General features: G+C 67.2%; 61 protein-coding genes and 1 tRNA gene (2 of these 62 running past the window's edge). 19 read left to right on the top strand and 43 right to left on the bottom strand.

Features of this window, described 5'->3' with window-relative positions:
- From DK368_RS08495 to DK368_RS21985, 12 genes are all read right to left on the bottom strand, one after another.
- Positions 1–266, bottom strand: the 5' portion of a protein-coding gene (locus tag DK368_RS08495) for an acyl-CoA transferase (protein WP_114393518.1). It extends 184 nt beyond the left edge of the window; only the first 266 of its 450 coding nucleotides appear in the window; the start codon lies at positions 264–266; the stop codon falls past the left edge of the window.
- A gap of 3 nt (positions 267–269) precedes the next feature.
- Positions 270–920 (bottom strand): DUF6441 family protein, encoded by a 651-nt coding sequence (locus DK368_RS08500; protein WP_193552269.1) that lies wholly within the window; start codon positions 918–920, stop codon positions 270–272.
- Between the two features lie 6 nt (positions 921–926).
- Positions 927–1,385: a hypothetical protein gene (locus tag DK368_RS08505; RefSeq protein WP_114393519.1), complete on the bottom strand. Its 459-nt coding sequence runs from the start codon at positions 1,383–1,385 to the stop codon at positions 927–929.
- Positions 1,386–1,512: 127 nt separating this feature from the next.
- Positions 1,513–1,851, bottom strand: coding sequence for a head-tail joining protein (locus DK368_RS08510; RefSeq protein ID WP_114393520.1), 339 nt, complete (start codon positions 1,849–1,851; stop codon positions 1,513–1,515).
- A 12-nt stretch (positions 1,852–1,863) separates the two neighbouring features.
- Positions 1,864–2,202, bottom strand: coding sequence for a DUF2190 family protein (locus tag DK368_RS08515; RefSeq protein ID WP_114393521.1), 339 nt, complete (start codon positions 2,200–2,202; stop codon positions 1,864–1,866).
- Between the two features lie 36 nt (positions 2,203–2,238).
- Positions 2,239–2,412 carry a hypothetical protein gene (locus DK368_RS21735; protein ID WP_193552270.1) on the bottom strand — a complete coding sequence of 58 codons (174 nt, stop codon included), beginning with the start codon at positions 2,410–2,412 and terminating at the stop codon, positions 2,239–2,241.
- 12 nt (positions 2,413–2,424) lie between these two features.
- On the bottom strand, positions 2,425–2,919 hold the full coding sequence (locus DK368_RS08520) for an N-acetylmuramoyl-L-alanine amidase (RefSeq protein WP_114393522.1): 495 nt from the start codon (positions 2,917–2,919) through the stop codon (positions 2,425–2,427).
- A 3-nt stretch (positions 2,920–2,922) separates the two neighbouring features.
- Entirely contained in the window at positions 2,923–4,935 is a 2,013-nt protein-coding gene (locus tag DK368_RS08525; protein ID WP_114393523.1) for a prohead protease/major capsid protein fusion protein, read from the bottom strand.
- Positions 4,936–4,941: 6 nt separating this feature from the next.
- Positions 4,942–6,429, bottom strand: a complete 1,488-nt coding sequence (locus tag DK368_RS08530; RefSeq protein WP_114393524.1) for a phage portal protein — start codon at positions 6,427–6,429, stop codon at positions 4,942–4,944.
- Positions 6,429–6,638, bottom strand: coding sequence for a phage head-tail joining protein (locus tag DK368_RS08535; protein WP_114393525.1), 210 nt, complete (start codon positions 6,636–6,638; stop codon positions 6,429–6,431). The genes DK368_RS08530 and DK368_RS08535 overlap by 1 nt, the downstream gene beginning before the upstream one ends.
- Positions 6,635–8,560 (bottom strand): phage terminase large subunit family protein, encoded by a 1,926-nt coding sequence (locus DK368_RS08540; RefSeq protein WP_193552276.1) that lies wholly within the window; start codon positions 8,558–8,560, stop codon positions 6,635–6,637. Before DK368_RS08540 ends, DK368_RS08535 begins: the two co-directional genes overlap by 4 nt.
- Positions 8,493–9,083: a terminase small subunit, Nu1 gene (locus DK368_RS21985; protein WP_193552271.1), complete on the bottom strand. Its 591-nt coding sequence runs from the start codon at positions 9,081–9,083 to the stop codon at positions 8,493–8,495. The genes DK368_RS08540 and DK368_RS21985 overlap by 68 nt, the downstream gene beginning before the upstream one ends.
- A 233-nt stretch (positions 9,084–9,316) precedes the next feature.
- Here DK368_RS21985 and DK368_RS08550 point away from each other — a divergent pair, with 233 nt between their 5' ends.
- Entirely contained in the window at positions 9,317–9,796 is a 480-nt protein-coding gene (locus DK368_RS08550) for a DUF3489 domain-containing protein (protein WP_114393527.1), read from the top strand.
- Between the two features lie 12 nt (positions 9,797–9,808).
- Positions 9,809–9,991, top strand: a complete 183-nt coding sequence (locus tag DK368_RS08555) for a hypothetical protein (RefSeq protein ID WP_114393528.1) — start codon at positions 9,809–9,811, stop codon at positions 9,989–9,991.
- A gap of 1 nt (position 9,992) precedes the next feature.
- Here the strand turns inward: DK368_RS08555 and DK368_RS08560 are convergent, their stop codons facing one another.
- From DK368_RS08560 to DK368_RS08580, 5 genes are all read right to left on the bottom strand, one after another.
- Entirely contained in the window at positions 9,993–11,249 is a 1,257-nt protein-coding gene (locus DK368_RS08560; protein WP_114393529.1) for a site-specific DNA-methyltransferase, read from the bottom strand.
- 4 nt (positions 11,250–11,253) lie between these two features.
- Entirely contained in the window at positions 11,254–12,639 is a 1,386-nt protein-coding gene (locus DK368_RS08565) for a DNA modification methylase (RefSeq protein ID WP_114393530.1), read from the bottom strand.
- A gap of 390 nt (positions 12,640–13,029) precedes the next feature.
- A complete protein-coding gene (locus DK368_RS08570; protein WP_114393531.1) occupies positions 13,030–13,482 on the bottom strand; it encodes a DUF6362 family protein in 453 nt (150 codons plus the stop codon).
- The gene (locus DK368_RS08575; protein ID WP_114393532.1) at positions 13,475–13,672 is read right to left on the bottom strand and encodes a hypothetical protein; all 198 of its coding nucleotides are present in this window, start codon (positions 13,670–13,672) and stop codon (positions 13,475–13,477) included. The genes DK368_RS08570 and DK368_RS08575 overlap by 8 nt, the downstream gene beginning before the upstream one ends.
- Positions 13,669–14,208, bottom strand: coding sequence for a crossover junction endodeoxyribonuclease RuvC (locus tag DK368_RS08580; protein ID WP_205028111.1), 540 nt, complete (start codon positions 14,206–14,208; stop codon positions 13,669–13,671). Before DK368_RS08580 ends, DK368_RS08575 begins: the two co-directional genes overlap by 4 nt.
- Before the next feature lie 884 nt (positions 14,209–15,092).
- Between DK368_RS08580 and DK368_RS08585 the strand changes: the two genes are divergently transcribed.
- Genes DK368_RS08585 through DK368_RS21330 form a run of 5 tightly spaced genes read left to right on the top strand, consistent with a single transcriptional unit; the run spans position 15,093 to position 18,161 of the window.
- Positions 15,093–16,034: a helix-turn-helix transcriptional regulator gene (locus tag DK368_RS08585; protein WP_114393534.1), complete on the top strand. Its 942-nt coding sequence runs from the start codon at positions 15,093–15,095 to the stop codon at positions 16,032–16,034.
- A gap of 21 nt (positions 16,035–16,055) precedes the next feature.
- Positions 16,056–16,331 (top strand): hypothetical protein, encoded by a 276-nt coding sequence (locus DK368_RS08590; RefSeq protein WP_162305939.1) that lies wholly within the window; start codon positions 16,056–16,058, stop codon positions 16,329–16,331.
- Entirely contained in the window at positions 16,328–17,401 is a 1,074-nt protein-coding gene (locus tag DK368_RS08595) for a hypothetical protein (protein WP_114393536.1), read from the top strand. Before DK368_RS08590 ends, DK368_RS08595 begins: the two co-directional genes overlap by 4 nt.
- Entirely contained in the window at positions 17,402–17,914 is a 513-nt protein-coding gene (locus tag DK368_RS08600; RefSeq protein ID WP_114393537.1) for a hypothetical protein, read from the top strand.
- 1 nt (position 17,915) lies between these two features.
- On the top strand, positions 17,916–18,161 hold the full coding sequence (locus DK368_RS21330; RefSeq protein WP_155524520.1) for a hypothetical protein: 246 nt from the start codon (positions 17,916–17,918) through the stop codon (positions 18,159–18,161).
- Positions 18,162–18,359: 198 nt separating this feature from the next.
- On the opposite strand, the gene DK368_RS08605 is transcribed toward DK368_RS21330, so the two are convergent.
- From DK368_RS08605 to DK368_RS08670, 14 genes are all read right to left on the bottom strand, one after another.
- Positions 18,360–20,882, bottom strand: a complete 2,523-nt coding sequence (locus DK368_RS08605) for a VapE domain-containing protein (protein ID WP_114393538.1) — start codon at positions 20,880–20,882, stop codon at positions 18,360–18,362.
- Positions 20,879–22,249 (bottom strand): ATP-dependent DNA helicase, encoded by a 1,371-nt coding sequence (locus DK368_RS08610; RefSeq protein WP_240002405.1) that lies wholly within the window; start codon positions 22,247–22,249, stop codon positions 20,879–20,881. Before DK368_RS08610 ends, DK368_RS08605 begins: the two co-directional genes overlap by 4 nt.
- Positions 22,198–22,995 (bottom strand): hypothetical protein, encoded by a 798-nt coding sequence (locus DK368_RS08615; RefSeq protein WP_114393539.1) that lies wholly within the window; start codon positions 22,993–22,995, stop codon positions 22,198–22,200. Before DK368_RS08615 ends, DK368_RS08610 begins: the two co-directional genes overlap by 52 nt.
- Positions 22,996–23,010: 15 nt before the next feature.
- Positions 23,011–23,238, bottom strand: coding sequence for a DUF6511 domain-containing protein (locus DK368_RS21990; RefSeq protein WP_240002406.1), 228 nt, complete (start codon positions 23,236–23,238; stop codon positions 23,011–23,013).
- Between the two features lie 134 nt (positions 23,239–23,372).
- Positions 23,373–23,624, bottom strand: coding sequence for a hypothetical protein (locus DK368_RS08625; protein WP_114393540.1), 252 nt, complete (start codon positions 23,622–23,624; stop codon positions 23,373–23,375).
- A 19-nt stretch (positions 23,625–23,643) separates the two neighbouring features.
- Positions 23,644–24,369 carry a hypothetical protein gene (locus tag DK368_RS08630; RefSeq protein WP_114393541.1) on the bottom strand — a complete coding sequence of 242 codons (726 nt, stop codon included), beginning with the start codon at positions 24,367–24,369 and terminating at the stop codon, positions 23,644–23,646.
- An 11-nt stretch (positions 24,370–24,380) separates the two neighbouring features.
- A complete protein-coding gene (locus DK368_RS08635) occupies positions 24,381–25,232 on the bottom strand; it encodes an ATP-binding protein (RefSeq protein WP_114393542.1) in 852 nt (283 codons plus the stop codon).
- Positions 25,233–25,347: 115 nt separating this feature from the next.
- Positions 25,348–25,845, bottom strand: coding sequence for a hypothetical protein (locus DK368_RS08640; RefSeq protein ID WP_114393543.1), 498 nt, complete (start codon positions 25,843–25,845; stop codon positions 25,348–25,350).
- Positions 25,842–26,282, bottom strand: coding sequence for a hypothetical protein (locus DK368_RS08645; RefSeq protein ID WP_155524521.1), 441 nt, complete (start codon positions 26,280–26,282; stop codon positions 25,842–25,844). Before DK368_RS08645 ends, DK368_RS08640 begins: the two co-directional genes overlap by 4 nt.
- Positions 26,279–26,464 carry a helix-turn-helix transcriptional regulator gene (locus tag DK368_RS08650; protein ID WP_114393545.1) on the bottom strand — a complete coding sequence of 62 codons (186 nt, stop codon included), beginning with the start codon at positions 26,462–26,464 and terminating at the stop codon, positions 26,279–26,281. The genes DK368_RS08645 and DK368_RS08650 overlap by 4 nt, the downstream gene beginning before the upstream one ends.
- 139 nt (positions 26,465–26,603) lie before the next feature.
- Positions 26,604–27,554, bottom strand: coding sequence for a hypothetical protein (locus DK368_RS08655; protein ID WP_114393546.1), 951 nt, complete (start codon positions 27,552–27,554; stop codon positions 26,604–26,606).
- Positions 27,547–28,713 (bottom strand): hypothetical protein, encoded by a 1,167-nt coding sequence (locus DK368_RS08660; protein WP_114393547.1) that lies wholly within the window; start codon positions 28,711–28,713, stop codon positions 27,547–27,549. Before DK368_RS08660 ends, DK368_RS08655 begins: the two co-directional genes overlap by 8 nt.
- 113 nt (positions 28,714–28,826) lie before the next feature.
- On the bottom strand, positions 28,827–29,537 hold the full coding sequence (locus DK368_RS08665) for an ImmA/IrrE family metallo-endopeptidase (protein ID WP_240002407.1): 711 nt from the start codon (positions 29,535–29,537) through the stop codon (positions 28,827–28,829).
- 20 nt (positions 29,538–29,557) lie between these two features.
- Positions 29,558–29,881 carry a helix-turn-helix domain-containing protein gene (locus DK368_RS08670; protein WP_114393549.1) on the bottom strand — a complete coding sequence of 108 codons (324 nt, stop codon included), beginning with the start codon at positions 29,879–29,881 and terminating at the stop codon, positions 29,558–29,560.
- A 503-nt stretch (positions 29,882–30,384) separates the two neighbouring features.
- Here DK368_RS08670 and DK368_RS08675 point away from each other — a divergent pair.
- The 3 genes from DK368_RS08675 to DK368_RS08685 are packed head-to-tail and all read left to right on the top strand — an operon-like array spanning position 30,385 to position 32,617.
- Positions 30,385–30,903, top strand: a complete 519-nt coding sequence (locus DK368_RS08675) for a DUF2924 domain-containing protein (protein ID WP_240002408.1) — start codon at positions 30,385–30,387, stop codon at positions 30,901–30,903.
- Positions 30,900–32,228, top strand: coding sequence for a recombinase family protein (locus DK368_RS08680; RefSeq protein ID WP_114393550.1), 1,329 nt, complete (start codon positions 30,900–30,902; stop codon positions 32,226–32,228). The genes DK368_RS08675 and DK368_RS08680 overlap by 4 nt, the downstream gene beginning before the upstream one ends.
- On the top strand, positions 32,225–32,617 hold the full coding sequence (locus DK368_RS08685; RefSeq protein ID WP_114393551.1) for a hypothetical protein: 393 nt from the start codon (positions 32,225–32,227) through the stop codon (positions 32,615–32,617). Before DK368_RS08680 ends, DK368_RS08685 begins: the two co-directional genes overlap by 4 nt.
- 54 nt (positions 32,618–32,671) lie before the next feature.
- On the opposite strand, the gene DK368_RS08690 is transcribed toward DK368_RS08685, so the two are convergent.
- From DK368_RS08690 to DK368_RS08700, 3 genes are all read right to left on the bottom strand, one after another.
- Positions 32,672–35,983, bottom strand: a complete 3,312-nt coding sequence (locus DK368_RS08690) for an error-prone DNA polymerase (protein ID WP_114393552.1) — start codon at positions 35,981–35,983, stop codon at positions 32,672–32,674.
- Positions 35,984–35,987: 4 nt separating this feature from the next.
- Positions 35,988–37,751, bottom strand: a complete 1,764-nt coding sequence (locus DK368_RS08695; protein ID WP_162305940.1) for a DUF6504 family protein — start codon at positions 37,749–37,751, stop codon at positions 35,988–35,990.
- Between the two features lie 151 nt (positions 37,752–37,902).
- Positions 37,903–38,652, bottom strand: coding sequence for an ImuA family protein (locus DK368_RS08700; RefSeq protein WP_114393554.1), 750 nt, complete (start codon positions 38,650–38,652; stop codon positions 37,903–37,905).
- 93 nt (positions 38,653–38,745) lie between these two features.
- Here DK368_RS08700 and DK368_RS21335 point away from each other — a divergent pair, with 93 nt between their 5' ends.
- Positions 38,746–38,913 carry a hypothetical protein gene (locus DK368_RS21335; RefSeq protein WP_155524523.1) on the top strand — a complete coding sequence of 56 codons (168 nt, stop codon included), beginning with the start codon at positions 38,746–38,748 and terminating at the stop codon, positions 38,911–38,913.
- A gap of 369 nt (positions 38,914–39,282) precedes the next feature.
- Here the strand turns inward: DK368_RS21335 and DK368_RS08705 are convergent.
- Positions 39,283–39,375 (bottom strand) — tRNA-Ser (locus tag DK368_RS08705).
- A gap of 290 nt (positions 39,376–39,665) precedes the next feature.
- On the opposite strand from DK368_RS08705, the gene DK368_RS08710 reads away from it, so the two are divergent.
- Positions 39,666–40,337: a DUF3313 family protein gene (locus DK368_RS08710; RefSeq protein ID WP_114393555.1), complete on the top strand. Its 672-nt coding sequence runs from the start codon at positions 39,666–39,668 to the stop codon at positions 40,335–40,337.
- 127 nt (positions 40,338–40,464) lie between these two features.
- On the opposite strand, the gene gatB is transcribed toward DK368_RS08710, so the two are convergent.
- The 5 genes from gatB to DK368_RS08735 form a co-directional block, all read right to left on the bottom strand.
- Positions 40,465–41,919, bottom strand: coding sequence for an Asp-tRNA(Asn)/Glu-tRNA(Gln) amidotransferase subunit GatB (gene gatB / locus DK368_RS08715; RefSeq protein WP_114393556.1), 1,455 nt, complete (start codon positions 41,917–41,919; stop codon positions 40,465–40,467).
- A gap of 208 nt (positions 41,920–42,127) precedes the next feature.
- Positions 42,128–43,306, bottom strand: coding sequence for a PQQ-dependent sugar dehydrogenase (locus tag DK368_RS08720; RefSeq protein ID WP_114393557.1), 1,179 nt, complete (start codon positions 43,304–43,306; stop codon positions 42,128–42,130).
- A 72-nt stretch (positions 43,307–43,378) separates the two neighbouring features.
- A complete protein-coding gene (locus DK368_RS22275) occupies positions 43,379–44,026 on the bottom strand; it encodes a CatB-related O-acetyltransferase (protein WP_114393558.1) in 648 nt (215 codons plus the stop codon).
- A gap of 20 nt (positions 44,027–44,046) precedes the next feature.
- A complete protein-coding gene (locus tag DK368_RS08730; protein WP_114393559.1) occupies positions 44,047–44,514 on the bottom strand; it encodes a GNAT family N-acetyltransferase in 468 nt (155 codons plus the stop codon).
- 47 nt (positions 44,515–44,561) lie between these two features.
- Positions 44,562–46,430: an ABC transporter ATP-binding protein gene (locus tag DK368_RS08735; protein ID WP_162305941.1), complete on the bottom strand. Its 1,869-nt coding sequence runs from the start codon at positions 46,428–46,430 to the stop codon at positions 44,562–44,564.
- Positions 46,431–46,735: 305 nt separating this feature from the next.
- Between DK368_RS08735 and DK368_RS08740 the strand changes: the two genes are divergently transcribed.
- The 3 genes from DK368_RS08740 (at position 46,736) to DK368_RS08750 (ending at position 49,176) form a co-directional block, all read left to right on the top strand.
- Positions 46,736–47,614: a hypothetical protein gene (locus tag DK368_RS08740; protein WP_205028113.1), complete on the top strand. Its 879-nt coding sequence runs from the start codon at positions 46,736–46,738 to the stop codon at positions 47,612–47,614.
- Positions 47,611–48,342 (top strand): metallophosphoesterase family protein, encoded by a 732-nt coding sequence (locus DK368_RS08745; protein ID WP_114393561.1) that lies wholly within the window; start codon positions 47,611–47,613, stop codon positions 48,340–48,342. The genes DK368_RS08740 and DK368_RS08745 overlap by 4 nt, the downstream gene beginning before the upstream one ends.
- A 159-nt stretch (positions 48,343–48,501) precedes the next feature.
- Positions 48,502–49,176: a hypothetical protein gene (locus tag DK368_RS08750; RefSeq protein ID WP_114393562.1), complete on the top strand. Its 675-nt coding sequence runs from the start codon at positions 48,502–48,504 to the stop codon at positions 49,174–49,176.
- A 160-nt stretch (positions 49,177–49,336) separates the two neighbouring features.
- Here DK368_RS08750 and gatA read toward each other — a convergent pair whose 3' ends face one another.
- Together gatA and gatC are read right to left on the bottom strand one after the other, a co-directional pair.
- On the bottom strand, positions 49,337–50,818 hold the full coding sequence (gene gatA, locus DK368_RS08755; protein WP_114393563.1) for an Asp-tRNA(Asn)/Glu-tRNA(Gln) amidotransferase subunit GatA: 1,482 nt from the start codon (positions 50,816–50,818) through the stop codon (positions 49,337–49,339).
- Complete coding sequence (gene gatC, locus DK368_RS08760; protein ID WP_114393564.1) at positions 50,818–51,105, bottom strand: Asp-tRNA(Asn)/Glu-tRNA(Gln) amidotransferase subunit GatC; 288 nt, start codon at positions 51,103–51,105, stop codon at positions 50,818–50,820. Before gatC ends, gatA begins: the two co-directional genes overlap by 1 nt.
- A gap of 114 nt (positions 51,106–51,219) precedes the next feature.
- On the opposite strand from gatC, the gene ruvX reads away from it, so the two are divergent.
- From ruvX to DK368_RS21340, 3 genes are all read left to right on the top strand, one after another.
- Positions 51,220–51,774 carry a Holliday junction resolvase RuvX gene (gene ruvX, locus DK368_RS08765; RefSeq protein WP_114393565.1) on the top strand — a complete coding sequence of 185 codons (555 nt, stop codon included), beginning with the start codon at positions 51,220–51,222 and terminating at the stop codon, positions 51,772–51,774.
- Between the two features lie 9 nt (positions 51,775–51,783).
- Positions 51,784–52,704 carry an AEC family transporter gene (locus DK368_RS08770; protein WP_114393566.1) on the top strand — a complete coding sequence of 307 codons (921 nt, stop codon included), beginning with the start codon at positions 51,784–51,786 and terminating at the stop codon, positions 52,702–52,704.
- Positions 52,705–52,861: 157 nt separating this feature from the next.
- Positions 52,862–53,011 carry a hypothetical protein gene (locus DK368_RS21340; protein WP_155524525.1) on the top strand — a complete coding sequence of 50 codons (150 nt, stop codon included), beginning with the start codon at positions 52,862–52,864 and terminating at the stop codon, positions 53,009–53,011.
- Positions 53,012–53,246: 235 nt separating this feature from the next.
- Here DK368_RS21340 and DK368_RS08775 read toward each other — a convergent pair whose 3' ends face one another.
- Positions 53,247–53,639, bottom strand: a complete 393-nt coding sequence (locus DK368_RS08775; RefSeq protein ID WP_240002409.1) for a hypothetical protein — start codon at positions 53,637–53,639, stop codon at positions 53,247–53,249.
- Between the two features lie 184 nt (positions 53,640–53,823).
- Here DK368_RS08775 and DK368_RS08780 point away from each other — a divergent pair, with 184 nt between their 5' ends.
- A protein-coding gene (locus DK368_RS08780; RefSeq protein ID WP_114393568.1) for a dienelactone hydrolase family protein crosses the window boundary here: on the top strand, positions 53,824–54,143 show its 5' portion. Its footprint extends 553 nt past the window's final position; the window shows 320 of its 873 coding nt (coding positions 1–320); its start codon is at positions 53,824–53,826; its stop codon lies beyond the right edge, outside the window.

Consider the following 54,143-nt stretch of genomic DNA (forward strand, 5'->3'; position numbering starts at 1 on the left):
AGGGCGCGCGCCCGGCCGGATCCGGGCCGGCCAAGCGGTGGGTCGGCCGCCTGGACCAGCGCCTCGATCTCGGCGATGTGGTCGTAGTGATACAGCAGCGGCGACAGCGTCACCTCGGGCTCACCGGGTACACCGTCGCGCAGGATCAGCAGGCCACCGGGCGGGATGCGCTCGGGCACGGCAATTTCCCGCCCGGCCGTGGCGTTCGGCACGGCGGCGAGCCGCACCAGCAGCGCCGACAACGCCGTCTCGCGGATGCTCGGCATGGCCTACGCCTCCGGCCAGTGGCGCAGGATCAGACCGGGCAAACGGCCCTGCCAGGCACGGCCCGCCCCGGCCACGTCCAGCCGCTTCCTCACCCGCACCTGCGGCACCAGGATGAACACCGGCACGGTGGTGCGCCCGGCCAGCCGGGTGAAGGCAGCATCGCCGCGCCGGCCCCGGTTGCCGGTCACCCGCCCCCGTTTGCTGAGCCGGGCGTTGTCAGCAACCAGCAGCGACAGGCCGCGGCGGCGATAGACGAAGCGCAATGGCAGTCCGGTGCGCCGCTCCCAGCCGCCCGGCGTGATCTTCCTGCCACCATCCCCATAGCGGCCGGCGGCCGGGGTCGGGATGGCGAGGAACAAACCGTGACGGGAGCGGATCACCGCCCCCTCATCGTACAAGCCGACAATGCCCGGTGCCTTGCTCCAGACCAGCCCGGCGGCACGGATGCTCCGCCCACCCTTGGGGTAGACCTCACTGCGCCAGGTCCGGGCCAGCCTCTGGCCGAGGCCGGCTCCGGTGATCTGGCCGCGCAGGTCGGCCTTCAGCCCGTCGCTCGCCTCCCGCAACCCGGCGGTGACAGCGCGCTCCGCCGCTGCGAGGTCGGCCGCCAGCATCTCAGCAAGACGGCCTTCGATCGCAGCGGCAAGGCGCATGGACGGTTACGCCAGCTTCACCGGCCGTTCCAGGCTGATTTCCAGCTTGGTCGGCGTCAGCGCCTGCCCGATATGGACAAGATTGCCGCTGGCAGGCGGCGTTGTCGTCAACGTCCCGGGAATGGCACCGAGATAGTAGAAGCTGCCGGGCACCAGGGCGGCGCTGCCGGCGGCATCGGTCCAATCGGTGACCTCGAGAACGCCGTCGGTGAGAATGGTGACATAGGCATCCGATGCCACAGCACCCAGGACGAGGCCGAGCACGGTAGCCTTGGCATCATCGGCCGCATCGGCCAGCTGGCACTGATAGGCCGCGCTGACATAGACGGCCATACCGGCGGACATGGCCTGCTTGGCCTGCAACTCAACCGCGTCAACTTCCTGGATCTTGGCGTCGAGCGTGGCGCCCAGCGGAAGCTGCTGGATCTGCCCGTTGATGAGAACGAGGGGACGATAGGACGGCATGGACGAGATCTCCTGTAGCGGGGACATGGACAGACTTGACCACCGGCGTCCCGCCAAAACCGATGGCCAGCCGCTGCCATCCCAGGCAGGACGACGGCGGGATGAGGAATGGTGAAGGAAACTCGTGTCAGCGCTGGTCCGCAGGGACCGGTGCTGTTTCCAGCGTCCAGATTCGCCGATCCGGATCGCGCCGGGTGGGTGCGCCCTGGACCTCGAACAGGTCACCGCCGAGCAGCAGCCGGTCCCCTGCCCCCGGCCGGACACCCGCCACCATCAGATCGGCGGCCTGCACCTCGAACAGGGCAGCATCGGAAACCAGATCGGCTGTGCCGAAGCCGGTGACGACGTCACCGCGGCGGGCGATGACCCGTAGCGGGACTGAAACCCCGTCGGTCCCGAGATAGGTGGCGGGCGTGCCGAAAACCGTGAACACCGGATCGAGGGCAGCCTGGAAGGGATCGATCATGGCCGGTCAGTGTCAGACGACGGCCCCGTTCAGCCGAACCCGCCCGACGGTCTCGCCGGCACTGTTGCCGACGGCGGTGACCGCGGCGCCGATCAGGATGTTGCCGGTGGCGGTCTTGGTGGCCTCGCGGGCGGTGTTGTCCCAATAGACCTTGTCCCCGGCGCTCCAGGCCTGGGAAGCGGTCTTCTTCAGGTCGAAGACGCCGACCAAGCAGACCTCGACCGGCTCGCCGCTGCCGGCCGAGGCGACCGCGATGCCGAACAGGGCGCCGACGAGCACTCCCTCGCCGGAGGACACGGCGTAGGGGGCGGCCAGCGTCAGGGTGGTGCCGGGCTGGATGTGGTTTTTCATGAAGCGGTTCCTTGGCGGTCGGGTTCGGCCCGGTCCTCAGCGGGCGGGCCGGTCGGGGGTGAGCATGAGGATCAGGCCGGCCGCCGCCCCGCCGACCAGGGCAATCTGGTCCACCAGGGCCGGGTCGAGGGAGAAGCCGAAGGCGGAGAGCAGCGTGGTGAGACCAAGCCAGGTGCTGCGCTCACGCAGGCGTTCGATCAGGTAGCGCATGGGGATGCTCCTTCAGGACAGGGCCGGCACGGCCGGCATGCGGAAGCCGCCCCCATCCAGGCCGAGGACGGCGCGATAGTCGAAGTTGGGGCAGAGCTTGGCGGCAACCTCGCGGTGCCCACGCCAGCGCAGGCGCTTTCCCTGGCCGGCATAGCCTGTGTCCATCGCGTCGGCCAGCCGCAGCAGGGCGTCGAACTGCGCCGGGGCAAAGGTCTTGAAGCCGTGCAGGCAGATGGCGATGGAGCCGCTATTATGGCCTTCCTGGGCAGCCGGGATTTGCTCCAGCGGGCGGCCGCGCTGGATCGTGCCATCGCCGCGGATGAAGAAGTGATAGCCGATGCCGCGCCAGCCGCGCTGGCGGTGCCACTGGTCGATCACGGCGGCATCGTCATGGGCGGCATGGTCGCTGGCGCTGCAATGGATGAAGACCACATGCACCGGCCGCTTGGGCGCGGTGAAGGGCACCTTCTGGCCGGGCATGCTGAGAACGGGAAACGGGTCCGTCATGGCTCAGGCCCCGGCATTCTTGTAGAGGCCGCGCCAGTCGATGGCCTTGGCCCCGAAATCCAGCCGGCACTTGATCTCCACGCCGTCCACATCGAAGCCGTTGCGGGTTTCGATGTAGGCGCCCTGCTGCCCCTCCAGGTAGGCGTATTCCAGCGTGTCGATCTGGGCTGGGTTGGCCGCCAGATACCAGGCGGTGGCGCTGGCGGCGTCCAGCCGGGGCTCGGCGATGGGTGTCAGGGTGCGGATGGAGGCGGGCACGATGTCGCTGGTTTTGGCCGGCGTCAGGTTCTGCGCCACCAGTTGCTCGGCTGTCAGTTCCAGCGCCGCCGGCACGATCAGGAAGGACGGCCGGATGTTCAGCACGGTCTTCTTGTCCAGCCCGGTCTGCTTGGCCATCGCCGCGCGGGCATCGCCGATGGCGGTGACGGTCGGGGGAGCCGCCGTGCCGGCGAGGTTCTTGTGGTCGGCATGGAACAGCGCTTTGCCGTCGGCCATGGCGGCGTTGGCGGTGAGGATGCCCCAGACCACGTCACTTTCCAGGGTGGCGATGGCGGTGCCGTACATGGCCGGAACGCGGGTGAAGGCGTCGAGATCGTCGTTGATCAGCACCTGCCGCGTGATCGCCACCACCCGGCCGTAGGTCTCGATGCGGTAGCTCTCCTTGCTCTCGCCGATGGTGCCGCGCTGGAACTCGCCCCCCTCATTGACCTTCAGCAATTGCGGCGCCTCACCGATCTGGACCCGGTGCATGGCCTTGAAGTCGGTGGCCAGCACCTGCCGGCAGAAGGGCGTGAAGGTGCGCGGATAGACCTCGTAGGCCTGGCGCAGGGTCTTGGCGGTGACGGCGGACAGCACCTCGGGGAAGTCGGAGGTGGAATGCAGCGCGCGGGTGGCGATCTCGTCGCGCGATAGGCCTCGCACCGCCACCCCGGCCTGGGTCAGGAACTCGCGGGCCAGTTCCAGCAGACTGAGGCCGCGATACTCGCGGGCATGTTCGGAGAGCGGGAACAGGGTCGGGCTGTAGCGGTGCAGCAGGGCGGCGCTGACCGCCTCGCGCCGCAACAGCCGTTCGTCCGTGCCGCCCAGCGGGACGGTCACCTGCGGGAAAATGCGGGTGCGGTCCGACGCCTCCGCCACCTTGTCCAGGATCAGCCGGCGCGCCTCGTCCAGGCCGGTGCCGCGCTGGACCAGATCGTCAGCAAAGCCGCGTTCCAGCCCCAACCGCCCGGCAAGCGCGTGGATGGTGCCGACCCGCTCGCGTTCTGCCGCCTGCGCCCGGGCGACCAGGGCGTCGGTATCGGGCGGCGGCGGCGTGGCGCTGGCGCGCATTCCTTCGGATGCCGGGGGCGTCGCCACGTCCGGGGCGGCGGGTTGGGTCTGGGTTTCGTCCATGGGGGTCCTCGTGGCGGGTGACAGTGCGCCGGGACGGACCACGACGCAGGGGGAGAGCGGCTCGGCGCTGCGAAAGCCTGCGGCGGGATCGGCGCCCACCGGCACGGCGGAAATCTCGAACGGCGTCCAGTCCACCGCGCGCCAAAGTTCCGGCCCTGCCGCCGGGCGGGAGACCTCGAAACGGTGGACCTGATAGCCGATGGAGACGGCGCGCAGATGGCCGGCGCGGATATCGGCCAGGATCGGCTCCACGTCGGCCCGGTCGCTGAAGCACACGCGGGCGATGCCGCGACCATTCTCGATGCGGGCGCTACCCGGCACCACCGAGCCGATCACCGCGTCCAGGGTTCCCATGTCATGGACTTTCAGCAGCGGTGCCCCGCCGTTCAGCCGTTCCAGCCGGACATGGGCGGGGTCGAGACTCAGTTCCTCGTCGAAGGGCTCCCCGAACAGCGGCTGGCGGCGCACCCGCGCGCCGGTGGACCAGACCAGTTCCACCGAGCGGTCGGCCTCGTCGAAGCTGGCCAGCACAAGGTCAGCCGCCCGCACGCTATGCGTGCTACCAAAATGGTTGGCGGCCACGGCCGCCGGGCGCAACGCCGGCAGGTCAAGGGTGCCGTGCATGATGGGTCAGTCCTGGTTGGAAACAGCCTCACCGGCCTGCATCGCGCCGGTCTTGGTCACCCGGCGCGGGTCGCTGTCCAGCACAAGGCCGAGCGCGTCCAGGCGGGCGTTCATGGCGGCGATCTCGGTCAGCACCGCCTCGGGGTTATGGCCCTGGCGGGCGATGGCCTGGGCCAGCGTCATGGTGCCGGAGCGCATGGCCAGCAGGTCGGCCATGGCGTCCTTCAGCGGGTCCACCGCCTCAAAGCGCGGCGGCGACCATTCAACCGGGACATCCGGGCGCGGCAACCGGCCTGCCGCCCAGGCCTGGGTGGTGAACCAATCCCAGACCGGCTGGCACAGCATGGGGATCACCAGTTGCCATTGCGCCGCCTCGATCAGGCGGCGGAATTCCACCAGCCCGGCGCGGATGCTGGAATAGTTCACCTGGGACAGGTCGCCGGTCAGCAACTCGTAGGGCATACGAAAGCCGGCGGCGATGATGTGCAACTGCGCCCGCAGCCATTCCGCCACGCCGGCCGTGGTGGCGGGCTGGTTGAAGCGGATATCCTTACCGCCGCGGGCATAGGCGATCAGGCCGGGCTCGAACTGCTCGACCCGATGGCCATCGGCATCGACCACCGAGGGGGCAATGCCCTGTTCCCCTTCGTCGGCCCCCAGCACGATGCCGACCACGCAGGCCTCGGTCTTCTTGCGCACCAGTTCGGCTTGGGTCCAGTCGTCCAGATCGCGCAGCGCCCGCATCACCGGGGTGCCCCAGGGCACGCCGCGCACCTGCGCGCGCTGCTTCTCGTAGATGTGCGCCACCTCGGCGGCGGGCACGGCGGCGCTGTCCAGCCGGCGGCGCAGGCTGACCACGGCGTCGCCCGGATGCTGGGCGTAGAGCCAATAGGCCCGGCGCCTTCCCAGCGGGTCGAACTCAATGCCCTGGACGATCCGGCCGCCATCGGCAAGATCGCCATTGCGCCCGGCATCCAGCAGGTCGGCCTCGACCAGTTGGATCTGGAGCGGTACCGGCAACCCGTCAGCCGCGCGCCGGGGCCGGCGGCGCAGCAACACCTCGCCCGCCTCGACCATCTGGCGGCAGGCCAGGGTTTGCAGCCCGTAGACATCCAGCTGCCCGTCGGCATCGCACCGTGCCGACCACTCCTGCCACAGGGCGTCAGTCACCTTGTCCAGCCGATCGTCGCCCGAGGCGGCGCGCGGCATTATGCCGGAACCGACAATATTGTTGACCAGCACCGACACCGCCTTGGCGGCGTGCGGGTTGTTGCGCACCAGATCGCGCATCCGGTCACGCAGCAGCGCCCCGGCCACGGCGATCTCGGCATCGGCCGAACTGCCTGGTGCCCGCCACCCGTCGGTGCGGCGTCCCTTGGCAGCACCGTCATAGCCGCGGGTCAGCCGGTCGAGGCTTTGGCGGGCCAGCACACGGCGCAGGGCCGCCTGCGGCGCCACCAGCCCCAGGGCGCGGTCGAGCCAGAGCCCGGCCATCAGCGCTCCCCGCGGCGGAAGCCGGTGAAGCCCGCCACCGGCAGTTTGCTTGATGTGTTGCCAGCCAATTCCCGTTCGATGGTGCGGATGCGCGACAGCAGGTCGGCGGCGGAGCCGTAATCGACGCTGCGGCCGTCATAGCTGACGCGCAGCGTGCCGGCGGCATAGGCGCGGCGCAGCGCGTCCAGTTCTCCCTGGGTCCAGTTCATCCCAACCATCCCTGATTGCGTCCACCCAGCCAGCCGCACCGGCGTTTCTCCCCCGCTGCGGTGGGGCGTTGAAGGTGACCGGCGGTCGGCCCCCCGGCGTCCGGCACCAGCGGGGCCGGGGTTGTACCGGCGTTGGGCGCCGGTCCGACCTGATCCTCCAGATCCCGCCACTTCGTCTCGGCCCAGCGGTCGATGCCGGCGATCCAGGCGGCGGCGCGGGCATAGACCCGGCAGTCCAGCGCCTCATTGCGTTCGCGCAGCTTCTGCCAGTCCAGCTTGGTGAAGCCGCGCTTGGTCTTCACCGTGACCAGCTGCTCGGCCACCAGCTGCTTGACCCATTCGGCCTCCACCCCCTGCGGCAGGTGCAGGCTGCCGGGGGGCACGGTGATGCCGGCGGCGAAATCCTCGTCCGTCGGCCGGGCCAGCCGCAGGAAACGGTAGGTCTCACTCTTGAAGGTGGCCACCGCCACCGTCCACAGCCGCGCCCCGCGCCGCACCTTGCGGCCATTCTCTGTGGCGTCGACATAGGACGGGCCGACCACCGGTGCCGCGCGGTTGAAGCCCTCCACGCCCTTGACCGGCGCCACCTGCGCGAAGCCGACCGAGCGTGCCCAGGCATAGACCGCCGGGGCCTCATAGCCGGTGTCGATGGCCAGCCGCGCCAGCCCCAGCCGGCTGCCATGGGCGTGCTGCCATGTCCGGCCCAGCAGCAGCGTCAACGCCGCCCAGGCTTCCGCCCGCTCGGGCCCACCTTCAATGACGATGTGGTCCACCAGCCAGCTGGTCAGTCCGCGGCCCCAGGCCCAGACCGACACCTCAATGCGGTCCTTCTGCACATCGGCCCCGGCGGTCAGGAACAGGCCACCGGTGGGCACAGTGCCGAAGCGGTAGCCGCCGCGCCGTTCATAGAGAAGCTGCCAGTCCGGGGCTTCACCGCTTTCCTGCCAGGTCTCCCCCAGCGAGGTGTTGACGAAGGTCTTCATCGCCTCATCGCCGGCGGCCTTGGCCGACAGGAAAGTCCGCACCATGTCGGCCAGCCGAACCCAGGTGGAATAGATCTCATTCAGGTGAAAGCCGGCAATGCCGGCGAACGGCGTCTCTGCCCGCCACTCGCCTTTCGCAATCGCCTGCCAGCGCCGGGCATCGCCCCAGACGGAAGCGCAGTGGATGCAGACATAGCGGGCGCTATCCGGCCGGGGTTCCGGGTCGCTGTCCCAGCGCACTTGCCCCCAGGTCAGCACCTGATGCTGGCCGCAATCCGGGCACGGCACCCAGAAGCGGCGACGGTCGCTTTCCTCGAACGCCGTTTCGATCCGGCTCGCCCCCTTCAGGGTAGGGGTGGAGACCAGCACAATTTTGCGGTTCCAGAACGTCACCGTGCGCTTGCGCGCCAGCTTGACCGGGTCGCCCTCCGCCCCGGCGCTGACCGGATAGCGGTCCACCTCATCGCAGAGCAGGATGCGGATCGGCCGGCTGGCCAGCCCGGACGGCGCATTGGCGCCGACGATGGTCAGGTGGCCGCCGGCAAACCGCTTGTGCAGGATCTTGTTGGAACCGTCGCGCGACTTCGGATCCGCAATCCGTCCGGTCAGGCACGGCGTGTCGCGGGCCATCGGCGCGAAACGGTCCTTCGACCAGGTCTCGGCATCACGCTCGGTGGGCATCACCACCATAATCGGTGCTGGATCCTGGTCGATGTGATAGCCGACCGTATTGTTCAGCACCTCCGTTTTGCCGACCTGGGCCGACGACATCACCACCACGGTTTCGATATCCGGGTCGGAGACGGCATCCATGATGCCACGCTGGTATTCGGCCCGGGCGGTGGACCAGCGGCCCGGTTCGGCGCTGGCCTCAGAACTCAGCCGGCGGTTGGCGTCCGCCCATTGGCTCACCGTCAGGTCCGGCGGCGGCGTCAGCATCTGCAACGCCGTCGTCACCAGCTTCGCCAGCCCCGGATGCCCGATCAGGCGCAGCGGCGACGACAACCGGCGTCGCCGCGAGTTCGGCGAGCGCGTCGACGATCGCCGACCGCAGGAGGACGCGGACGGCGGCGGGGTTTGCGGCATCATGGACCAGGGGGGCCAGCTTATCCGGCAGGGCGATCAGGCGGGCGCGCAGCCGGGCTGTCACCGCCGCCCAGGCCAGTGCCGTCTCTGCCACTGGCACCAGATCGCCGCGCCGTTGCTGTGCGTCCAGTTCGGCAAGGTCGGCCTTGGCCTTGACCAGCCGGGTGCGTTCGGTGGGCAGGTCGGCGACGCCGCCCTGCGCCTTCTGTGCCAGATCGCGCAGGTAGCGCACATAGCCGCGCACGGCGCCCACCAGATCGTAAGAACCCCGCTCGGCCTTGGGGATCACCCCCTCGCGGCTGAGCTGCTGGACCCGGCGTTCCGATAGGTCCAGCAGCTTGGCGATCACCGCCAGCGGCTGCCCGTTGCCGGCCATGGGCCTCGTCCTTCATTGGATAGAAAGGCAATCAAATCATTGGTCTAGGCGCTTGGCTGCGGGGTCGGACAGCGCGATGACGGACGTCACCACGATGGAGGACGCGATGCCCAAGCCCCGCGACTGAAGGCAAGCCCGCCACCCCCAGCCCCGACCGGGTTCGCCCGGCGGGGCTCCGGCTGGTGGAAGCGCCCGGATCGGCCGGGCGAGCCCGCCACCCGACGGAGATCACCATGACGGCCCTGTCCGACCTGACCATTGCCGAACTCGCCGCAGCCTATGGCGTCATTGCCGGCATCCCGATGTTGCCTCGCAGCTTCAACACCAAGACCAAGGCAATCAACCGCCTCGACTCTCTGCTCTCCCAGCGCGGCCTGACCATTGCTGATGCTCTACAGGCCGCCGGCCGCGGACCGGTGGAGGCTCCAACGCGGACAGCAGACCTTGAAGCCGCCGTCACCGCCATCGAACAGACCCTGGCCGCCGAACCACCCCGAGCGGTTAAATGCCGCGCCGACAGCAAACAGGCCCAGGTGATCGCGATGCTCCGCCAGCCGCAAGGGGCCACCATCGCGGAGATCGCGGCTGCCACTGGCTGGCAGGATCATACGGTGCGGGGGGTCCTTGCCGGGGCGCTGAAGAAGAAGCTCGGCCTCACCGTCACGTCAGAGAAGGTCGAAGGGCGCGGGCGGACCTATCGGATCGCCACTTGAAGGAGACATCTCATGACGACCAGCGTTGATGTTCTCCGCGACGCCCTTGAACAGTTGCTCGCCGATGTCGAGGCGATCGCCGGCACGCCGAACGCCTATGGAATGCCGCTCGAGGATCCGGACCATCCCTTCCACAGCAGTGCCATGGCCGCGCGGACGGCCCTGTCTATGACGGCAACGCCCAAATCTGAGTGAGTCATCTCCCGGAGCCGCCGCCCCGTCCGGCGGCGATCTGGTCGAAACTGCCTTGACCGCCGTCCAGCACCGCCGCCTGTCCGGTTTGATTCTGCCAGCGGCCGACGATCACGTCGCAATAGGCCGGATCCAGTTCCAGGGCGTAGCAGACCCGCCCCACCGTCTCGGCGGCGACCAGGGTGGTGCCGGAACCGCAGAACGGTTCATAGACGACATCGCCCTGCGCGCTGTTGTTGACGATGGGGCGGCGCATGACCTCCACCGGCTTCTGGGTGCCGTGGGGCGTGGCGGCATCCTCGCCGCCGGCCGGGGCGATCGACCACAGGGTCGACTGGTCGCGTGCGCCCTGCCAGTGGCTCTTTGCGCCCTTGCGCACGCCGTACCAGCACGGCTCGTGCTGCCAGTGGTAATCTCCGCGCCCCAGGGCGAAGCGGCTCTTCGACCAGACGATCTGGGCCCGGATGTCGAAACCACAGGCCGTCAGGCTTTCGGCCACGGTGGTGGCGTGGATGGCGGCGTGCCAGACATAGGCAACATCGCCGGGAAACAGTGCCCAGGCCTCGCGCCAGTCGGCGCGGTCGTCGTTTGCGACCTTGCCGGTGCGCTTCGTCTTCGCCACGCCCGCCTGGTTGCGCCAGGACGGATCATATTCCACGCCATAGGGCGGATCGGTCACCATCAGGTGCGGGCGCGCACCGGCCAGCAGCCGCTCGACATCGCCGGCCAGGGTGGCGTCGCCGCACAACAGGCGGTGCGGGCCGAGAAGCCAGAGATCCCCCGGTCGGGTCACGGGCTCGGCAGGTGGTTCCGGCGTGGCGTCCTCGTCCACCAGCCCCGGTGCCGGATCGTCCAGGTTCAGCAGCCGGTTCAGTTCCCCGGCATCAAAGCCGAGCCCGTCCAGCGCGGTGCCTTCCTCGACCAGCCGCGCCAGTTCGGCCGACAGCAGCGCATCATCCCAGCCACCGTTCAGGGCGATCCGGTTATCGGCCAGGCGGAAGGCACGGGCCTGTGTCTCGGTCAGGTGGCCAAGCCGGATCACCGGCACTTCCGCCAGCCCCAGTCGCCGCGCCGCCAGCAGCCGTCCGTGACCGGCGATCAGCACGCCGCGATCATCAACCAGCACCGGGTTGTTGAAGCCGAACTCGCGGATGGAGCCCGCGATCTCCGCCACCTGCGCCTCGGAATGGGTGCGCGCGTTGGCGGTATAGGGCAGCAGCCGGTCCAGCGGCCAGCGTTCGACCTGGATGTCGTTCAGCATGGGATCAGGCGGCGATGGCCAGGGTCACGCCCCGCGCGGCGGCGGTTTCCGCGAAGGTGCCGCCGCCCTCCAGCCGAGCCGGGTTGGTGGGGAATTGCTCGTTCCAGCGGCGCACCGCCACATCGACATAGGCCGGCGCCAGGTCGATAGCGCACACGCGCCGGCCGGTGCGCTCGCCGGCGATCAGGGTGGTGCCGGAGCCGGAGAACGGCTCATAGACGACATCGCCCGCATCGGCAAAGGCGGTCAGGACCAGTTCGGGCAGCGCCACGGGGAACACCGCCGGGTGCTCCACCTCGATGCCGCGCGCCTTGTGCCGGCCGATGCGGATCACGCTGTCGGGGATGCGGTGGGTCTGGGTCGGCTGGCCGGCATGGGTCCAGGCCCCAACGGTGCCGTCGGCCTTGCGCATGGCGGTGGAATGGCCGTCGGCCCGCAGGTGGGTGTCGAGGCCGGCATATTTGCAGGGCACGATCTTGTTGGGCTTGCGGCCCTGCCGGTTGAAGTGGAAGACGAACTCGAAGCTCGGTGCCAGCCGACCTCCCCAGTCACCGGGCAGCCCCGGTCCCTGGTCCCAGACATACAGCCCGAAGCGGCGCCAGCCCTGGGTCCGCATCCAGTCCAGCCAGTCCGACCAGTAGGGTAGCCATTCGCCGTCGCGGTGGATCAGCCCGAGATTGACCAGCACCTGCCCGTCAGGGGCCATCGGCAGTTGAGCGAAGACGCCCTGCATCAGCGCGTCCCAACGGGCGATGCCGCCGGTGGTGTAGTCGCGCTGCTGCCCATAGGGCGGGCTGGTGAAGCACAGGGCGGCACTGTCCCCGCCCATCACCCGCGCCACCGCCGTCGGATCGGTGCTGTCGCCGCAGAGCAGGCGATGCGGCCCCAGCAGCCACAGATCGCCGGGCCGTGTCACCGGATCGGACGGCGGCTCCGGGGTGGCGTCGGGATCGGCGCCGTCGGCGGCGTCGGTATCCTCGCCCCCTGCGTCGTCCAGTGCGGCCAGGATCTGGTCGATCTCGCCAACGTCGAAGCCGGTCAGGGTCAGGTCCACCGCGTCGATGCGCAGGTCTTTCAGTTCCAACGCCAGCAGCTCGTCGTTCCAGCGCGCTTCCTGGTGGCTGCGGTTGTCCATCAACCGGTAAGCCCGCGCCTGCGCCGGCGTCAGGTCGGTGGCCACATGCACCGGGACCGTCGCCAGCCCCAGCCGTCGTGCTGCTTCCAACCTTGTATGGCCGGCGACCACCACCATGTCCCGGTCCACCACGATGGGCTGGCGCCAGCCATATTCGGCAATGGACGCCGCCACCTTGGCCACCGCCTCGGCATTGTGCCGCGGGTTGCGGGCATAGGGGATCACCCGCTCGATGGGCAGGTCGATGAGCTCCACGATCTCTCCTGAAAGCGAAATGGGCGGCACACGGGCGATGGCGGAAAACGAAACGGCCCGGCATCCGGCGTTTCGTCAATCGGCGGGGGCCGGATGCCATAAGCCCTTGGCTTTGCAGGTCCGGCCCGGTTGGCGAAACGAAATGCCCTGATTTTTCCGCGTCACTGGCGGAATGCCGAACCTCTGCCGCCAGCATAGGGTATCGGCCAGGAAGGAACCGCGAGGCCGTACCATCATTGCCCGGTGGCGGCAGGGTCAGCAATGGAATGACCCATCGCGACCACCCCGACGGCGAAGGGCGCGCCTGCGCACCTCGCCTGAGCTTGATGGGAATCTACCCTGAAACCGCCGTTTCCGTCTCAGCGAAAAGTGTCTGAACGGTTGATTGCGCTACCCTGCGCTGCCGCACGCCGCATGGACCATCGCAATCACCTGCTGGCGCGACCGTTTACCCGGCACCCGCCGCCCGTTAAGTCGCCAGGCGATGACGCACAGCGCATAGAGCCAGTGCTGGTGGGCGGTGGCGCGGGCCAGACCGACCTTCCAGCACACGGTTTTCCAGCGTTCGCCACCGGCGCGCAGCCAGACAATCCGGGCATCCACCGGGTCCAGCCCGATGGTCCAGCCAAGGCTTTCCTCCATCCGGGTGATGGCAGCGGCGGCGGGCGGTGGTGGACGCCGCTGGGGTGGTTCGCGCCCGACCAGATCGCAGAATTCCGGCACGATCTGCGGCCAGGTGTTGAAATAGCCGCCGATCCGCCCTTCAGGCAGGCGCTTCAGCACCTCGGCCGCCTCGGTCAGCCGTTCTTCGACCAGCAACGGGGTCCAGACGGGATCAGCCATGAGGCACCTCCCGGTCCGGGCGATCGCCATAAAGTTTGCGTCCCAGTTGGCGGACCAGTTCACGTTCCGGCCAGGACAGGCGGGCATCATCGGCGCTGATCACCAGGATGCCCTGGGCCTGCCAGCCGTCGCGCTTGATGGCTTCGGGCGGCGTGCGGTCGCCACCAAACCCTTTGGGCAGGAAGCTCACGACACACCTCCCGCCCGGTGCTGGAGGGCCCAGAGCAGCAGGGCGATGGCGTCGGCCTCGTTGTCGTCCGCCGGATTGAGCCCGCGCGCCCGGATGGCGGCAATCACCGCCTCCTTGCCGGCATTGCCCTTGCCGGTGGCAAAGCGCTTGATGGTGCCAACCGGCACCGCCTCATAGGCGACATTCCGGTCCTCGCACCAGGCGGTCAGCGTGGCGAGGAAGCCGCCATAGACGTGGGCGGCGTCGGTGCCGGCATGGCGGCGGACCTCCTCATAGACGATAAGGCCGATCCCGCCAGTGGTGGTGGCGATCTCCCCCAGCCAGCGCCGGAAACGCAGATAGCGCATACCGCCGCCGGACCAGCGGTCCTGACGGAAGGCTTCGGTGCCAGAGACGATGGTGCCGTCACCGGCACGCAAGGCCCAGCCCATCAATGTGCCCAGGTCGAGAGCGAGGATGGACTGAGGTGGGCGGCTGGCCCCGCTGGGGGCTGGCCTGGGGTCCGGCGCTGCCGGAACAGGATGCAGGAGAAACATGATGAAGGCTCACGCATGGGTGGGCCTTCGGCTTCGGTCAGGAGGATGGAATCACAGGCCAGCGGACGGCGCAAGAGGGTCGTTTGCTTGCTGCGCTCATCCCTCGACGGTCCCAAGCGTCCCATGTCCCAACGGGGGGTGCAAACATCCTATAGCAAAAATAATTTTAGCCATATTGTGCGTATAAATGGCAATTAACCACACCCCATGGGTGATTTTTCTCTCTCCATATTGCCTTTGCCAGAGGTTGGGACCGTTGGGACGGATGGGACAAAGCCGGGATTTCAGCGGCTTTCAGCGTGTCCCAACCTCCTGATGAGGTTGGGACGGTTGGGACATGTCGGGCGGGCTGAGTTGGAACTGGGCTCGGGGCTTGTCCCAACCTCAGCGGATATCAACGGAGTACTTGGGGGAAGGTTGGAACAGGATAATCATGGACGGACGTGAGCATTCTTACCCTCTATGGTGACAATGATCGTCGTAGCTTCGCTGAACCGAAGCACCTACACCCAGCGTGGTCCATACGCTCATTTCACAACGACGTTCAATAATAGATAGCGGCTGGACTTCAACCAAAAGGCGGGGCAGAGTGCCTCAAATTTGATTGATCGTAAGATGTTTACTCAGCCGCCAAAAAAGGTGGATGCCCGTCAGAATCTGGGGGGAGTGGGAAGTATCGTATTTCGTGTCAGCTCCCGCTGGCCACGCCACGCAATGACGGAGAAGCCCATGTGCCGGTTTGTAGGATGCATCTTAGTGACGGGATTTGCCTTCTACGGAGCAGTCCTTTTCGCCAGAAACCATGTCGTCCTCGTTGCGGGCGATGCTCGGAATCAAGGGATGGTATGAGCTTGATGCGTGAAATTGGTTGAAGATGGTCGGTCATGCCTCGAAAGCAATCTGACGCTTTGCCACGGGACAAGCTGCTGACTCTCTATCAGAGGTTGACGCTCGCTGGCGGTAAACATTTCCAAGCCGACATTGCCCGCGACCTGGGCTGCTCTCCTCAGACGGTCAGCCGCCTGATCGCGGTCATTGAGCGGCACCTGGGCAAGGACGCGGAGATCGAGAGCGGACTTGAGGAGCGCCGCCGCTTCTACAGGCTGCGTTCCAAGGCCCAGGCTCACGCCTTGGGCTTCTCCTTCGAAGAGGTTCATTTTCTCGCCGTCTGCCGCGACTTGGCCGCACCCCACCTGCCGCAAGGCGTGGCCGAACGCATCGACCGGACCCTGACGTCCCTTGCGCTGCAACTGGCCGAAAGCCAGGGGCACCGGGCCGCACGCGATCCCGTCCTTGGAATCCGCCCGAAGGGCTTCATAGACTACGCACCTCATCTGCCGACTATCGCCCGTCTCCGAATGGCGATAGAGCGGCGGCAAGTCTGCCGCGTGATCTATAAAGCCACTGGCCGCGGACAGGCGCAGCCCTATCGCTACGCGCCCGGCCGCATCCTTGCAATGAGCGGGACCCTATACGCAGAGGGGTATCGGCTTGAGGAAGGCTCGTTGCTGAAAGACAGGCCGACCACCTTCTCGCTGCACCGGATCATCGACGTGACGCCCACAGGGGAGTATTTCAGCTTCGATGCCGGGGACGAAGACGCCCGCAGCTTTGGCCTAGTCTGGCACCAGCCGAAGCGCATCCGCATCCGCATCGCCTCCGAGGCCGCCGATTACGTACGCGACCGGATCTGGAGCGACGACCAGCTCATTGAGGACCATCCCGACGGCAGCATAACCCTGTCGGTCACCACAACAAGCGAGCGGGAGCTTAACACCTGGGTAAGAGGGTTCGGGGACTTGGCGATGATCGTCGATCCCCTATAGGAATAGCTGCTGAGGGAGGACGTGATGAAGTGCAAGGTATCGCAGCGTGTTTTCGTCGCCTCCGGTCGCGATGAGGACAACATCAATGTCACATTGAACTGGTTGCTTGGATATTTTTCCAAGAAAAATAAGAATGTTCGTATGGTGTGTAGCCTTGCTGAAGCCGAGGATGCGCAGATTGATGTAGAGATCGAGGATAGCATTATCGGTAAGCTTGACGATAAGTTCGGTGAGCACGGCGATGCACTGATTTCCACATTGCTCGTGATCGCCTATGGCTTGGGAGGGGCGGAATGACGGACGTCGCTCGTGCGTGCCAATTATCGCTGTGTCAGCTTGATGACGTACAAAGTCGATTTGGCAAGCAGATAACTCCTGTAGAGCGCACGCTTGGCAGCCTGGGGAAGATCTCTCCGCCTTCAAACGACCCGCGCAACTTCATTCTCCCCGTGCTCTACGGGGCGACGGGGGCCGCGATTTCAGCCTCCGATGCCGTCAAAGAATTTTCCAAAAAGATTCACGACATAGCGTCTAGTGGGAAGGCGCCGAAAACCGCGTTCGAACACATCATAAAGCTTCTCATGGGGCACAAGGATGATGCAATCGACGCTGTCAACGGCGAATACATTAACCGTGCTGGTGAGCGTGTGTCGTTTGGGATTCATCGCCTTATGTGGGGGCATGACATCTTCTCCATCGGACCGGACAACCCGTTTGCGCTTCTGATTAAGCAGGAAGGGAGCATATTCGGCGGAATCGCTCAGGTCTTCAGGCATCTCGTTGGCGACACGTTTTCCAAGCAAGGGCTTCCTATCCCATTCCATTCTTTTTTCGACTATGTGCAAGACAACGGAAAGCTTGGGAACAGACTGTGGGATATTGCCAAATCATCCACCAATGGCGGAGATGGTGCGGAGATCGTTCAGGCTTTTGGAAATCTCTTTACCATCAAGGCTGCTGATATTGGCGCGACGGGGCTGACTTCTATGCTTTGCGCCGCCCACAATCGGGTCATGAACAGGGACGATGAGGCCGCGGCCAACCAAGTGAGGGTTATAGCGTATTCATCGCAATTCTTCGGTAAGGCCACCATCGGGGTCATGAAAACTGGTGTGCCATTTATCAGTTGGCCTACGGCGGTCATGACTATCAAGGAGATGTACTCGCTTTACCGAATCAACTACAGGGACATTGCTGAACTTGAGAAGGTGACAAAGCGGATTTATGACGAGAATGCCAGGCTGGAGGCGGAGGTGTTCGCCTCTGGCCGGGATCTGGTGAGTCACGCGAGAGCCTCCGGCTACGTCCTTGAACTCACCGAATTCGATTCCCGCATGCGTTCCCTTGAAGATTTCTTTGATAGGTAAATGACCATGGCGCTTCCGTTCATCATTCCCCTCGTACTGACCGCCGCAGGCAGCCTGGCTGTCGGCGCGTTGTCCCGGCAGCCGGAAATCAACCGGCTCAAGGAGCAGGTCCGTATTCTTCAGAAGGAAATTGAAACTCTACGCCGAGCGATGCAGGAGCAGCAACGACAGATTGAGGAACTAAAGATCCGTTATAGTACATTAAAGGCCTGGAACTTTGCGGAGAAGCAGCGCACGCGTGGGATGACTCGCGGCTCTTTGATTCTACACTATGGACTCCGGGACTATGTCGAGCTGACTGTAGCCCAAGCAAGAGGAAAGACCCTAAAGGATGATGATTTGAGATTCTTTAACGTATTCAATGCAATGATTAACGACCAACCGGTTAGCGACGAGGACAAAGCGTTTCTAAAGGATTACATTGTTGCACGACACCGCTATCAAATAGACAATCTTATTCCGATGAACGACCAGGATCAGAATTCGCTGGTCCGCTTGGTGGAGGCTGCCTGACATGCGCTTTGTCTGGTTCTTGGTTTACGTTCTGAAGTATCTACTTGTCGCAGCGATTATGGGGGCGCTCGTGGGATGGATATTCCCGTCTGTCGGCGGGTGGATATTTTTGCTTCTGCTATTGGGTGGATTTTTTGCAGCCTGGGATGATGCGGGGGAAAAATCGAGATCTCATGAACAGCAGGGTGAAGCCGAGGGTTTCGATCAAGCTCTTCGCTCCATTCAACAAGAAATGAGACAGCCATGAATAATTTTGGCGTAAATAGAATAATGATTACTGAGATATAAATGTGACAATTATGGCAAAAACACTCAGAACCTCACCCGGAAAAATGTATGTAACGGCACGTACTTTCGGGTGAGGTTAGATTTAAATTCATCTGTAGAAAATAAATTAAGAAATAAATGTTCCTACTTTTGTGGCATTCTGGGTGACGCCGTTACACTAAAGCCACACCGGCCGCCGATACCGCCACTCCCGCCGTCCACCCGCCCCTGCCTTGTACCGTTCCCACTGCCGGGCCTTCAGATACGCTGCCACGCGCATCTGGTCGCCCCGTGACCATTTCCCCGTTTCAATCCCCAGCGCTCCTTCCAGGATTTCACCCACGGATACGTCACAGACCGGCTGGTCGCGTTCGACCTCCTCGTCGCGCCAGTCGTCATAGCCGAGGGCGCCCCGATTGACGCGGCGGCGTTCATGGGTCAGCCAGCGGTCGATGCGGGCGTCCCAGGCGTCGCCCTGGTAGCGGGCTTCCTGCTCCAGCTTGGCGGCGGCGATCAGGTCGGGATCGTCCAGCCACCAGATGGCGCCATCGCGGTAGCGGGCCACCGCCTCGGCCCAAAGCTGGTCGCGGTCTTGGCGCAGGCCGTCAAGGTCGATACGGCCGCAGCGCAGGGGCCAGAAGCGGCGGTTACCGGTCTCGTCGCGCAGATAGGTGTCGGGGTTGACGGAGCCGGCGAAGACGCATTGTCGGGGCACGTCGATGACGTAGCGTTCATAGGGCGGGCGGTAGCGGTCGGTGGTGCGGGTCAGGAAGGCCTTGATGCGCTCGACCTCGGCCCGGCCGATGGCGTCCAGTTCGGCGATCTCGATGATCCAGACACCGCGCATCTGCTGGGCGCAGTCCTTGCTGCCGATCTCCGCCAGTTCGTCGGTGAACCAGTCCTCCCCGGCCAGGATCTTCAGGGCGGTGGATTTGCCGGTGCCCTGCGGCCCTTCCAGGATCAGCATATGGTCGACCTTGGCACCGGGGTGCCGGATGCGGGCGACGGCGGAGATCAGCCAGCGGGCCCCGAAGGCGCGGTTGAGCGACGTGTCCTTGGCGCCCAGATAGCGGATGGCCCAAGTCTCCAGCCGTGGCGTGCCGTCCCAACGCAGATGGTCGAGATAGTCGCGGACGGGATGGACGCGGATGTCGTTGGCCACCGCACCCACGCTGCGGCTGACCACCAGGGGCGTGACGTTGATCTCCCGGCGCTGGAGCCATTCGGCGCAGCGCACATCGTCGGTGGCATTCCAGGGGCGCGGGGCTTGGAACGGGCCGCTTTCCCAGGGCAGCGGGCGGGCCGCCAGAATCTCCTGCCGGAATTCGTCGAAGACCAGGGCACCTGCAAAGGCCGGATCGTTGGACAGGGCGGTGATGACATTGGCCTCATTGCGCTCCGGCGCGCCGTCATCGCCGATGCGCAGCATGGCGGCCCAGGGCGGGCGGATCGCCGGTGCGTCACCCCCGCCGCCATTCAGCCGGCGGCGCAGGTCGCGCAACTGCTTCTCCAGCACCGAAACCGGGATGCGGGTGGTCGCCTTGATGGTGGTCAGCAGGTGCCGGATGGGCACGGGGTCGAGCCGCGCGGTGGCGATGGCCCCCAGCAGGCGGGCAAGGTCCGTCATGTCGGGCGGGTGGGTCAGCGCAAGGGCAGCGGCTTCCATCTCCGCCAGGGTGCGGGGCGTCGGGGCGGGTTGCCCGGCAGGCACCAGGCCATAGTCAGCGGTGGTCGCCCCTTGCCGCAGATCATCGTTGAAATCATCGCCGTGCAGCGGGACGACGATGGTGTTGGGAATGTCGGCCCGGTTCAGCCGGTCGGCCAGCGCGGCGGCGGCCTGGCGTCCGGCGTCGCCAGCATCCGCGAAGATGGTGACGTGACGCACGCCGTCGGGCCACTGGAACCGCCGCACGCCGTCGGCCGACAGCCCGGCCCAGGTGGGAATGCCGAAGATCGCTGTTGCCGCCAGGGCCGTCTCGATGCCTTCAGCCACGCCCAGATGACCGTCTGCGCCGAGGGGAGCCAGCCGGACATGCCCATCCGCAATCGGCCCCAGCATCTTCTTGCCCGGCGGGGCCTTGCCCGATCCATCCTCCAGCAGGAACGTGCGGTGGATGCCACCGGTGGGTTGGCCGGCATTGTCGCGTACCAGGGCCACCATGCCGGGCCAACCCCGCGCGCTGTCATAGTCCGTCAGGTCGTCATGGAAAAGCAGGTCGGGTGAACCGGGCTCCGACAAGCCCCGGCTGCGCAGATAGGTTTCCGCCACCGTGCCGGCCAGCGGGCGGCAGCCATCAAGGATGCGGGCAATTTCCAAGCTGTGGTCCGGTTTGGCAGCCGCGGGTCGGGCCACCGGCAGCGGCATATCCAGGCGAGCCAGCCGGGCCGCTTCCTCGAACAGCGGCGCGTCCTCCAGGCCGGTGGCGTAATGAATCAGGTCGATGGGGCCGGCACTTTCGCCCGTGGCGAAGTCGAAGCCCCAGCCGGCATGGCTGCCGGCCAGATGGATGACGCAGGAGCCTTCGTTGCGCGGCGGCCGGCCGGAGAGATCGGCACAGCGCAGGGTGCGGCGGTCGGCGGACAGGCGCCCCCTGGGGAACAGGGCCGGCAGCCAATCGGGTGCCGATGCCGCCAGCCGGTCACGGACCTGGCGCAGATCGAACCGGGGCGGCGGCTGCCAGACATCATTGAGGTCGATCATGCCAGGACCACCAGCCCCTTCTCGGCCCGGGTGATGGCGGTGTAGAGCCAGCGGGCGCGGTCCTCCGCCGTGCGGCCCAGCCCATCGTCCCAGACGATGATGTTCTCCCACTGGCTGCCTTGCGCCTTATGGCCGGTGATGGCCCAGCCGAAGGTTGCTTCGACCAGACGCCGTTTCTCCTTCCAGTCGCGGTCGTGGCGGTCCTTGTCCAGGACATGGTGATCTTCGAAATGCCCCTTGTAGAGGCGCAACCGCTCCCGCTTTCCTTCCGGGCCGACGGGGCCGATGGCGTTGCCGTCCTCGTCGGCCACCGTGGCGGAGAAATACAGGCTGCCCTCATCCACGATGTCATCCAGGGTCAGGAACATGCCGTTGATCAGGCCAAGGTCGTTGCGGTTCTTCAGGCAGACGATCTTCTCGGCAGGTCCTGTCGGCAACCAGCCGCCATTGAGGCCGGCGGCACGGCGCAGGGCGTTGTTCAGGTGCAGCCGGGTGGCGTTCAGGCCGCAGATCACCTGTCCGCCGCGCAGGCACTGGTCCGGCGACACCGCCGTCTTGGCCAGCTTCCAGACGTGATCATCATGCCGGCCCATGGGGATCGGCCGGCCCTCCCGCGCCCAGGTGGCCAGCCGGATGACGGCGCTCTCCGCCGCCTGCCGGTGGATCTCGGTCAGCATGATGTCGGGATCCTGTTGCGTGAAGGCGCCTTCGCCTTTGATCGGTGGCAACTGGCCGGGGTCGCCCAACACCAGGATGGGCTTGCCGAATGACAGCAGGTCGCGGGCCATGTCGGTGCCCACCATCGATACCTCGTCCAGCACGATCAGCCGGCAATGGGCGGCATCGCTGTCGGGGCTGAGGTCGAAACGCGGCTTGCGCATGTCCTTCAGACCCTGGCGCATGGCCTCAATCGCTGCATCGGCGGTGACACGCTCAAAGCCGGACAGGGTGCGTGCCTGCTGTTCGGCCTCGACGATCTTCTGCCGCGCCGCCTCGATCTCCTCCTCGGTTGCCTCGATCACCCGGTAGATCAGGCTGTGGATGGTGCGCGCGGGCGTGCCCTTGCGCCGCAGCACCAGCGCCGCCTTGCCGGTGAAGGTGGCCGTGACGACGCCCGGCACCATGGTGCCGCCCTCCCTGCCGGAGCGATGCGGGTCAAGGCCGAGATCGTCGAGCGCGAATTTCAACACGGTGCTCTTGCCGGTGCCGGCATAGCCAAACAGCCGGAACACCGGCTGTTCACGGGTGCGGTTCTCAAACCAGTCGCGGATGGCGGCGATGGCGCGGGTCTGGTTGGCGGACGGGGTGATGCCGGTCATGGCGCAGGCCCCCAGCAACGGTCCTGCCAGGCACAGGGCGCGTGGCATTCACCGCCGGTCCAGCCACCGCGACACAGGGCCGAGGTGCGGTGGGCGGCGGCACGGGGCAACAGTTCCTGCGCCGCGGATGCCCGCACCACCTCCACCGCCCGGTCGCTCATCCGCTGCGCCAGCGGCGCGTCAAAGGGCACCAGTTCGGCGTGCAGTTCCCAACTGTCGCGGTTGAGTGCCGTGAACAGGGCAGGTTCCGGCAGATCCATATAGGCCTGATACAGCGCGATCTGTGCTGCGTAGACAGGCCGGGCCAGGACGACGCCCCGCTTGACTACCTCCTTCCACGACGCCGCCCCCAGGCATTTATTCTCCCACAGGGCCGGATAAGCCATGGCGGCGGGGCCGGAGACAAGGCAGCCATCAATATGGCCACGGAACCGCCCGTCCAGAGCCGAAAAGCCGAACTGCCTTCCGTCCCGGCGGTGGGTGCGCAGGTCGAAGCCGGCAGTCCGCAGCCAGTCGGCCACCACATCCTCGCCACGATGGCCGGCTTCGAAGATGCGCAGGGTGGCACCCGTGAAATCAGCCCCTGCATCCTTTGGCAGAACGAGATAGTCGTACTGGATCTGGCGCAGGCATTCGCGACCGATGCCAGAGGTGCTGACATAGTGCCGGGGCGGCTGTGCCCGGTTGCGGGTGGCCAGGGCAGCATCGATGGCAGCGTTGATGGCGGCGGCAATGCCGGGGTCGCGGGCCGGTCGCTCATACTGGCAGCCGGAACCGTGGTTAAGGTCGATCATGGCGGCAGCCCGGTTTCAGAACGGCAAAGGGTCGTCCAGCGCGGTACCGGTCCGCTCCTGCACGCCGGCTTGGCGCTGCATACTCTCGACATAGCCGGTGACGGCGGCCTCGATCAGGCGGTCGATCTCGGCGGCGGTGCGATGGAAAAAGGGTTCCATCAGGCCAAGGTCGGTCAGCGCCTCGGCAAAGGGGCGGCGGGCGTCCTTCAGCGCCCGCATCTCCCGTGCGGTCTTGTCGATCATCCCGTTATTCTCCTTTGCCAGACGGGATCCTGCATCAAGGCAGCCCATGGAGCAGAAGCGGTGGAACAGCAGCGGATTGTGCCGGTGCAGGTAGAGGAAGCCGCGTCCCTCCCGGTGGCACAGTCCACAAGGGCCTATCCGAGCAAGAGCCGGGTCAGGTCCTGCCCCGGACCTGATCCGGGGTCCTGGCTGTCGTTTGGCTGGTCGCGAATCCTTCGGGCGGCCAGCACCACGAACCGGGCGACGGCGTTTGCTGCCATCGCTTCCAGCTCTGCCAGCGTCAGCACCGAAATGGGTTGATGCAGTCGGCCTCGTCCTTCCAGCCATTGTCCGATCGCCTTTGCCGCTTCGCGCGTTGCCAGCGCCTGCCATTCATCGTCGGTCATGCCGGTGGTGCCGGCCCGGTCAGCCGTTCAGCCATGCCGGCCCAGCCGGAGCGGCGGGCGGCGATGGCGGCGGCGTGGTCTGGCCCGCCCAGGCGGGGGCCGCATTCCAGGCAGTGCCGCTGTTGGCGGTGGCCGTTGGGTTGGCAGCCCAGGCGGGGCCACCTTGCGCCGCGGGTTCCGCTGCCTTGCGGGGCTTGGCGTTCACGGGTTCGGGCGGCACCGTCTCCCCGCGCAGCACCAGGGCGTGCTGCGGCTCATCGGGCGTCACCACGTGGGCCAGCTTGTTGGCATCCTTGTATTGCGGGTTGCTCGCCGGCTCGACCATGATGCGGGCGACAAAGGTGATGCCGTCCAGATCCTTCAGCCCGCGCAGGGTGCGCTTCGCCTTGGCGGCGTCGCTCATGTCCTTGGGATCCAGCCCCAGGGCACTGTCCACCATGGCGCGGAAGGCGGCCTTGGCGATGTTCCAGCCCTTGGACACGCCCTTGTCATCCAGCTTGCCGCCAGCCACGGTGAAGTTCTGCCAGAATTTCCGCCGGGCAAACGGCCCCTCGACGACGGTGAATTCACAATCCAGCATCTTGGCGTCGGAGGATTTCGAGGCGGTCAGCAACCCGGCATCCAGCGGGCTGGAGCCGTTCGCGCCACCCGGGCGGATGGTCATGCGCACGCGGGCAAAAGTGCCGTCCGGGATCAGGTCGCCGGCCGGGGCCATCTGCGGCTGGGCATCGTTCAGATCATACATGGTGCTCTCCTTCAGGCGGTCGCGGCGGCAGTGCCGGGCGCGTTGATCTTGGTGAAAAGGGCGGTGAGGTCGGACGGCTCGGTCGGGTCGAGGCGACCGCTGCGGTCCTTGGCCGGCAGGCCCCAGGGATTGCCCGCGCGACAGACCAGCCGTCGGTGTTCGCCCTTCTCGTTGAAGGCAAATCCGCCATCGCTGGTGCTGTCGAAAAAGTGCATCGTCATGACCTGGTCGACGATGCCGGGCAGTTCGCGGCCGATCTTGGCGCCCTCCATCTGGGGCTGCCAGGTGACGGCGTTGAACTCATCGGTCACCTTCTCCAGCACCCCGACGAAGATCACCGTCTTGCCCGGCGCGTGCTGCAGCAGCTTCAAAGCGTGGATCACCTCACGCCCGAGCAGGCCATACGCCCCCCGCACATCGGGTTTGCCAGTACGCTCGGAAAATGCCTCGGGCTGCTGGCGGGCAAAGGTCATCACCTGCCGGGACAGGTCGGTGATGCTGTCGACGAACAGGATGGGCTTGGAGGCCAGGAACGCTTCCAGCCCGCTATCGGCATGGCTGGCCCGGACATGCTGGTAATGCGCCTCGCCATAGGTGGCGGTCGGGTGGACCGCCGGGTCGGGGCCGCTGATCAGAACGACGAGGTCACGGAAATCCAGATAGCTGCGGATCGGGATGCTGGCACCCCGCCAGTCCTGGACGGACTTCAGGCCCGCCTCCAGGTCCAGGCACAGAGTCCGGTCCGGCGGCAGGGTCTTCAGCAGCGAGGTCTTGCCGACACCGGGTGGTCCGAAAATGGCGAAGCTGGTCTTGTTGCTGGCGGTCGACAGGCGCTCGTCGGCGGTGATGATGCGGATGGCCATGATCTATGGATCCCTGAAAAGGCAGGTCGAAGGGGTGCGGCGGGGTGTTGACCAGGCGCCGAAGGGAAGCCCGCCCGTCCTTGCGGATAGGGCCACCCCGCCGCGTCCGGGATGGTCAGCGCGGCGTCGGGCGCTCGATGCGGAAGCTCGGCTTGCCGAGCCGGACGGTGCGCGCCGGCTCGAACAGCCGGCGGATTTCCGGGGGCCAGGCGCCGTACTTCGTCTCGCTGACCTTGATCTCGGTGGTCACGTAGTCGTCGGGGTTGGAGCCCCAGGACCGGAGGGTGCCGACCGCCGCGCGGAGCTTCTCCTGGTCGTACTCGGGCCTCTTCGGCACGTCGCAGATGGCGACGAAGCCGTCGGCCTCCTCGATCCGGACGATGCCGGTGAGCTTGCCCTGATCGCGGCGCAGGGCCTGCGCGCGCTCGCCGTAGCGCAGGGCCAGCGCGCCGTTCAGCCAGTCGTCCAGCCGCTTCAGCCGGGCTTTCATCTCGGCCAGATCGTCGAGCAGCAGGGCCAGCTGGTCGACCGGTAGGCCAGCGATCTCGCCGACCGGCATCGCCGTCAGGGCGTCCAGGGTGACCCGGTTGGTCGGCGTCGGGGTGGCGGTCATGGAAACCTCCTGCCGACCTTTCGGCCGGACGTCTTGATGGCGAGATAGGCCATGTGCCCGTCGGCGCGGCGGCGCTGTGCCGCCGTCAGCGTGTCGTCGGTGACCAGCGTCAGGACGCGGTCGGCCAGCCGGCACAGCGCCTCCCGCTGCGGGTCGGTGAGGCCGGTGGTGCCGCGCACACGGTCGGCGGCGAGGTGGCCGATGTGGTAGACGAATCGGTCACCTGGCTGCGCGGTCCGGAGCCAGTCCAGGAGTGCAGTTTCGTCGGCGACCAGGGTGCGGGTGGGATCGGGGGTCTGCATCCCCAGTGAAGTACAGAACGCGGTTCCCTGGACCAATTCGCGTGTTTTCGCCCGGTTTCGCCCGCGAACCGGGGAGAAAACAAAGTGACCGCTGCGGGATTCTGCGCAGGTGTCTGCCGTCATCGCCTGGGTCATGCGACCGCCTCCCGCTGCTTTTCAGCTTCGAAGGCTTCGATATCTTCCAGGCGGTAAACGACGCGGCCGCCGATCTTCAGGTACTTCGGCCCCCGTCCCAGCCAGCGCCACCGCTCCAGGGTGCGCGGGCTGATCCGCCAGCGCCGGGCCAGATCGGTCTGGGTCAAATGGCTGATTGCCATCACGTTCTCCTTCGGTCTTGCGTGAAAACCTGCGGAGAGGATGGCAAAGCCGGGGGGAGGAGCCGGGAAGGGCTGAGGGTAGGAGTCGCAGAAAGGGCAAAAAATAAGGCCGCCCGGAGGCGGCCGTCTGAGAGCAAGCTCAGGTGAATATCCAACAGGATCCGCCGTCCTCGGCGATGAACTCCCGCCAGTCATCCCTTCCCGAGAAGGCCTTGGCGATCGTATTGACCGAGCTGTTGTAATTGGCCTCTTCCAGGACTTTTGCTGTCAGGCACCGCGGGGAGCCACGCTGAAACGCGTCCACAAGCTGACGGACAAGATCCCGCTGCTTGGCGCCGCGGAAGGGGTAGTCCTTGCCATGAACGGTGACGACCGTGAAGTCCGCGGTGTGGGCCAGAGGGCCATCGCTCCGATGGTCCCTGCCACCGACACGGGCCGCCAGGATCTCCGGGTGAAGGGCGACTCCGGCGTTGTGATCGATCACATCCGGTACGGAGATGATCTCATGTCCCGCCACCCCATCGTCCGGAACGCGGCGGAATGCGGTGCTGGTGAGCAACACGCGAAGCCCGGGCGCGGGTCGGGCCTGGGCCACGCCCTTGACCTGCCGCCATACGGCCTGATCATGGAGTCGGCGCGCGAACCACAAGGGCACCCGCTGAGGTCTGCGACCGAGGCGAACGTCTCCGACCTCCCACAAGAGTTCAGGAATGAGCGGCACCGTACCAGCTGGCCTCCGGTCGAGGGAGGCCAGCAACAACTGCGCCATGAACATCGGAATGTCTACCCGATGCCGAGTCCTCAGTTCGGTGGGTACGGTGATCCACCCCGCCGTCGGGCTGAAGTAGCCGTATCCTCGGTGTTCCGCCGATCGGGTAAGGTTCACCGGGACATCATCGTGGTCGCTCATTGAGACCGCTGTCGCCTCATGCCCCGCCGGCTTCAGCAAACCCGCAGCGATCAGTGGTGCAGCCAGTCGGGGACCAAGGGCCTCGATGGCTGACGCCGTTATGAAGGCGTCGGGGGTCTCCATAATTTGGAGGAGCAGGTCGACCGCGGGGCGGTCGAGCCGCGGCGGTCGGTCAGACATCGCGGACGATGCCCCAGCGCCGGAGATACTTCTCGCCAATCAGGCGCTCGCGCTCGGTTCGGTCCTTCAGGTCGCACCCGTGCGGCATAGTGATGGTCAGCGGCAGGGTCTTCCCGCGGTTCGAGCCGGGTTCGGGGTGGAACCGGATGGTCAGTTTCGCCTGCGTCACGGTCCAGCCACCCTGCAGGGGATCGGCGTCTCCCAGCCGCCGGGCCGCCATCTCCCAGATGTTGGTGTCGGCACCCCGCATGCACTCCAGCGTGATCCGCTCGCCATTGGTGTCGAACGGCATCAGCCGCAGGTGATTCACGCGCACTGCCGCGATCTCGTCATCCTCATCGCTGTCGAACGTGCAGGGGCGGCTCAGAACCGACAGGTCGAACCGGCGCAGCGGCAGTCGTTCCTCACGGAACTCGGTCGCCAGAAGATCGCGGGCGAAGAGGCGGACGAGATCGGGCCGGCTTTCGCGGTCCCTTGCGACCACCTCGATCACCCCGGTTTCCGGCTCGTAGGTGAGCGCCGCCTCGAACACCGGCCGGCGGGGACGCCGGTCCAGCGCGCCGTCCACGAACTCCAGGAAATCGTCCGGACGGCCCTCCCTGTACACCGTCACCTGGACCACATTGCGGTCGTCACCAACGAAAGTCGGGCGGTGTCGGTCGAACACGTCGACCTGAACGTTGGGCGACTCGAAGCGCTGGCGCACGGCGTCCTTGAACACCTCGAGTGCCGCGGCATCCCGGCGAACCTCAAGGTTCGGGGTGGCGACGAAACCGTCCCACATCCGGCCATGGCGACGATCGTCGGTGTAGCGGACCTCTTCGGCGCGGCGGAACAGCTCCGCCTCGTTAACGAACATCCAGAGGGCGCGCGCATAGGCGTTGGGAAGCGCATCCAGGTACCCTGTGTCAGGGGCGACGCTGTAAAGGGCGGCCTCGCCGGCTTCGTCGGCCATCTCGCCGACCCGCTCGACATCGTTGGCGATGCGGGCGCGGGTCTCCGGGTCCAGTTCATCGACCGCGCGCAGCAGCGGGCGGACGATCTCACCTTCGGGACCGTCCCAGTTGACGGCCGGGGGGAGAACGATGCCCCGGGCGTCGAAGTACTGACGGAGATTGCTGGCAGGGGTCTTGCGGACGATGGTGGTAACGGACGGCATGAGTAGCTCCTTGGCAACGACGTGCACGACACGTCAATCTGCTAAAGAGCGTATACAATCCTATCGATCGGAGTCAATCGAAAAAATACGCAGTTCCGCGGATTCGCGGCCGCCTACCCGAACAGCGACGGCTGCTGGTCCGAGGCGGTCAGTTGGCCCAGCTTGAACAGCCGCACCCGGGCGGCATCCTCGGACACCTGGAACGTCTCCATGACGTGGGCTACGATCTGCCGTCCGTGCTCCGAGGCGACGGATACGGCCGCATGGAGGTTGCGAGGTCCGCAATAGTCCGACACTAGGCGACGGACCGCCGTCACCGGCATCAGGATCGCCCCGCTTACATAGCCGGCCTGCCACTCCATCCAGTCGACATCGCGAGCGTTCAGGATGGTGTCGCGCTTGCAGATGGCCTTGTTGTCGCGGCTCAGTCGGTCGAAGAGCCGGCGTGCGGCGAGCTTGTCCGCCCACAGATGCCGATGGAAGTAAAGATGGCCGAATTCATGCGCCAGCGTCGTGCGCAGCCGGTTCTCCCGGCGCTCGTCGTTGGCGAGGCGGTCGGAGATCAGGATTTCGGGGTCCCGATCCGGATGGAAGATGGTGACGCCCTCCACGTCGCCGCCGAAGTCGGACAGGTCGGCGTAGGCATCCAGACCGGCACCGCTCTGCTCGATCAGGATCGTGAGTTCATCCGTGGTGATCGGATAAAGGGACCCGCTGCGACGGCCCCGCAGCAGCCGGGTCACGATCCGCTCGCACTCCCGGTCGAGCTCGTCGGGCGCATAGTGGGGCCGCTCGGCAAATCGACCCGTCGTGTCCCGAACCATTCTCACCATGCGGCCCGCCGTCAGTTGGATGCGTCGCGCCGGAAGTTCATGAAGGCATCGGCGGCCTTCATCAGATCCTTCACGTTACGCCGGGTTTCGTCGGGAATCTTCCCGGCCAGGATGAACAGGATGTTGTCGTCCATGCCTAGTTCCGCCGCGAACTGTCGTATCAGATGATCGGAGGACGGGCTCCGACGGTCATGTTCGATGTCGTTCAGGTATTGTGGCGAGATGTTTCCGCCTTCGTCCTTGACGATGCGTGCCGCCAGTTCCTTCTGGCTAAGGCCTTTGGCCTTCCGAGCCTGAACGATTGCCTGTCCGAAGGTCGTCGGGGTCTGGGTCATAGCGATCTCATCGAGTGGCGTCCCGGCCTCACTGCACGTTGTTTCGCTGATTGACGTATAGGGTTGGCTCAGCAAGGTCAAGGACGGGGTGGTGCGACAGTCGCACCGGACCTACCGAGACCAACACGAGCAGTGAAGCCCCATGCCGTGGCGGGAGTACCGTTCAGTAGGCAGTCCGTCGGTCACGGCCGGGCGGTGCCGTCCCGCATCGTTTCCTTCTTCTTCGCTCCACCGCGATAAGCATCTGACTTTACTTCTATTTTTTGTTCCAGACGCCTACGGTCCGCTCCATCGATATCCGTTGCGGACAATCTCATGGCTAAGACGCTCAGCGGCCCCAATGCTCTCACTCCAGACCGCATGACAGCAGAAGACCGGTTGGCCGAGGTCGGCCGGTTGCTTGCTGCCGGACTGGCTCGGCTGCTCAGCAGAGACATTCGCCTGGACTTCCCGGTCGAACAGCGCGGTCGTGTCCACGAACCCCGCTCCTGGAGTGACCAGCGATGATGAAGGCCCGGACGCGCAGACAAGGCGGGATCCCGATCGGCACGGATGCGAGCACCACTGCGGAAAAGGACGCAACCGTCCTGGCCCGATTGGCCGCTTTGAAGGAAATGAGCGTCGTCGACCTGAAACTGGAATGGCGCCGCCTCTTCGGCGTCCCTGCCCCCAACAACAGCCGTCCGTTCCTGGAACTGCGGCTGGCGTGGCGGATCCAGGAACTCGTCTATGGCGGCCCTTCGCGGGAAACGTTGCGCCTGCTGGACGCCCTCATCGATGAGATGCATGGCAATCCCATCCGCAAGACCATGATCACCGATCCGCGCAAGCCGGTGGCCGGCACCCGGCTGGTGCGGGAATGGAATAGCGTGGAGCACACCGTCACCGTCCTGCGCGACGGGTTCGAGTTCGAAGGACGGACATACAAGTCACTGTCGGCCATTGCCCGTGCCATCACCGGCGTGCGCTGGAACGGCTGGCGGTTCTTTGGCCTGCGCGAAATCACAAGGGACAAGGCATGACGCGATCCCCCTCCCCCGCGCCCCAGCGCCGCCTGCGCTGCGCCATCTACACGCGCAAATCGACCGAAGAAGGGCTGGAGATGGAATTCAACAGCCTGGACGCCCAGCGCGCCGCCTGTGAAGCCTATATCGCCAGCCAGAAGGGCGAAGGCTGGGTGGCGCTGCGGGACCGCTACGATGATGGCGGCTATTCCGGCGGCACCCTGGAACGGCCGGCCCTGCAACAATTGCTGGCCGATATCGATGATGGGCTGGTGGATGTGGTCGTCGTCTACAAGATCGACCGCCTGTCCCGCGCCCTGATGGATTTTTCCCGACTGGTCGAGGTGTTCGACCGCAACGGCGTCACCTTCGTTTCCGTGACCCAGAGTTTCAACACCACCACTTCCATGGGCCGGCTGACGCTGAACATCCTGCTCAGCTTTGCCCAGTTCGAGCGCGAGGTGATCGGGGAGCGGATCAGGGACAAGTTCGCCGCTTCTCGAGCCCGCGGCATGTGGATGGGCGGCTATGTGCCGATGGGATACGACCTCAAAGACCGCAAGCTGGTGGTGAATGAGGCCGAGGCAGACACGGTCCGCATGATCTTTACCCGATTCGTCGAACTGGGATCCGCGACGGTGCTGGTGGGCCAATTGGCCGCCGACGGGGTCCGCAGCAAACGCGGCAAGCTTATCGACAAGGGCTTCCTCTACAAGATGCTGCGCAACCGCCTTTATCTCGGCGAGGCGGTGCACAAGGGAACGCCCTACCCCGGCGAACATGCGGCCATCATCAGCCAGGATCTCTGGGACCGGGTACATCACATCCTGCAGGTAAGCCCGCGATCCCGCGCCGCGGCCACACGAGCCCAGACGCCTGCCCTGCTGAAGGGGCTGATCTTCGGGCCGACCGGGACCGCGATGACGCCTACCGCTACAAAAAAGGGCAGCCGGCTCTACCGCTACTACACCTCCATGGATGTCATCCGCAGCCGGCCGAGGGACAGCACGGCGCCCCAGCGGCTGCCGGCAGAGATGGTGGAGACGGCCGTGGTCCGGGAGGTGCGCCGGCTGGTGCGCTCGCCGGAAATTGTCGCACAGACTGTGGCCGCAGCCCGTCAGGAACAACAGCCTCTGACTGAAGGCGATGTGACGACCGCCCTCAACCGGTTTGACAATGTCTGGTCGGCCCTGTTCCCGGCCGAGCAGGCCCGCCTTGTCCGGCTGCTGGTCGATCGGGTCACCGTGAGTGCCGAGGGCATTGCCATCGACCTGCGCACGGCCGGACTGGGGGCCGTAGTGCGTGACATGCTTACGCCACCCGCCCCGGAGGCCGCGCCATGACCAGCGCACCCGATACCATGCGTGTGTTTGTGCCCCTCACCATCAAACGTCAGAATGGGCGGCCACGGATCCTGCCGCCGTCAGACCTCGACAGGGCCGATCGTGATCCCACGGCTGCCGACCGGCGCCTGCTGCGCGCCCTCGCCCGCGCCTGGGACTGGCGTCGCCAGCTGGAACGCGGCCAAGCCGCAACCCTGACCGACATCGCCGAGGCCGAAGGCGTGACCGTGGCCTTTATCAGCCGGTTCCTGCGGCTAGCCTATCTGTCACCCCTGGTGCTGGAGCACCTGCTGGTCCGCCGCCGCCCTTGCGCCCTGTCCCTGGAGCAACTCACCCTGGTGGCTCTGGCGCCCTGGTCCGAACAGCCGGCCAGGGTTTTCGAGGAGTGATCTGGATATAAAGCGTTCGTATTTGGGGAATTCCGCCCCCAAGCCTCCTCGCGTTCAGCGGAAGTTGCGTCCGTCGGGGAAGATGCGGGCCAGGGTTTCCACGGCGTGGCGGCGGGCGATGGCCTCGCTGCGGGCGTCGGGCTGGGGGCGGCTGACCTCGTCGGCGCGGGCCAGGCCGCCGTCCATCTGCCGCGGCTGGAAGCGCTCCGGCGTTTCCGAGAGCTGGCGCAGCAGGGCGGTGTGGTCCTCCAGATGCTCGACGCGCAGATGGATCACCGGCGTGGCCCCCGGCTGGGGGGCCACCACCTTCTCCAGCCGGCCCAGCGCCAGCAGCAGCCGGCTGCCCAGCACCGGACGGCGGTAGCGCTCGAAGATGTCGGGCATCAGCACCAGATTGGCGACGCCGGTCTCGTCCTCCACGGTGATGAAGACGACGCCGCTGGCGCTGCCGGGGCGCTGGCGCACCAGCACCAGCCCGGCCACGGCGAAGCGGCGCTTGTCCGGCCAGTCGGACTGGCGGTCGGCCGGCAGCAGGGGCCAGCGCCGGGCCTTGGGCGCATGCAGCGCCGCCAGCCGGTCGCGCAGCAGATGCAGCGGATGCGTGTTCAGGGTCAGGGACAGGCTGGAATAATCCTCCACCACCTGCTCTCCCGCCGGCATGGGCGGCAGGTCCACCGCCGGACCATCGCCCGGGTCCCCGCCGCCGGCGAACAGGGGGAGAGGCGTCGCACCCAGCGCCTCCACCGCCCAATGGGCCTGGCGCCGGTCCAGGCCGAGGGAGCGGAAGGCATCGGCCGCCGCCAGCCGCTCCAGCGTGGCCGTGGGCAGACCGGTGCGGTGCCAGAGGTCGCGCGGGCCGGCATAGGGGCCGCCGGTCTCCCGCGCCGCCACCAGCCGTTCCATCTCCGCCGGCTTCAGCCCCTTGATCTGGCGCAGACCCAGGCGCAGGGCGTGGGTCGCCGTTCCCGCGGCCGTCGTCGCCAGCGGCTCCAGCGTACAGTTCCAGCCGCTGGCATTGATGTCGGGCGGACGCACCTCCACCCCGTGGTCGCGGGCGTCGCGCACGATCTGGGCCGGGGCGTAGAAGCCCATGGGCTGGCTGTTCAGCAGGGCACAGGCGAAGACGTCGGGATGGACGCATTTGATCCAGGCCGAGACATAGACCAGCAAGGCGAAGCTGGCGGCATGGCTTTCCGGGAAGCCGTAGGTGCCGAACCCCTCGATCTGGTGGAAGCAGCGTTCGGCAAAGGCGGGCTCGTAGCCGCGGGCCAGCATGCCGCCGATGAATTTCTCGCGGAAGCGGGCGACATCGCCGTTCTTTTTGAAAGTGGCCATGGCCCGGCGCAACTGGTCGGCCTCTTCCGGCGAGAAGCCGGCGCCGACAATGGCGATCTTCATGGCCTGTTCCTGGAACAGCGGCACGCCCAGGGTCTTGGACAGCACGGCTTCCAGTTCCGGCGAGGGATAGTCCACGGGTTCCAGCCCCTGGCGCCGGCGCAGATAGGGATGCACCATGTCACCCTGGATCGGGCCGGGGCGGACGATGGCCACCTCCACCACCAGATCATAGAAGCTGCGCGGGCGCAGCCGCGGCAGCATGGTCATCTGCGCCCGGCTTTCCACCTGGAATACGCCCAGGCTGTCGGCCCGGCACAGCATGTCATAGACGGCGGGGTCCTCCGCCGGCACGGTGGCCAGACTGTAGCGGCGGCCGTAATGGGCGGCGATCAGATCGAAGGCCCGGCGCACGCAGCTGAGCATGCCCAGCGCCAGCACATCGACCTTGAGGATGTGCAATTCCTCGATGTCGTCCTTATCCCATTCGATGGTGGAGCGTTCGGCCATGCTGGCGTTCATCACCGGGCAGAGATCGGGCAGCGGCCCGCGGGTGATGACGAAACCGCCCACATGCTGGCTGAGATGGCGGGGAAAGCCGATCAGCTCGCGCGCCAGCTCCAGCGTGCGCAGCACCAGCGGCGCGTCGGGGTCGATGCCGGCCTGGCGGATGCGCTCCGCCTCCACCCCCTCCCGGCCCCAGCCCCAGACGGTGCCGCTCAGCCGGGCCACCATGTCCAGCGACAGGCCCATGGCCTTGCCCACCTCGCGCAGGGCACCGCGGGCGCGGTAGCAGATCACGGTGGCGGCCAGACCGGCGCGGTCGCGGCCGTACTTCCCGTAGATGTACTGGATCACCTCCTCCCGCCGCTCATGCTCGAAATCCACGTCGATGTCCGGCGGTTCGTCGCGGGCGGCGGAGATGAAGCGCTCGAACAGCAGGTTGCCCTGCACCGGATCGACCGAGGTGATGCCCAGGCAGAAGCAGACGGCGGAGTTGGCGGCGGAGCCGCGGCCCTGGCAGAGGATCTCCCGCGATCTTGCATAGGTGACGATGTCATGCACGGTCAGGAAATAGGGCGCATAGCGCAGCTGTCCGATCAGGGCCAGCTCATGCGCCAGCTGCGCCCGCACCGGGTCCGGAATCCCGCCGGGATAGCGCCAGGCCGCGCCCTCCCAGGTCAGGCGCACCAGCTCGGCCTGCGGATCGCCGCCGGGGGCAACCTCGTCGGGATACTGGAATTGCAGCTCGGCCAGGGAGAAGCGGCAGGCCTCGGCCACCGCCACGGTACGGGCCACGGCCTCCGGCCAGTGGCGGAACAGGCGCGCCATCTCCCGCGGCGGCTTCAGGTGGCGCTCGGCATTGGCCAGCAGGCGCCAGCCCGCGGTCTGGATGGTGGTGCCGGTGCGGATGCAGGTCAGCACATCCTGCAGCGGCCGCCGCGCGGAATGATGGTACAGCACATCGTTGCCGGCCAGGGTCGGCACGCCGTGGCGGGCGGCCAGCCCGCTCAGCCAGGCCAGGCGGCGGACGTCGTTGCCCTGGTAGCGATGGACCAGCATCAGATGCAGCCGCGTCCCGAAGCGCTGGCGATAGTCGCGCAGATCGGTCTCGAACCCGGCATCCGCCCCCGCATCCGGTGGCGGGTCGGGGGGGATGAGGGCCAGGATCTGCCCCTCGGCGAAGTCCTGCACATCGGCGCGGGACAGGAAACAGTCGCCCTTGGGCGCCCGCATCTTGCCGCGGGTCAGCAGGTGGGACAGCCGGGCATAGGCGGCCTTGTCGGTGGGCCAGCACAGCAGGCTGGGGCCGTCGGTCAGGTCCAGCCGGCAGCCGATGACCAGCCGCAGCCCCAGCGCCCGCGCCGCGATATGGGCCCGCACCACCCCGGCCAGGCTGTTGCGGTCGGTGATGCCGATGGCCTGATAGCCCAGGGCGGCGGCCGTCCGCACCAGTTCCTCGGCGTGGCTGGCGCCTTCCAGGAAGCTGAAATTGCTGGTCACCTGCAGCTCGGCATAGGGAATGCTCATGCCGTCACCCCAGGAACCCGTGCAGGAACCAGCGCGCCGGCTCGTCCGGCCGGAACAGCCCCAGCCGGTAGAGCCAGAAACGCTGCCCGTCCCCGGTCTCCACCCGGTAATAGTCGCGCAACGGCTCCTCCGGCTGGTCGGGGGCCCGCCACCATTCGGCGGCGATGCGCTCCGGCCCCTCGGCATGGCGGACGCGGTAGAGCCGGTCGCGCCAGCGGAACTGCAGCGGCGGATCGTCGGGCACGGGGGCAACCACCTCCACTGGCTCCGGCCGGGGCAGCAGCCGCACCGGGCGCGGCCGGTCGGCGGGCCACAGGGGCGGTTCCGGGCCGCTGGCGGGCGCATCGGCCGGGCACAGCGCCACCGCCCGCTCGGGCCACCAGCTCTCCCGCGGGCGGGGGCGCAGGATGCGGGCCAGACCCAGCCGGGCCCCCAGCTGGTCCACCAGCTCCGGCACCGGCGGCCCCTGATAGCAGCGAGGGGACCTCGGTTCCCGTGCCTTGGCCGGGGCGGGCCGCGGCGGGGTACCGCCCTGGATGACGGAGAAGGCGGGGCGGTGGCGGAGGGTATTGTCCGCCTCCGCATCGGCCGGTTGCTCCGCGTCCCGTCCTCCCGCGACCAGATCCAGATCCGGCCGGCCGGCGGGGGGTGGGATGCGGGCCTGCGGCGGCGGCACGGCCAGGACCGTCTGCTCCTGCGCGAAGGGTTCAGCCGCAGGCACGGCCAGGGCCATGACCTCGAAGCCGGGGCCGGGTTCCAGCCGGTCCAGGCTGGGCTGGAACAGGCGCAGCAGATGGGCGGGGTCGCGGTTGGGGCGGCTGGTGCCCACGGCCAGGGTCTGGGGCGGCGCCTCCGGCCCGGCATCGCTGCGCCAGGCCAGCAGCTCCAGCCGCCGCGCCCCCTGTCCCGCCGCCGCCAGCCCGCGGCAGACCTGTCCCAGCAGATGCACCAGGACCCGCCGCAGATCCTCCGGCGTGCTCACCGGCTCGGCGAAGGCCTGACGCGCCTGATGGGCGGGCTGCGGCCGGCCGGGGGACAGCGGCTCCTCCACCCGGCCCAGGGCCTGGTCCAGGCGCAGGCCGGGCAGCGGCCCGTAGCGGGGCACCAGGGCGGCCCGCGGCTTGTCCAGCAGAGCGGCAATGCTGCGCAGGCCCACCCGGCGCAGGGCGGTGATCATGGGGGGCGGCAGGCGCAGGGCCGGCAGCGGCAGCGGCGCCAGATGCTCCGCCTCCGTTCCCGGCGGCACGATCAGGGGCCAGGGCAACGGGCCGCCGAAACGGGCCATGGCCCAGGCGGCCCCGGTGGTGCCGGCGACGGCGGCGCGCGCCTCCAGCCCGGCCCGCCGCAGCCGCTCCACCAGATCCTCGATCAGCCCGGCCTCGCCGCCGAACAGATGGGCGCAGCCGGTGATGTCCAGCCAGAGGCCGCCGGCTCCCGACAGCACCTGGGGGCCGGTATCCACCGCCGTCCACGGGGTCCAGCGCCGGGCCCAGTCGGCCAGCCGCTCCAGCAGCGCCGCATCCGCGGCCGGGTCGACATCCCGGGTCAGCACGCCCGGTTCCAGGGCGCGGGCATCGGCCAGCGGCTGGCCGGGGCTGATGCCGGCGGCCTGGGCCTGCCGGCAGGCGGCGGCCACCGTCAGCCGCCCCCGCTCCGCCGCCACCGCCACCAGCGGGCGCCCGGCCTCCGCCGCAGGCAGGCGGCGGCGCAGGCGGTCGGTGGCCAGACAGGGCAGCCAGAGCGACAGGATGCGGCGGGAGGACGGCATGGGGGGACTCGTTCCGGAACAGGCCCTGGACCAACAGGCCAGAGAACAAAACAAGAACATAACGCAAAGGGGGCAGAGTCAAGCCGGTCATGTCAAGCCGGTCGATGCCGGGGTGGTCCGGTCCGCAAGGGGAACCTCGGACAGGCGGGAGCTATGCCGGGGCGGCGTGGCCGAGGTCCCCGGCCCCTTGCCCGTCCGGGGTGGAGGCTGCGCCGTAAAGCCGGCCCCCATGGCCATGCCAGACCAGATCCCAGCACCCCGGGCGGCCGCCGCGGCAACGCTGCAGTTCGGCCCGCCAGGCCGCGGCGGCAAAGGCGGAGCCGGCCGCGGGCGCCAGCGCGGACCGGGCTCCGTCGCCCGGCAGGGCGGTCACATGCCAGCGCGTCACCGCGGCGCTGGCCTCCAGCCTCTGTGGCCCCAACTGCAGCAGCAGGCCCGGCACCCCGCCCGTCTCCGCCGCCAGCTGCAGGCGCCGGCTCATGGTCAGATCCAGCTTTCCCGCCTCGGCCAGCACGGCACCCACCTGCGGGCAGCGCAGCGCCTCCTCCATGGCCCAGAGGATGTCGGTTTCCCCCGCCCGGTCCGGCCGGGCCTGCACCAGCACCAGATCCTGCGGGCGCAGCCCGTACCCGGCCAGGCCGGGGGCATAGAGGTCACGGGCCCGGGTCAGCCACAGCACCGGCCCGCGTCCCGCCGCCAGCCGGGCCAGCAGGACGGCGGCAAAGGCGGTGGCGCTGCCGGCATCCAGGGCCGCCCCCGCCACCTCATGCACCGCGCCCAGCGGCAGCCCGCCGCCGGGCAGGCCGGCATCCAGGTCCGGGATGCCCAGCGGCACCACGGCCCGCCCGTCGGCACCCCCCACCCCCTCGATCCGGCGCACCCGCTCCCGCAGCTCGGCCAACAGCCCGGCCCTGTCCGTGGCGGGTATTGTGACGGCGGGAGAGGAAGGCCTGGAGCCGATCATAGATATTCACCGACGCAGGATGTTCTTGTTATGTTCTGTATCGTTTGTCCTGGCTATGTCAAGCGCCTGCCATGGCACGGGCAGTCCATGGAGCACCTGCTGGTCCGCCGCCACCCTTGCGCCCTGTCCCTGGAGCCACTCACCCTGATGGGTCTGGCGCCCTGGTCCGAACAGCCGGCCCGGGTTTTCGAGGAGTGATGCCGTCGGGCGTTCCGCCACGGCCATCCGAAAGCCACTTTCGAACAAATACGCAAAGACCAAGCCGGATTATCTGAAATTATCAGCAATCACATAATTTATATCGCATTCGATATTTCAACGCATACCAGCGCCAAATCAACAAAAAACACCAGAACATAATGCCGCCTAAAGCCGCACTAATTCTGGATATTTATTAACCTATACTGACTTGATGCAGTTAAGATGGATGGAGACAGAGACACCCGCTGGGGCCGTTCAGGCCCAGGGGGCGGTTCTCCGCGGTGAAGCCACCCCGGCCAAAGGCTTTTGAAATCGCAATAAAAAAGGCCGCTTGCGCGGCCCATGGTCTGGTCGGTACCGGGGTAGTGGCGGAGGGGATGGGATTCGAACCCACGATAGGTTGTTAAGACCTATGACGGTTTAGCAAACCGTTGCCTTCAGCCGCTCGGCCACCCCTCCGTCCGTCGCGGCGTCGCTGTCGCAGCGCCGTGCCGGTGAGCCAGGGTGTTTAGAGATAAGCGGAGCCCTTGTCAACGCCCGGAACGAGGATCATGTTCAAAGCGCATCCGGCGCTTCGACCCGGATGTGCCGGGGCCAGGGGCGGCCCGGCCGTTTCGGGTGAAGCCACCCTGCCCAAGACCGGCACCGGCTGCTGTCCGGCACCGGCCGCACTGGCGGGACGGGTGCAATGTTGCAATCCGGCGGGACCAATCCGCCGACGGTGATTCCGAGCGAAGGAGACCGACGTCATGTCGTTTTCGACCGTCCATCCGCGGCGCACGCGCAGCTTCCGGGCCGCCTGCACCGCCATCTGCACCGCCTCTGCCCTGGCCCTGCTGGTCGGCGGCACCGCTCTGGCGGCCCCCGGCCGCGCCAAAGTCCCGGACCTGCCGACGCAGGGGCTGGTGGAGCAGGAGCACCCGCAGCTCGACCATGTGTTCGTGCGGCCCGGCGTCGATCTGGCGCGCTATGGCAAGGTGATGCTGGCCCCCATCGGCATCGAGGTCTATCGCGGCCCCGACGACATCATCCTCAAGGACCGCGACCGCAAGCACGCCACCGAGTATTTCAGCGACAAGCTGACGGCGGCCCTGGGGCCGGCCCTGACCACCCAGGCCGGACCCGGTGTGCTGAAGCTGGAGATCCTGCTGACCGAGTTCGTGCCCAACAATCCGTTCGACCCGGAGAAGCGATTCGGCGGCACCATCTTCAAGAGCTACAGCGTCGGCGCCGCGGCCTTCCAGGCCACGCTGACCGATGCCAGCAGCGGCCAGGTGGTGGCGGTCATCGCCGATGCCGATGTGGGCGCCCCCTTCGGCAGCAACTTCAACCTGCAGACCGAATATGGCGATGCCGACCATTTCATCCGCCGCTGGGCCAAGCAGATCGCCAGCCTGCTGACCGAGCCGCCGCGGAGCTGATCCCGCACGCTGGGCGGCCGGCCGCTTTCCCCGGCCGGCGCGCCCCTGATCATGGCCATGAAAAAGCCCCCGCCGACGGATCGGCGGGGGCTTCGTCTTTCAGCGCCCGGCACGGAAGCGGGGCGGATCAGCCCTTCAGCTTGGCCAGCAGCCGCTCGTTCACCAGAGCCGGATTGGCCTTGCCCTGGGTGGCGCGCATGACCTGACCGACGAAGAAGCCGAACAGCTTGTCCTTGCCCGACCGGTACTCCGCCACCTTGTCGGCATTGGCGGCCATGACCTGGTCGATGGCCCCATCGATGGCGCCGGTGTCGGTGACCTGGCGCAGCCCCTTCTCCTCGACGATCAGGCCCGGCGCCTTGCCGCTGTCCAGCATCTCGGCGAACACGTCCTTGGCCAGACGGCCGGACAGGGTGTTGTCGCTGACCAGATCGATCAGCGCCCCCAGATCGGCGGCGGAGATCGGCGATTCGGAGATGTCCTTGCCGGTCTTGTTCAGGGCGCCCAGCAGGTCGCCGATGACATAGTTGGCGGCCATCTTGCCGTCACGGCCCTTGGCCACCGTCTCGTAGAAGTCGGCGCGGGCCTTTTCCGCCACCAGGATGCCGGCGTCGTAGGGCGTCAGGTGGTACTGCGCGATGAAGCGGGCCTTCTTCTCGTCCGGCAGTTCCGGCAGGGTCGCCTTGATCCGCTCGACGAAAGCCGGGTCCAGTTCCAGGGGCAGCAGGTCGGGATCGGGGAAGTAGCGGTAATCGTGCGCTTCCTCCTTGCTGCGCATGGAGCGGGTCACGCCCTTGGCCGTGTCCCACAGCCGGGTTTCCTGCACGATGCTGCCGCCGGACTCCAGCACCTCCACCTGGCGCTGGGCCTCGTATTCGATGGCCTGCTGCACGAAACGGATGGAGTTGACGTTCTTGGTCTCCGTGCGGGTGCCCAGGGGCTGGCCCGGCTTGCGCACCGACACGTTGATGTCGCAGCGCATGGAGCCTTCCTCCATGTTGCCGTCGCAGGTTTCGAGATAGCGCAGGATGGTGCGCAGCTTGCGGAGATAGGCCGCCGCCTCCTCCGGGCTGCGCATGTCGGGCTTGGAGACGATCTCCATCAGCGCCACGCCGGCCCGGTTCAGGTCGACATAGGTCTTCGACGGGTGCTGGTCGTGCAGCGACTTGCCGGCATCCATCTCCAGATGCAGCCGCTCGATGCCGACGCTGCGCGTCTCCCCGTCGGCAAGGTCGAGGACGAGGGTGCCCTCACCCACGATCGGGTCCTTGAACTGGCTGATCTGGTAGCCGAAGGGCAGGTCGGCATAGAAGTAATTCTTGCGGTCGAAGATGGAGCGCAGATTGATCTTCGCCTTCAGCCCCAGACCGGTCTTCACCGCCTGCTCGACGCAGAAGCCGTTGATGACCGGCAGCATGCCGGGGAAGGCGGCATCGACGAAGCTGACCTGGGAGTTGGGCGCGGCGCCGAAGGCCGTGGCGGCCCCGCTGAACAGCTTGGCCTGGGAAATGACCTGGGCATGCACCTCCAGCCCGATCACGACTTCCCACTCACCCGTCTCACCCTGAATCCGGTAAGCCATTTCGCTCGTACTCTCTTCCGCGGAAAACCACCTGCCGGTTTTGGCCGGATTCACGGCGAAGGGCAAGGGGATTGGCGCGGCCGCAGGGCAGACCGCGGGACACCGCACGGGATGCTGCACGGGATGCCGCAGGCCCGGCGGGAGCCATCCCGCCTGCGGTGCTGCCAGGCCCGAGGCGGAGCCGGGCCGGGCCGGGCCTGGGCGGCTGTCAGCGCCGCTCGATTCTCACCAGCTTTCCCCCGGGGGCGGCATCATCCACCAGGGCGTAGAGCCGGCCGTCGGGCGCGGTGGCCACGGCGCGGGTGCGGCCCAGCTCCTGCTCCAGCAGGCGCTCGGCAGCGATGGGGCGTCCCCCCTCCAGGTCGATGCGGGCGATGCCGCCGGCCAGCAGTGCGACGACGATGTCGCCGCGCCAGAAGGGCAGCGCCGCCCCCTCATAGACCGTCATGCCGGCCACGGCCAGCGACGGCACCCAATAGAGTTCCGGCTGGGCCATGCCCTCCTTCTCCGTGCCCTCGCCGATCCGCAAGCCAAGACCGTAGGTCTTGCCATAGGTGATGACCGGCCAGCCATAATTGACCCCCGGCCTGATGATGTTCAGTTCGTCGCCGCCCTGGGGACCATGCTCGGTCTCCCACAGCACCCCGGTTTCGGGATGGCGCACCAGCCCCTGGGGATTGCGGACGCCGTAGGCCCAGATCTCCGGCAGGGCATCGCTGCGGCCGGCAAAGGGATTGTCGGCGGGAATGCTGCCATCATCGTTGAGGCGGAAGATCTTGCCCGACCCGTCCAGCAGATCCTGGGCCCGGTCCTGTCCGCCGCGCTCGCCGATGCCGAAATAGAGTTTACCATCGGGGCCGAAGGCGAAGCGGCTGCCGAAATGATGGCGGCTGGCGACGATGGTGCCGCGGTAGAGCACCTGCATGTCGGTGAAGCGGTCGCCCTGGTCCTTGAACCGGGCGATGACGGTGCGGTTGCCGCTGGCGGCATCGCGCGGCTTGCGCGCGGCGTCCTGGCCAGCGTCCGCCTTCTCGGCCCAGGACAGATAAACCCAGCGGTTGGCGGCATAGTCGGGGTGCAGGGCCACGTCCAGCAGACCGCCCTGCCCCATCTCCACAATCTCCGGCAGGCCCTGGATCGGCTCGGGACGCAGGGTTCCGTCCTTGACCACGCGCAGCTTGCCCGTGCGCTCCGTCACCAGGATGCGACCGTCCGGCAGGAAGGCCATGCCCCAGGGATGGTCCAGCCCCTCCACCAGGGTGGTGGCCTTGACGGCATGCCGGGCCTTGGGCGCCGGCAGGGTCTCGAACTCGGGCGGGGCAGCGAGCGCCGGGGCGGCCAGGGCGGTGCTCAGGAACAAGGCCGTCAGGCCGGCGCGGCGGGTCATGCTCTAACTCTCCCGGTTCATTCTTGCCCGGCAGAGATAAGGGGTCCTGTGCCCGCGGGAAAGGGGTGGGCCCTACGCGCCGGGGGCGAAACCGGCCAGGGCGTCCAGGTCGCCGGTCATGATCGCGGGGATGGCGCGGGTGATCCGCTCCACCTCCCAGTCCCACCAGCGCAGCTCAAGCAGCCGCGCAACCATCGCCTCGGGAAAGCGCATCTTGACCACCCGGGCCGGGTTGCCCGCCACGACGGCATAGGGCGGCACGTCCGCCGTGACCACGGACCGGGCGGCGACGATGGACCCGTCGCCGATCCTCACCCCCGGCATGACCAGCGCCTCATACCCGATCCAGACGTCATTCCCCACCACTGTGTCACCCTTGTGAGGAAAGCTGATCTGGTCCAACGGCACGCTGTCCCAGCCCTGGCCGAAGATGTTGAAGGGATAGGTGGATACCCCACCCTGGGCGTGGTTTGCCCCGTTCATGATGAACCTGGTGCCCCAGGCGATGGCGCAGAACCTCCCGATCACCAGTCGGTCGCCGGTGAAGTCGAAATGGTACAGGATGTTGTCGCGGAACCGCTCCGGTCCCCCGGGGTCGTCGTAGTAGCTGTAGTCACCCACCTCCACGTTGGACACGCCCGCCAGCAGCGGCTTCAGGAAGCCGACGCGGGGGTGGCCCTTCATGGGATGCGGGTCCATGGGGTTCGGACCGAACGGCATGGCTGCCCTCCCCTCGATACTCAGGCCGCCAGGGCCTGACCCGTCCGCCGCCACATGGTGACGTGGGGGATGCCGCCGTCGCTGTAGGGGTCGCCCTCGCGCACGAAGCCGAAATCACCGTAGAAATCTTCAAGGTGGATCTGGGCGCTGAGGCGGACATCCTGGCGCGGATGGTGGATCGACAGCCAACGCAGCCCCTCCGTCACCAGCCGGCGGCCCAGACCGGTGCCGCGCGCCTCCGGCGCCACGACGATGCGGCCGAGGAAGGCCGGCTCGGCGCCGACAGGACCGCAGGCGCGGGCGCAGCCGATCAGCGCCCCGCCCGGCCGGTCGCGCACCAGCAGATGCCAGCAGGCGGCGTCCTTGCCGTCCAGGTCCATATAGGGGCTGGCCTGCTCGACGATGAAGACGCGCTGACGGAAGGCCAGCAGCTCATAGAGCTGGTGGAGCGGCAGCTCTTCGAAACTTGTCCAACGCAGATGCATCATGGTCTCCGTCCCCCCCCGGCGGCAGCCGATCGGCGCCACCCCTCCTTTTACTCCGCCGCGGCCAGGAACCCGCCGCTCTGCCGGTGCCAAAGGGCGGCATAGCGACCGCCCAGCGCCAGCAGATCGGGATGGCTGCCCTGCTCCACCACCTGACCGCCCTCCAGATAGAGGATGCGGTCCATGCCGGTGATGGTGGAGAGCCGGTGGGCGATGGCGATCACCGTCCGTCCCTCCATCAGCGTCCACAGCGCCTCCTGGATCAGATGCTCGGACTCGCTGTCGAGCGCCGAGGTGGCCTCATCCAGCACCAGAATCTTGGCATCTTTGAGAAGCGCCCGCGCGATGGCCACGCGCTGACGCTCCCCGCCCGACAGCTTGATCCCCTGCTCACCGACGATGGTGCCGTAGCCCGTGGGCCGGCGCAGGATGAAATCGTGGGCATGGGCCTGCCGGGCCGCCTGCTCCACCTCCGCCTGGGTCGCCTGCAGCCGGCCATAGGCGATATTGTCGCCGACGCTGCGGTGGAAGACACCCGGTTGTTGCGGCACCTCGGCGATGGCGGCGTTGAGGCTGTCCAGCGTCACCCGGGCGACATCCTGCCCATCGATCACGATCGAACCGCCCTGCGGGTCGTACTGCCGGCGCAGCAACTTGACCAGGGTCGATTTGCCGGCACCGGAGCGGCCGACCAGCCCCACCTTCTCCCCCGGCCGGATGGACAGCGTCAGCCCGTTGAACACGCGGGTCCCGTCGGGAAAGGCGAAGCGCAGGTCGCGGATCTCGATCCCGCCCTGGGCCACGGCCAGGGGCCTGGCATCCGGCGCATCCACGATCTCATGCGGGGCCGAGACCAGCTCCAGCGCCTCCGACAATGTCCCCAGCTCCTCGAAGAAGTTCAGCAACCGGTCGGACAATTGCCAGACCGTGTTGGAGATCTGGAAGGCCAGGGTGAAGACCAGGGTGAATTCACCCACACTCATCTGCCCGGCCAGGGTGCGGCCGATGGCGATCCAGACCAGCACGGCCAGCAGCCCGATGATGCTGGCCATCTGGAACAGGCGCATCAGCACCAGGAACCAGCGCAGCCGGCGCGAGCGGAAGCGTTCGGCATTGAGCCAATGGCCGAGAAAAGTGCGCTCATAGGCCGTGCGGGCGAAACCGCGGATCAGATCGGCATTGGTGATGGCGTCGATGATGCGGCCCGACGAGGTGGACACGGCATCCGACATGGCCTCCGACAGGCGGAAGCAATGCCGGGCCAGCCAACCCGACACGGCCACATAGACCAGCATCCACAGGCCCAGCACCACGGAAAAGGTCGGCGCCGCCGTCCACAGCAGACAGAGCGCCACCAGGATCAGGACGACGACGCGGATGACGTCGAACATCAGGATCTCGATCACGCTGAGGATGGCGTTGGCCCCCTGCTTGATCTTCTGGCCCAGCTTGCCGGAGAAATTGTCCTGGAAATAGCGCGGGCTGTGCCCCATCAGCCAGCCGAACATGCGCTTCTGCGCCAGCGCCCGGATGGAGGGCGAGGTGTAGATGTCCACGATCTGATACAGCCGGTACATGCCGATGCTGCCGAACCAGATGGCCAGCAGCAGCCCGAACCAGACCGTCAGCCCCAGCCCCTGCTGCGGCTGGCCCCCGGTCGCCGCCGTCAGCGCATCCACCACCGCCTTCAGCGCATAGGGCTCGAACGCCTCGATACCCTGGCCCAGCACCACGGCCAGCACCATGAGTGTCAGCCGGCCGGCGAATTTCTCGCGGATCAGCCCCCACATGAAGGCGAAGGGCTGGCGCGGCAACGGCCGCACCGGCTCCGCATCCTCCCAGGCGAAGGCGCGGTCCTGGTCCTCCAGGCTGTCGATGCGGACGGTGCGCATGGCACCGCGCAGAAGGCTGCTGAACATGGGGGTAGGCTCCGGGCAGGCATTCATCCGGACAGCAACGACAGCCCTTCCCGCGGGAAGGGCTGTCGCCGATGTTCACGGTATATTCTTATCGGATGCCGCCGCCAAGGCGGCAAATGCATCCGATGTCGGAATAGATGATCTTGCCGTGCTGTTCTGTCAATTGAGAAATGCCGGACCCGGTGTGGCGCACCGACGGCGCGACCCCGCCGACTGGACCAGCGGCCGAGCGGCGGGCCGGGCGGGAACCCCCGGCCCGCCGCGATGTTGCTGCTGGGCAGTATGAGACAGCCCACCGGACTCCCGTGGACCAAGCGCCCCCGCCCACCCCTCCTCCCATCCCGGTCAGCATCGGGTCCGCCCGGCTGCTGGAGGGTGTGCCACCGCCGCAATCCGATCTGGCGCCGCCCGATGCCGACCGCTTCTATGCCGAATCGCTGCGGCTGCTGACCGAGAGCGGCTATCCCTTCCTGGTGGCCGGCACCTTTGCCGTGAACTGCTATACCGGCATCAACCGGGCGACCAAGGATCTGGACATCTTCTGCAAGGCCGGGGATTTCCCGCGGATCCTGCTGCATTTCCGCCAGCGCGGCTTCGAGACCGAGATCGAGGATGAGCGCTGGATCGCCAAGGTCCGGCGCGGCGACTGTTTCTTCGACGTCATCTTCAGCTCCGCCGCGGCGGTGGTGCCCATCACCGACAGCTGGTTCCAGGAGGACCATCCCGCCACCTATTACGGGGTCTCGGTGCAGCTGACGCCGCCGACGGAGATGATCTGGTCCAAGGCGCTGCTGCAACTGCGCCACCGCTATGACGGCGCCGACGTGGCCCATCTGATCCTGAAACAGTCGGACCGCATCGACTGGACACGGCTGCTGAACCATATGGAGCAGTATTGGGAGGTGCTGCTGATGCACATCCTGAACTTCCGCTTCATCTACCCGTCGGAGCGGGAGAACGTGCCGCGCTGGCTTTATGACGAGCTGCTGCAGCGCGCCCGCGACCATGCCGACCTGCCGATCCCCCAGACGCGGATCTGCCGTGGCCGGCTGTTCAGCCCCAGCGACTATGAGGTGGACGTCACCCGCTGGGGCTTCGCCGACCTGATCGGCCCGGCCAAGCCGGCCGCCGACGCCGGGGAAGCCGATGCGGGAAAGGCCGGTGTCGAGGAGGACAGCCCATGACCGACCAGACCGCGTCCGCCCCGCTGCGCGTGGCCGCCATCGGCGACGTGCACGCCGCCCCCAGCCACAGGGGCCAGTGGAAGGAGGCCTTCGCCCAGGCCTCGGGCGAAGCCGATGTGCTCTGTCTTTGCGGGGATCTGACCAACATCGGCACGGCCGCGGAGGCGGAGGCCCTGGCCGAGGATCTGCGCGCCTGCTCGATCCCGGTCCTGGCGGTACTGGGCAATCATGACCATCAGGGCGGCCATCCGGACGCGGTGCAGGCGGTGCTGGCCCAGGCCGGCGTCCGCTTTCTGGAAAATGAGACGGTGCAGATCGGCGGTGTCGGCTTCGCCGGGGTCAAGGGCTTCGGCGGCGGCTTCGATGGCAAGATGCTGGACGCCTTCGGCGAAGCCGCCATCAAGCAGTTCGTGCAGGAGGCCATCGACGAGGCCCTGCGGCTGGAACATGCCCTGAAGATGCTGGACACCGACCGTATCGTGGTGGTGCTGCACTACGCCCCGATCTGCGAGACGGTGGTGGGCGAGCCGGAGGCGATCTTCCCCTTCCTCGGCTCCTCCCGTCTGGCCGAGACCATCGACCGTTTCGAGACCATCCGGGCCGTGTTCCACGGCCACGCCCACCGCGGCACCTATGGCGGCCAGACCCGGCGCGGCATTCCCGTCTACAATGTGGCCGCCCAGATCGAGAAGCCCGGCGGGCGGCCCTATGCCCTGGTCGAGGTGTAAGGGCCGGGATGCGCGACGGCTCGCTGCGCGGAGTTCTTTTCTGACACGGTGGAGCATAGACGAACGACATCCCTCAGCCGAACCGCCGACTTGCTCGAGCGCGCAATTTTGGGGTAGTTCACTGCCGTATTCTGTGCTTGGCCCGAGATGGGAAAATCGATGTTGTTCCGACATGTATTTCTCTTGAGTTTGGCCCTGCTAAGCGCCTGTAGTTCGGCAGCCCCAAAGACCGCGAAGGTCGATGAGACATCCGCCGAAGCCGCGGTGGTGCTGGAGGTCGACTACTACTTGCACCGGCTTGCCAGAGGTGTAACTCCCACGCTGGGACGTTTCGACGTTGCCGGATCGCGGTTCGACGGCAATCCGTTATCGGCGACCGTGGAGATGGGCGAACCCATATTGTCCGGGTCAGGCAAGACCTATGCCGTGGCCCTGGTGGAGCCCGGGATCTATGCTCTGCAACAACTCAAGGTTAAAAAGCAGTGGGCGGCCTGTTACGACGGTGGCAGCGTGGCATTCGAGGTGAAGCCAGGCACAGTCACCTATCTCGGACTGCTTGACCCGTTGCCGAGCTTCGACGCCATCATAAGAAAAACTCCGCAGGAACTTCGGCTGGGGCAGGTGGGTATCGCCTTCGGCGAGCGCGCGCCCCTGAAGCTGCCCACAGAGGTCGGTGAGTGGCAAGCCCCGCTGGCCGCGTTCCTGACGGCCAACTTCCCCAACATCACGGCGGTACCGCAGCCCGCGACGACCGTGCCAGTGACGTTCAGGCCGGGCCGGACGTTGGACATGACCTTGAAAGTCTGCCACGGCTTCTATGAGGAGAATGAGTGACGGTCGCCGGGGGCTGGGAGAGGCGTTTTTCGGATGCCCGCTGCCGCCCCTTGGCAGGACGGCTTTCACGAGGCGCCCGGGTCAAGCCCGGGCTGACCTCCGGATATTGGCATCGGCGGGGTAGTGTCGGGCCTTGCTTGCTCTCGGCCCGACCTACGGCTCACCCCGCATAGGGCGGCAGAGGCTGCGGGCCGGCGGCCTTTTCCATGACCTCCGCCACCTTCAGCACCGTGCCCTCGTCGAAGGGACGGCCCAGGATCTGCAGACCCAGCGGCAGCCCGTCGCTGCCCAGGCCGGCGGGGACGGAGATGCCGGGAATGCCGGCCAGGCTCGCCGGCACCGTGAACACGTCGTTCAGGTACATGGCGATGGGGTCGTCCTGCTTCTCCCCGATGGCGAAGGCGGTGCTGGGCGCCGTCGGTGTCAGGATGACATCGCACAGCGCGTAGGCCTTCTGGAAATCCTCGGCGATGCGGGCGCGGACCTTCTGCGCCTTCAGGTAATAGGCGTCGTAATAGCCGGCCGACAGCACATAGGTGCCCATGAGGATGCGGCGACGCACCTCGGCGCCGAAACCGGCGGCGCGGGTGTTCTCGTACATCTCCTGCAGGTCCTTGCCCTCGACGCGCTGGCCGAAGCGCACGCCGTCATAGCGGGCCAGGTTGGAGGAGCACTCGGCCGGCGCCACGATGTAGTAGGTCGGCAGGGCGTACTTGGTGTGCGGCAGGCTGATCTCCACCGGCACGGCCCCGGCGGCCTTCAGCCAGTCGATGCCCTGCTGCCACAGCCGCTCGATCTCGGCCGGCATGCCATCGACCCGGTATTCGCGCGGAATGCCGACGCGCAGACCGCGGATGTCGCCGGTCAGGAAGGACTGGTAGTCCGGCACCGGCAGATCGACCGAGGTACTGTCCTTGGCATCGAACCCGGCCATGGACCCCAGCATGATGGCGGCATCGCGCACGGTGCGGGTCATCGGGCCGGCCTGGTCCAGCGAGCTGGCGAAGGCGACGATACCCCAGCGCGAGCAGCGGCCATAGGTCGGCTTCAGACCGACGATGCCGACGAAGCTGGCCGGCTGGCGGATGGAGCCGCCGGTATCGGTGCCGGTGGCGGCGATGGCAAAGCGGCCGGCCACGGACGCGGCGGACCCGCCGGACGAGCCGCCGGGCACCAGCTTGCGGCTGGCACCGGCCGGATCCTTGCCGGACCAGGGGCTGATCACCGGGCCGAAATGGCTGGTGATGTTGGCCGACCCCATGGCGAACTCGTCCAGGTTCAGCTTGCCCAGCATGACGGCGCCGTCACGGAACAGATTGCCGGACACCGTGCTTTCATAGGGCGGAATGAAGCCTTTCAGAATGCGGCTGGCGGCCGTGGTCTGCACACCTTCGGTGCAGAACAGGTCCTTGATGCCCAGCGGCATGCCGTCCAGCGGACGGGCGGTGCCGGCGGCATAGCGGGCATCGGCCTCCTTGGCCTGACGCAGGGCGATCTCCGGCGTCTCGACGATGAAGGCGTTCAGGGGGCGCGCCGCCTCGACCGCGGCCACATAGGCGCCGGTCAGCTCGGTGGCGGTGAAATCCTTCTTGCGCAGGCCGTCCAGGGCCTCCGCCATGGAGAGGTGGGTCAGCTCGGTCATTATTCGACCACCTTGGGCACGGAGAAGAAATGTTCGGCGGCGTCGGTGGCGTTGGCCACGACCGTGTCGGGATAGCCGCCATCGCTGACCACGTCGGCGCGCTGGCGCAGCGTCTGGGCGACGACGCTGGTCATGGGCTGCACACCGCTGGTGTCAACCTCGCTCAGTTGCTCGACCCAGCCGAGGATCTTGTTCAATTCCTGGGCAAGGTGCTCCTGATCTTCCTCGGGCACCTTGATACGGGCGAGATGGGCAATCTTCGCCACGGTGGCCTTGTCGAGCGACATGGTGCTAAGTCTCTCCGTCCTTGGAGCAATCGATCCGGGGGCGCGGTTGGTGCATCATTGCATGCCGGCCGCACCGGTCTCCTATAAAAACGGCACGGAAGCTAGCACCACGCCATGGCGATCCGCAACCTCATGGAACTGAAGGACGTGCTGCCCAAGGGCATGCGCGTCATGGGCCTGGACCTGGGCGAGAAGACCATCGGCCTGTCGGTGGCCGATCCCGACCTGCGGGTCGCCTCCCCCATCGGTACCATCCGCCGCACCAAATTCACCGCCGATGTCACCGAACTGGCCCGCGCCATGAAAGACCGCAATGTGCGCGGGCTGGTGCTGGGGCTGCCGGTCAACATGGACGGCAGCGAGGGGCCGCGCTGCCAGTCGGTGCGCGAATTCGCCCGGCTGGTGCTGCAACGCCCGCAGATCTTCGGCGTCGAGCCGGAGATCGCCTTCTGGGACGAGCGCCTGTCCACCAGCGCCGTGGACCGCATGATGATCGAATGGGACATGACGCGGAAGCGTCGGGACGAGGTGGTGGACAAGATGGCCGCCGCCTACATCCTGCAGGGTGCGCTCGACTTCATCCAGCGCGGCGGCGGCACGCTGCCGCCGGTGGGCGGCGGGCGCTGGACCCCGCCCGATGACGATGACGACAATGATGACGCGGTCTGATCCGGGGCCATGAGCGCCGTCGCCACCGCCCTGGCCCCCATCTTCCTGTTGATTGTCCTGGGCTGGACCCTGCGGCGGCGCCAGACGGTGCCGGACAGTTTCTGGGCACCGGCGGAGACGCTGACCTACTACATCCTGTTCCCCGCTCTGCTGGTGGACAGCACAGCCAGGGCCGATCTGGCCGGGCTGGACATCGCCGGCCTGTGCGGGGCGCTGATCCCGGCCACGCTGCTGGCCACGGGCCTGCTGTTGCTGCTGCACCGGCGGCTGGGCCGCAACGGCCCGGCCTTCACCTCGGTCTATCAGGGGGCCATCCGGGTCAACAGCTATGTGGGGCTGGCAGCCAGTTCCGCCCTGTTCGGGCGCGAGGGCACGGCGGTCATGGCCATCGGCGTCATCGCCATCGTGCCGCTGGTCAATGTGCTGAGTGTTCTGGTGCTGGACCGCTGGGGCAGCGCCGCCGGCCGGGGCGACTGGCGCCGCACCCTGCGGGGTCTGGCCGGGAATCCGCTGATCGTCGGGGTGCTGGTCGGCGCAGGCATGAACGCCGCCGGCCTGCACAGCCTGCCGGTGCTGTCGCCGCTGCTGTCGATCCTGGGCGCCGCCTCGCTGCCGCTGGGGCTGCTGGCCGTGGGGGCCGGGCTGGATTTCGGCGCCGCCCGCGGGGCCGGGCGCGATGTGCTGGCGGCCAGCGTGATCCGGCTGGGTCTGGTGCCGGGGCTGACGGCGCTGCTGGGCGGCTGGCTGGGGCTGGCAGCCCTGCCGCTGGCCGTGGCCGTGCTCTACAACGGCCTGCCCACCTCCGCCTCCTCCTATGTGCTGGCCCGGCTGATGGGGGGCGACCACCGGCTGATGGCCGGGATCATCACCGTACAGACCCTGGCCGCCGCCGCCACCCTGCCCGTCTGGCTGTGGCTGCTGGAGCGGTAGGCGCGGCCGGGCTCCCGCCAGTCCAGCGCCCCGCCCGCCGATTGCCGCCGCCATTCACCTTCCGCGGCAAAATCTTCGGAAAGATACGATGAATATTTGCAGAGATTGGTTGCGGGTATATGTTTATGGCAATTTCCCCTTGAATTGGATAACGGCCATGGCCGCCGACCCTCAAAGCGTTCACCTGCCGCAGGACACCGCAGACACGGAAAAGAAGTCCTGGTCCCCACCGGCCGTCATCGTGCTCCCTGTCATCGGGACGATGGGTGACACGTCAGCGAATAGCGACGGCATTTACATGACCTGAGCATCTCGGGCGCCTCCCTCAGATGGCCGCCGGAGCGCGGGCTTGTGCCGGCGGAAGCCGGCCCATCCACCAGACGTCATGCAGCCCCAGGACTGGCGGGACATCGAGCGGCAGCGGTGCTGTCCGCGTGTTCCGTTCCCGTGCCAACGTCCGTTTGCTTCCTGACGGCGGCACGGGGCCCGCTGCAGCTATGACCGCTCTGTTGATCGACGGTCACCTCACGGGGGCATCGACATCAAATACGCTTGCCCTTGGCCGGCGCCGCCTTGGTCCGGTGATCGGCGACGGTATAGGCATCCCTGGCCTGTTCCGCCTGCTTCAGCCGCTCCATCAGTTGCAGGGCGAAGCGGCCCTTGTCGCCGCGGGCCTGAAGGAACTGCATGACGGCGTCGCGCGCCGCCTCCTTGTCATAGGGCACCATGTCCGGCCCGGCATCGGGCGGTGTCCGGCCTGATCCGCCAACCATCCCGGCCGCCTTGGCCATGGGGGTGGTCTGCGCCGCGGCGGCGGCCTGGGACAGCACATCCGGATCGATGCGCTGGCGGATGGTGCGGATCTGGCGCAGCAGTTCGGTACGGGCATCGGCCGGCATGGTCGGTCCTGCGGTGCGGACGGGTCGAAGGATCATGCGATGCCCGCCCGGCCGACGCAACCTCCGGCGCCCGCCGCCCTGGTGCGGGCCGGCGTCGCCCGCGGCCCGCCGGTACCGGAAAAGCGAGGCGTACCGCCGCCCGCCCTGGCTTTCGCCGACGGCCGGCCCCATATCCGGCATCCCCCTCTTGTCACACATGCCCCAGGAGGTCAGCTGCGCCATGGATACCCTGCCGCCCGATGCCAAAGGGCTTGTGCCCAACCCGACCCTGAGCCGCCGGAGTTTCGCCGTGTCGACCCTCGCCACCGGTTTCGCCCTCGCCACCCTGCCCGTGGGCGCCCAGACCATCACCACCCCCGCCGAGGGCCTGACCGCCGGAGAGGTGAAGATCCCCGTTGCCGACGGAACCCTGCCCGCCTATCGGGCCATGCCGGCCCAGGGCGGCCCCTGCCCCGTGGTGCTGGTGGTGCAGGAGATCTTCGGTGTGCATGAGCACATCAAGGATGTCTGCCGCCGCTTCGCCCGCGCCGGCTATCTGGC

Source organism: Oleisolibacter albus (assembly GCF_003336875.1).
Classification (GTDB): Bacteria; Pseudomonadota; Alphaproteobacteria; order Azospirillales; family Azospirillaceae; genus Niveispirillum; species Niveispirillum album.

Coding starts and splice junctions, on each gene's coding strand:
- DK368_RS08535 (WP_114393525.1), bottom strand. CDS start 6,638: ATGAACTGGACCCAGGGAGAACTGGACGCGCTGCGCCGCGCCTATGCC.
- DK368_RS08695 (WP_162305940.1), bottom strand. CDS start 37,751: ATGCCGTCCTCCCGCCGCATCCTGTCGCTCTGGCTGCCCTGTCTGGCC.
- gatA (WP_114393563.1), bottom strand. CDS start 50,818: ATGACCGAGCTGACCCACCTCTCCATGGCGGAGGCCCTGGACGGCCTG.
- DK368_RS08675 (WP_240002408.1), top strand. CDS start 30,385: ATGATGAAGGCCCGGACGCGCAGACAAGGCGGGATCCCGATCGGCACG.
- DK368_RS21340 (WP_155524525.1), top strand. CDS start 52,862: ATGGCCGCCGACCCTCAAAGCGTTCACCTGCCGCAGGACACCGCAGAC.
- DK368_RS21330 (WP_155524520.1), top strand. CDS start 17,916: ATGCGCTTTGTCTGGTTCTTGGTTTACGTTCTGAAGTATCTACTTGTC.
- DK368_RS08510 (WP_114393520.1), bottom strand. CDS start 1,851: ATGATCGATCCCTTCCAGGCTGCCCTCGATCCGGTGTTCACGGTTTTC.
- DK368_RS21985 (WP_193552271.1), bottom strand. CDS start 9,083: ATGGCCGGCAACGGGCAGCCGCTGGCGGTGATCGCCAAGCTGCTGGAC.
- DK368_RS08615 (WP_114393539.1), bottom strand. CDS start 22,995: ATGATCGACCTTAACCACGGTTCCGGCTGCCAGTATGAGCGACCGGCC.
- DK368_RS08635 (WP_114393542.1), bottom strand. CDS start 25,232: ATGGCCATCCGCATCATCACCGCCGACGAGCGCCTGTCGACCGCCAGC.
- DK368_RS08500 (WP_193552269.1), bottom strand. CDS start 920: ATGCGCCTTGCCGCTGCGATCGAAGGCCGTCTTGCTGAGATGCTGGCG.
- DK368_RS08645 (WP_155524521.1), bottom strand. CDS start 26,282: ATGACCCAGGCGATGACGGCAGACACCTGCGCAGAATCCCGCAGCGGT.
- DK368_RS08710 (WP_114393555.1), top strand. CDS start 39,666: ATGTCGTTTTCGACCGTCCATCCGCGGCGCACGCGCAGCTTCCGGGCC.
- DK368_RS08600 (WP_114393537.1), top strand. CDS start 17,402: ATGACCATGGCGCTTCCGTTCATCATTCCCCTCGTACTGACCGCCGCA.
- DK368_RS08550 (WP_114393527.1), top strand. CDS start 9,317: ATGACGGCCCTGTCCGACCTGACCATTGCCGAACTCGCCGCAGCCTAT.
- gatB (WP_114393556.1), bottom strand. CDS start 41,919: ATGGCTTACCGGATTCAGGGTGAGACGGGTGAGTGGGAAGTCGTGATC.
- DK368_RS08650 (WP_114393545.1), bottom strand. CDS start 26,464: ATGGCAATCAGCCATTTGACCCAGACCGATCTGGCCCGGCGCTGGCGG.
- DK368_RS08680 (WP_114393550.1), top strand. CDS start 30,900: ATGACGCGATCCCCCTCCCCCGCGCCCCAGCGCCGCCTGCGCTGCGCC.
- DK368_RS08670 (WP_114393549.1), bottom strand. CDS start 29,881: ATGACCCAGACCCCGACGACCTTCGGACAGGCAATCGTTCAGGCTCGG.
- DK368_RS08735 (WP_162305941.1), bottom strand. CDS start 46,430: ATGTTCAGCAGCCTTCTGCGCGGTGCCATGCGCACCGTCCGCATCGAC.
- DK368_RS21335 (WP_155524523.1), top strand. CDS start 38,746: ATGTTCTGTATCGTTTGTCCTGGCTATGTCAAGCGCCTGCCATGGCAC.
- DK368_RS08580 (WP_205028111.1), bottom strand. CDS start 14,208: ATGTTTCTCCTGCATCCTGTTCCGGCAGCGCCGGACCCCAGGCCAGCC.
- DK368_RS08690 (WP_114393552.1), bottom strand. CDS start 35,983: ATGAGCATTCCCTATGCCGAGCTGCAGGTGACCAGCAATTTCAGCTTC.
- DK368_RS08630 (WP_114393541.1), bottom strand. CDS start 24,369: ATGTATGATCTGAACGATGCCCAGCCGCAGATGGCCCCGGCCGGCGAC.
- DK368_RS08660 (WP_114393547.1), bottom strand. CDS start 28,713: ATGCCGTCCGTTACCACCATCGTCCGCAAGACCCCTGCCAGCAATCTC.
- DK368_RS08730 (WP_114393559.1), bottom strand. CDS start 44,514: ATGATGCATCTGCGTTGGACAAGTTTCGAAGAGCTGCCGCTCCACCAG.
- gatC (WP_114393564.1), bottom strand. CDS start 51,105: ATGTCGCTCGACAAGGCCACCGTGGCGAAGATTGCCCATCTCGCCCGT.
- DK368_RS22275 (WP_114393558.1), bottom strand. CDS start 44,026: ATGCCGTTCGGTCCGAACCCCATGGACCCGCATCCCATGAAGGGCCAC.
- DK368_RS08640 (WP_114393543.1), bottom strand. CDS start 25,845: ATGACCGCCACCCCGACGCCGACCAACCGGGTCACCCTGGACGCCCTG.
- DK368_RS08525 (WP_114393523.1), bottom strand. CDS start 4,935: ATGCACGGCACCCTTGACCTGCCGGCGTTGCGCCCGGCGGCCGTGGCC.
- DK368_RS08570 (WP_114393531.1), bottom strand. CDS start 13,482: ATGGCTGATCCCGTCTGGACCCCGTTGCTGGTCGAAGAACGGCTGACC.
- DK368_RS08750 (WP_114393562.1), top strand. CDS start 48,502: ATGTTGTTCCGACATGTATTTCTCTTGAGTTTGGCCCTGCTAAGCGCC.
- DK368_RS21990 (WP_240002406.1), bottom strand. CDS start 23,238: ATGATCGACAAGACCGCACGGGAGATGCGGGCGCTGAAGGACGCCCGC.
- DK368_RS08655 (WP_114393546.1), bottom strand. CDS start 27,554: ATGTCTGACCGACCGCCGCGGCTCGACCGCCCCGCGGTCGACCTGCTC.
- DK368_RS08595 (WP_114393536.1), top strand. CDS start 16,328: ATGACGGACGTCGCTCGTGCGTGCCAATTATCGCTGTGTCAGCTTGAT.
- DK368_RS08585 (WP_114393534.1), top strand. CDS start 15,093: ATGCCTCGAAAGCAATCTGACGCTTTGCCACGGGACAAGCTGCTGACT.
- DK368_RS08530 (WP_114393524.1), bottom strand. CDS start 6,429: ATGGCCGGGCTCTGGCTCGACCGCGCCCTGGGGCTGGTGGCGCCGCAG.
- DK368_RS08720 (WP_114393557.1), bottom strand. CDS start 43,306: ATGACCCGCCGCGCCGGCCTGACGGCCTTGTTCCTGAGCACCGCCCTG.
- DK368_RS08540 (WP_193552276.1), bottom strand. CDS start 8,560: ATGCTGACGCCGCCGCCGGACCTGACGGTGAGCCAATGGGCGGACGCC.
- DK368_RS08515 (WP_114393521.1), bottom strand. CDS start 2,202: ATGAAAAACCACATCCAGCCCGGCACCACCCTGACGCTGGCCGCCCCC.
- DK368_RS08685 (WP_114393551.1), top strand. CDS start 32,225: ATGACCAGCGCACCCGATACCATGCGTGTGTTTGTGCCCCTCACCATC.
- DK368_RS08745 (WP_114393561.1), top strand. CDS start 47,611: ATGACCGACCAGACCGCGTCCGCCCCGCTGCGCGTGGCCGCCATCGGC.
- DK368_RS08775 (WP_240002409.1), bottom strand. CDS start 53,639: ATGATCCTTCGACCCGTCCGCACCGCAGGACCGACCATGCCGGCCGAT.
- DK368_RS08560 (WP_114393529.1), bottom strand. CDS start 11,249: ATGCTGAACGACATCCAGGTCGAACGCTGGCCGCTGGACCGGCTGCTG.
- DK368_RS08555 (WP_114393528.1), top strand. CDS start 9,809: ATGACGACCAGCGTTGATGTTCTCCGCGACGCCCTTGAACAGTTGCTC.
- DK368_RS08770 (WP_114393566.1), top strand. CDS start 51,784: ATGAGCGCCGTCGCCACCGCCCTGGCCCCCATCTTCCTGTTGATTGTC.
- DK368_RS08505 (WP_114393519.1), bottom strand. CDS start 1,385: ATGCCGTCCTATCGTCCCCTCGTTCTCATCAACGGGCAGATCCAGCAG.
- DK368_RS08610 (WP_240002405.1), bottom strand. CDS start 22,249: ATGCCACGCGCCCTGTGCCTGGCAGGACCGTTGCTGGGGGCCTGCGCC.
- DK368_RS08520 (WP_114393522.1), bottom strand. CDS start 2,919: ATGACGGACCCGTTTCCCGTTCTCAGCATGCCCGGCCAGAAGGTGCCC.
- DK368_RS08605 (WP_114393538.1), bottom strand. CDS start 20,882: ATGATCGACCTCAATGATGTCTGGCAGCCGCCGCCCCGGTTCGATCTG.
- DK368_RS21735 (WP_193552270.1), bottom strand. CDS start 2,412: ATGCGCTACCTGATCGAACGCCTGCGTGAGCGCAGCACCTGGCTTGGT.
- DK368_RS08625 (WP_114393540.1), bottom strand. CDS start 23,624: ATGACCGACGATGAATGGCAGGCGCTGGCAACGCGCGAAGCGGCAAAG.
- ruvX (WP_114393565.1), top strand. CDS start 51,220: ATGGCGATCCGCAACCTCATGGAACTGAAGGACGTGCTGCCCAAGGGC.
- DK368_RS08665 (WP_240002407.1), bottom strand. CDS start 29,537: ATGGTTCGGGACACGACGGGTCGATTTGCCGAGCGGCCCCACTATGCG.